The following is a 57,671-nucleotide window of genomic DNA, read 5'->3' as shown; positions in this document are numbered from 1 at the left end:
GTCGCTCCGGTGAAGTCCAGCGTCGGTGAACTCATCGTGTAGGTGTAGTCCCGGTAGCTGTCCACCGCGTTGACCCGCTCTGTGCCGCTACCAAAAGTCCCGGAGGTGGAGCTGCCGTCCACCGACGTGATGCCGCCCCACCGGGGGAACAACACCGCTCCCAGCGCGATGACACCGGCGACGAGGGCGAGGACGACCGCAAGTACCGCGGCGACGACCAGTGCCTTGAGCCCACGGCGCTTCTTCTTCGGTCCGCCTGACGCCTGCCCGGCTTCGACGGGATCAGGCTCACCGGGATCCGGCAGATCCCAGGCGAACGGCGCCGTCCCCAACGGATCCCATGACGGGGGCTGGGTGCGCGGGGGCTCGAAACCCGGTGCGGCGGCGACACCGCCCAGGTCGATCGTCGGTGACTGCTCGTCCGGGGCCGTCGTGGCGTCCGCAGAGGGTGCGTCCGGCACAGTGGACGTACTGGGCGCAGTAGGTGACGACGCCCGGTGGTCGTCCCGGTCAAGCAGGCCGGCGGGAGCCACCGGCTGACGTTCATACAGCAGCCACCAGGCCACCCCGGTCAGCGCGGCGGACACCACAAGGCCCGTCAGGGTGATGCCGCCGCTGAAGATGCCCCCGAACACCAGGAACACCGCTCCGACGATCAGCGTCCCGACCGCCAGGGAGCGGTCCTCGCCGAAGCGGGGGTCCCGCTCCCCGCGGATCAGCACGTCCAGCGGGGTTTTCGGGACGGTGTAGCGGCGCAACACCAGCAGGGCGATCCCGTAGACCCACACGCCGACGCCGCCGAGGAAGGCCGTCAGGACAAACACCAGCCGCACCAGTAGCGGGGAGACCTGGTAGCGCACGGCGATGCCTTCACACACCCCGAAGAACCAGGACCTGGTCGACTGGCTGCGCGGGAAGCGGACGGGGCGGGTCTCCCACATCCGGCGGACGGTGGACTCGAAGGTGCCCCGGGGACTGCCCGTGCCCGGGGTCGTTGACTGTGTGCCGTAACTCATGGTCCTCATTCTTCGCGGACCTCCAGCCAACCACATCGGGGATGCCCCGGATATCCACCCTGATCCTGTCGTTCCCGCCGGATCTCAGGGTGGTCCCCGATACCCTGAGCCGTCTGGTCCTGGCAGTCTTGGACACATGTCCCACCTCCCCGTCCCGAAAGGACGCCCCGGCGCGCCGGCACCGGACCTGTTCCGGGTCGCCGACGGCAAGCTCATCGCCGGGGTGTGTACCGGCCTGGCCGCCCACCTGGGTGTACGGCTCACCGTCGTCCGCCTGGTTTTCGCGGTGGCGAACGCCGTCGCCGGCGTCGGTGTGATCGCCTACGGCGCCCTGTGGGTGTTCACCACACGCGTCGGGTCGGCAGCTGAGGCTTCCACGTCCACTGCCACCTCCTCCGCCCGCCGCCGCGGGCTCGACCCGGACCTCATCAACCGACCCGTCGCCGGAGTGGACCGGCTCCTGGCTGTACTGGCCGTCGTCCTGTTCCTGGCCGGAGCCGCGACCAAGCCCCAGGTCGCCGTGAGTGCGCTGCTGTTGGCCGGTGGCGTGCTGCTGGTGTGGAGGACCTTCGGGCCGAATGCCCTCGCCGGGGCTCCCGGGCATCAGGGGCCGCCGAGCCGTGTGCCGGGTGGGCTGCAGTGGGTGAGCCTGGTCGGTGGCCTGGTGCTGCTGGCCATCGGCATCGGCTACACCGTCTTCGGGATCCGGATCGACGAGGCCGCCACCGACGGCACCGGCGGGGTGATCATCCCCGCCCTCATCGCGGCAGTCGCCCTGATCCTCGGGCTTGTCGTGGTCCTGATTCCCCTGTGGCTGCGTCTGTGGTCCATGGCGAACACCAGCGCCCGTGAACGCGCCGCCGAGGAAGAAAGGGCGCGTATCGCCGCCCGCATCCACGACTCCGTCCTGCAGACGCTCACACTGATCCAGAAGAAGTCCGCGGAACCCGAGATCGCGCAGATGGCCCGCAGCCAGGAACGCCAGCTGCGCCAGTGGCTCTTCGCCCCGGGCGAGTCCGTGCGTACCGAGACCCTGTTCGGCGCGTTGCGTGTCGCCTGCGGCGAGGTCGAGGACACCTTCGGCGTGCAGATCCGCCCGGTCATCGTCGGCGACGACCGGGACACCGACGACGCCTCCGTCGCACTGCTGCTCGCCGGACGTGAGGCTATGGTCAACGCCGCGAAGCACTCGGGCTGCCAGGAGGTCAACGTCTACCTCGAGGTCTCCGACGACGGCGCGGTGGAGCTGTTCGTCCGCGACCGGGGCCCCGGCTTCGCCGTCGAGGACATTCCCGACGACCGTCAGGGGGTGCGCTCGTCGATCCTGGACCGGATGGACCGCGTCGGCGGTAGCGTGGAGATCGACTCGGGGCAGTTCGGCACCGAGGTCATTCTGACGTTGAAAGGGCGGACACGGTGACGGAAGCTGAAGCAGACAGGAACGCGGAGGCAGTGGCGGTGTTCCTCGTCGACGACCACTCCATGTTCCGCACCGGGGTGCGTGCCGAGCTGACGGGTCAGCCGGAGATCCGGATCGTCGGAGAAGCCGGTTCCGTCGGCGACGCGGTCAAGGGCATCCGGGAGACCGCCCCGCAGGTCGTGCTGCTGGACGTCCACATGCCCGACGGCGGGGGGCTGCAGGTGCTGCGGCAGCTCCAGGAGGACACAGACAACACAGACGACACAGGCGACACCGACGGCACCGAAGACGGCCCCCGGTTCCTCGGTCTGAGCGTCTCGGACGATCCCACGGACGTGATTTCCCTGATCAGGGGCGGGGCGCGGGGATATGTCACCAAGAACATCAGTGGGCAGGAACTCGTCGACAGCATCCTGCGGGTGCATTCCGGTGACGCGGTGTTCTCCCCACGCCTGGCCGGCTACGTCCTCGACGCGTTCACCGCCGGCCCCGCAGAGGAACCCCGGGTCGACGACGCGCCCGAACCGTCCGACAGCGTGGAGCCGACCCCGCTCCCCGACGACGCCGACCAGAGCGTCCTGTCGACGTTGACCCCACGGGAGAAGGAGGTCCTGCGTCTCCTCGCCCGCGGCTACACCTACCGGGAGATGGCCGGGAGGCTGTTCATCTCGGTGAAGACGGTGGAGACCCACGTCTCCAACGTCCTGCGGAAGACCCAGCAGACCAACCGACACTCCCTGTCACGGTGGGTGTCCGACAACAGACTGGGATGAGAGTGTAGAAGTGGGGGCATGAGCAACCGGCAGTCCAGCAACACCAGCAACACCAGCTACACCGTCAACGTCGTGAAAGAGGACCGTGACAACCTCGACGCCCGCGACGTCTCAGACGACACCATCGACGTCGAAGCGGCGGGCACGGCCTGGTGCGCCGCCGTGGTGGGCGTGGACGGTGCCGTCGTCTGGGGAGATGACTTCGAGGACCTCGAGACCGCCGTCCGCGCGAAGCTCGCTGAACTCGTCGGTGGACACGCTGACGACGAGCCCGAGCTCACCTGGCAGATCGACAGCGGCACGGCGGCGTCCCGTCAGGTGCCGTTGAACCCGATGTGACGACAGCGAGTACACGCATGGATCCTGCGACGATCACCCTGGCCGTGCAGCTGCCGACGACGCCGACCCGGGCGTTCCGCGCGCTGACACGCTCGTCACAGCTGCGTCGTTGGTTCGGCGACGTCCTCGACTACGACCGCTCACTGCTCGTGTTCGGTGCCGGCCGACAGCTCACCTTCATCTCGGACGGGACGATCGGACAGGGTCAGGTGACCGTGTTCCGCCCTCCGTCGGTACTGGAGTACAGCTGGAACAACGAGACCCTCCGCTTCGACCTCGACTCCGAAGGGGAGGAAACCTCGTTGACCTTCACCACCACGATTCACGGTGCCGAATCCGCGACCATCGCCGATGCCGCACGACCCGACTGGGAGGACGCGCTGGAACGCCTGCGCACCATGTTCACGGCCCCTGCCGACGCCGGAGGAGTTGAATGACCGAGCACCCCACCCCGGACGACCGCCTGACCGAGCGCTACGGACAACCGCAACCCTGGTCCCCGACCGAGTGGAATGACACCCTGGAGACCATCACCGCACACCGCTCGGTGCGCCTGTGGCAGGACAGGGAGGTTGACGACACCGTGCTGTCGACGGTCCTGGCCGCCGCGCAGTCCGCGCCGTCCTCGTCGAACAAGCAGACCGTGTCAGTGGTCGTCGTGCGCGACCGCGCGGTGAAGGAGGAGCTGGCGGGCATCGGCAAGCGGATGTCGTCGCATGTCGCCACTGCGCCGGTTCTTCTGCTGTGGCTGGTGGACTTCTCCCAGATCCGCTTCCACGCCGCGCAGGCGGAGCAGGCCGCCGAGACCGGGACGCCCGGTGACGCCACGGAGATCCACGGCGTGTCCTCCCTGCCACCCCACGACCTCGGGTCGCTGGACTACCTAGATGAGCCCGTGACCTCCGTGCTGGACATCGGGATCGCCTCGCAGACCGCCGCGGTCGCCGCCGAGTCCCTGGGACTGGGCACGGTGTACCTCGGCTCGATGCGCAATGACATCGGCGCGGTCCAGGAGATCCTCGGCATTCCGCAGGACGTCGTGCCGTTCCTCGGTCTGGCGCTGGGCTACGGCGATCCGGAGGAGAATGCCGGGGTGAAACCTCGCCTGCCGATGGAGCTGGTCGTCCACCATGACCGGTACAACGCGCGGTCTGACGAGGCCGGTGCACAGGAACGGGCCCGGTTGCTCGCCGACTACGATGAGGCGCTCGCCGGCTACTTCGCCCGCTACGGGCAGCATCCGAGGTGGTCCGACCAGACCCTGCACCGAGTGTCGCAGAAGGCCGCGACGAAGACGAAACGCCACCTGATCCGCGAGTTCCTGGAGAAGGCGGGGTTCGGGCTGAAGTGACGCTCCCGCCATCGAGGTCGGCATCAGCATCGACGTAGCAACCCCACAGGGCGGTCGTGCCAACCTGTGGGGTTGCTAGGCTGCGGAACCATGGCCCGCGACAACCATTCCGACAGGAAGAACGACCTCAGGACTACCCTCATCGACCTCGACGGCTCCGGGTACGGCGGATACAAGCGTCTCCGGGGCACGCACCGGGTCGCCACGCCCGACGGCACGCCGGTGACGCTGTCGGTGGACAAGGTGCAGTCAGACCCGTTCGCACCACCGTCGCTGGTGCAGGTCAGCGTTCCGTTCTCTGAGACAGGCATAGCGGACTTCCCGGACTTCCCGGACATCCCGGTGCGCGACCACCTGACGCGCCGCATCGCTTCCTCCCTGCGCGAGCACAATCCGTCCGGCGGTAAAGGTTCCGGTTTCCTCGCCGTGGATGCACCGGGGCAGCAGGTCCTGGACCGCAGCAGCGTGGTCATCTCCGTACCGGACGACCGGGTGACCGTCCGGCTCGAGGTCGCCCTGCCCGCACAAGGACGGCGGATCCGGGGACGGGCTGCGGCGTCACTGCTCTGCGAGGTACTGCCCACCGTGGTGCAGGACGCCCTGCTCGACCTGGACACTGACGCGCTCGAGGCGGTGGAACTCGCGCACGAGACCTACCTGGACCAGGAGTTCCTGCGCGCGTCGCTGGATCAGCTGGGGCTTGTCGGTTTCGTGGCCGACGGTTCCGTCCTGCCCCGGGCGGCCGGCAACTCCCAACTCCCCCTCACCGGGGCCGTGCCCTTCTCCTCCCCGGAGTCTCTGCGGCACAGCGTGACACTGCCATCGGGCCGCACCGTCACCGGCCTCGGTGTGCCGAAAGGTGTCACCCTCATCGTCGGTGGCGGCTACCACGGAAAATCGACCCTGCTCAACACACTGGAACTCGGCATCTACAACCACGTTCCAGGCGACGGCCGGGACTTCGCCGTCACCGACGCCGATGCCGTCTCGTTGCGGGCGGAGGACGGACGTGCCGTCACCGACGTGGACATCTCCCCGTTTCTGCATGATCTCCCCGGCGCGGGAAAGACCCCGGACACCCGGTGCTTCTCCACGACGAACGCCTCGGGCTCCACATCCCAGGCCGCCGGACTGGTCGAGGCACTGGATTCCGGGGCGACGTCGCTGCTGATCGACGAGGACACCTCGGCGACGAACTTCATGATCCGCGACGACCGGATGCGCGCTCTCGTGCCGTCGGCGAAGGAACCGATCACCCCTCTGGTGGACCGGGTCCGCTCGCTGTGGGAGGAACACGGGGTGTCGACCGTGCTGGTGGCCGGCGGGTCGGGCATGTTCGTCGACGTCGCGGACACGGTTATCATGCTCGACAACTACCGTCCCGTCGATGTCACACACCGGGCACGGGAGCTCGCTGAACCTGCTGCGGGCGACGCGATGGAGTTGCCGACGCAGCGGACTCCGGGGCGCACATCGTTCTCGTCACCGGGACGCGGCGGCAAGGGGCCGCGTCCCCCGCAGGCGAAGGGCCTGCACAGTATTCGCGTGGGCGAGGACTTCATCGACCTGTCCGCCTGGTCTCAGTTGGTCGACCCGTCCCAGACGAACGCCGTCGCTGCCGCCCTGGGGGCGTTGGACCTGGACGGTTCCTCCCCGCTGTCTGTGCTTGTCGATGCTGTCGTCGACCGTGTCGGCCGCGACGGCCTGGACACGCTCTCCGCCCACGGCGCAGGTCGGCATCCCGGGCGCCTGGCCGGTGTACGCCGCCATGAGATCGCCGCCGCGGTCAACCGGTACCGGGGGCTCAGGAGACGGAAGTAGGCACCTCTCCCGGTACGCTCACAGGTACTGGCGCGTACCTGGAATGGTGCACATTTCCCGCCGGTACTCCCGGACGGGGCCGGGCCTGTGCCGTTAGGATGACATCCATGACGACTCCGGCACAGATCCGTAAGGCAGCCCTCGCCCTCCCTGATGTCGTGGAGGTCGAAAAAGGGGTGTTCGAGGTCTGCGGCGTGCCTTTCGCCACGGTGACTCCGGAGAAGATCCTCCGTGTCCCGGAGCAGGATGACGTCGCTTTGGACGAGGTCAACGGCATGCAGTCCAATGCGTTGGTACGGCAGGCATGGTTCGCTGCGGCACCTGAGGCCCTGGCCGACCGGCTGCACGCCGCCGACGCCGCGGTCGCCGGACAGGTGGGTGATCTTCCGAAGAGCATCGGAACGCCGGCGACCAGGGCACTTGTCCAAAGGGCGATCACCTGTCTGGCGGACCTGGAGGGTGTCACGGAGGACGAACTGGCGTCCTGGCACGGCGTCGGGCCTAAGGCTGTACGGATCCTGGGGGAGTCGCGATGACGACGTCGTCCGGGCCGTAGCAGATCTCACCCGCGTCGAGATCGGCGGCGCGTCCCGCTGTGGGACTCGAGCAGTCCCATTCCCCTACTCGCATCGCCAGGGTGTTGCCACCGCCCTCGGAATCACGTCGCTCACGGTACTCGTCGACAACCGCCTGGGCGTCCAGGCAGGACACGGATCCTTCCCGGATCTCCACCAGGGTGTTCCCCGATGCCGCCCCGCAGGTGGTGCCGGCCGAGACCAGTTCATCTGTCTCCGAGTAGTCACCGTCGACACCTGCAGGGCGCTCCGGAGTCTCAGTCGCAGAGGCCTCAGAGGTCTCAGAGGCATTCACACGGTACTCGTGATCCAGGACGTCCCCGGTGAGAGTCATCGTGCTGTCGTCCCCGCTGATGTCCAGGGTTGTCTCGCCGACGGCACAACTCAGTTCAGCGTCCTCGCTCATCTCGCAGGAGACATCCCCCACGGTGACCCGCTGGCCAGGCTCCAGGGCGGCGGGAGCGGGCGACGCTCCTTCGACCATCGTGTAGGTGATCCCGTCGGCGGTGATCCTCGCCGCACCGGGACGTTGCTGCTCGAACGGCGGTACCTCGATGTCCGGGGCATCATCCGGCACGCCTCCGGTACAGGTCACCGCAGCTTCCGTGTCGATGATGCAGATGCCTGTCCCCTCGTCACCGGTACGGTAGTCGAACGATGCCGTCCCGCTCCGCTCGAAGGCAGCCGGATCGACATCCTCAGACCCCTCAGCCTGCTCCGCGAAAGTCGGTGTCGGCGCATCCTCATCTCCGGAAGAACAACCGGCGATGAGGAAAACCCCTGCCGTCGCGACAGACAATGTCCTGATTCCCTGAATTCTCCTCACAGGAATCTGTCTACCAGGCTGGCGTAGGCCCTGACCGTCAAATCCAGGTCCTCGAGAGGGAGGTGCTCGTCATGGGTATGCAGCTGGGCGTTGACCTCGGCGAGCGTCCGGTCACGGGCATTCAGGGCGAAACCGTAGCCCACCCCTCCCAACCGTCGACCGAAGCGCAGGTCAGAACCACCCGCCGCGAGAACAGGGACGACCTGGGCATCAGGAAAAAACTCCCCGACGGTGTCCTCGATCGTCCGGTAGAGCCGGGAGTCGGTCGTCGAGACTTCTGCGGGCTCCGAGATCAGACGTTCAATCTCCACCTCCCCGGCAATGTCACCGAGAGCGTCACGCAGCACGGCGTCGACATCGGCATCGGTCTGGCCCGGCAGCGGGCGGATGTCGAGCTCCAGGTAGGCGCTGGACGGCAGGACGTTGATCGCCTGCCCGGCGCGCAGCACGGTCGGCGCGATGGTCAGGTGTGACACCGCGTCGGCGTAGCGCGCGAGTTCACCGAACTCCAGGTACGCGTCATCGTCCGCACCTGTGAGCAGGGCGTCGTTGATGGACTGGTCGAAACGGAACGCCTCGACGAATCCCCGCCAGAGCGGGTCGCCCGAGACCACGGGACGGTGGGCGGCGATGCGTCGGGCCACCTCCGCGATCCCTGCCACAGTGAAGTCCCTGCCGAAGGGCTGGGATCCGTGCCCGGCGTCGCCGCTGACATGCAGCCGACGCTGGGCCGCACCTTTCTCACCGACGACCACGACAACGGCATCCGATCCGTCGGAGACGGGCAAATGTGAGCCTCCGGTCTCGGAAATGCAGTTGCGCCAGCTGAACAGGTCGGGGTGTTCCTCGGAGAGCCATTTCGCTCCGAGGCCGCCGCGGGCCTCTTCATCGGCGACACCGACGAAGGTCAACGTCCCGCGGGGTGGGGTCCCCGATGCTGCGGCGCGGGCGACCTCGCGGGTGACCACGGCCATGGGGGCGGTGAGTCCCAGCATGTCGACGGTGCCCCGACCGTAGATCCTGTCGTCGATGACGTCTGCTCCGAAAGGGTCGACGGTCCACCTGGCGTGGTCGACGGGGACGACGTCGGTGTGCCCGAGGAACGTGAGCGGCTCGGCCTCGGGATCACTGCCCTCGACGGTCACGATGATGCTGGTACGTCCCGGGCGGGGTTCCAGACGGGTGATCGTCACCGCGTCACGGACGGCGGGGTCTGCGGTGAAGAAGTCCTCGAGGGTGTCGGCGTTACGCACCTCCTGACCGGAGTCCGGGGTGAGGTCGTTGACGCACGCGTTGCGGACCAGCGTCTGCAGCAGCTCCAGGGACTCGGTGAAGAGTTCTGTTCTGGTCCCGTTGCCGGTCACTTCAACGCCTCCGGAACGAACCAGTAGTCGTCTTCGCCGCGATCCTCCAGGTAGTCGGCGAACTCGTCGGACCGGTACGCCTCGGCGACCGCGTCGGCCCACTCGGAGTCTGCGTCCTCGCTGCGGACCACCGCGACGAGTTCAAGTTCGGGCAGCAGTTCCTCCTGGAACAGCTGCAGCTCCGGGTCCACGCCGGACGCGTAGGCCATGGAGCCTGGGATCACGGCCCAGTCCACGTCGTCGAGCCCGCGGGAGATGAACGCCGAATCAAGAGTGCTGATGTCCAGGTCGTGCGGGTTGTCCGCGATGTCCTCCGCACTGAGTTCGGTCTCGTCGGCGTCGTCGTTGAGCGTCAACCAGCCTGCCTGGGCGAGGATGCGGTACGCACGGGAGGCGTTCGACGGGTCCTCCGGGATCGAGACGGTCTGCCCGTCGGCGATGTCGTCGAGACTGTCGTGGTTTGACGAGTACAGTCCGGCGGGAACGGTCGGGACCGGCGTGATCGACGTCAGGTCCGCCCCTGCATCCCGGTTGAAGGCCTCCATGTAGGCGGTGTGCTGGTCGACGTTGAGGTCCACGCTGCCCTCCTGCAGCGCGATGTCCGCCTGCTGCAGCTCCGTGAAGTCGTCGAAGGTGACCTCGTATCCGTCCTCCTCGAGGATCGGTACGACCCCTTCCCGGAGCAGCTCGCTGTAGGGCCCGGGGGATGTGCCGACGCGAATGGTGCCTTCCTCCTGCTGGGCGCCGTCGTCGGCGCACGCGGCGAGACCGACTGCCAGGCCGGTGGCGACGGTGGCGGCGCCCGCGGTCCGCAGAACGCGTCGGACGGTGGTGGTGTGACTGATCATGGTGGCCTCCTCGTTGTGGTGGAACGTCATACCCACACCACACTAGACCACTTGGTCTATACCTCTGTCGCCGGGGGTCTGTCGCCGACACGCACACGCGTCTACGGTGGAGATCATGAACGGTGTCGCGGCCGTGGATTTCGAGCTCGCCCGCCAGGTGCTTCAGCGGGGCATCGCGGTGCTCTTCCTGCTCGGGTTCCTGTCCACGCTCAATCAGTTCCGACCGCTGGCGGGTGAACGCGGGCTGCTGCCCGCTCCCGATCTCCTCGACAGAGCTGCCACAGTGGAACGTGAGCGCGGTGGCCCCGTGCTGCGTCCGACACTGTTCCGCCACGTGCGCTACACCGACCGCCGGCTGAGCCTGTTGTGCTGGGCCGGCATGACCGTGGCGTTCCTCCTGGTCGTGGGAATACCGCAGCTCGGTCCCCCGTGGGTTCCGATGCTGTGTTTCCTGGCCCTGTGGTTCGGCTACATGTCGGTGACCAGCATCGGCCGCACCTTCTACGGATTCGGCTGGGAGATGCTGCTGTGCGAGGCCGGTTTCCTCGCCGCATTCCTCGGGTCGAATTCACAGCCGCCGACGACAGTGACGATCGTGCTGATGATGTGGCTGGTGTTCCGGTTGGAGTTCGGTGCCGGGATGATCAAGATCCGGGGAGGCCGGGAGTGGCGTGATCTCACCGCCCTGATGTACCACCACGAGACCCAGCCGATGCCCGGCCCCTTGAGCAGGACCGCACACCTGATGCCGTCCTGGTTCCACCGGGGTGAGGTCATCGGCAACCACGTGACACAGCTGGGTGTGACGTGGCTGCTGTTCATCCCGTTGCTCGGGCTGGTGGTCGATTCCCCCTGGCCCCTGCTGGTCGGGGCAGGTGCCGCCGCGTTGATGATCGTGACACAGCTGTGGCTGGTGGTCACCGGGAACTTCGCCTGGCTGAACTGGGCCACGGTGGTGCTGGCGTTCTCCGCGGTCGGTGTCCCCGCCTCAGGACGGTCCGACACCGGCATCCCCACCTACTGGATCGTGGTGACCTCAGCGGTGTTCGTGCTCTATGCGGTTCTCAGCTGGCCGGCGGCGCGCAACCTGTTCTCGGAGCACCAGGTGATGAACGGTTCCTTCAACCGGTGGCAGCTCGCCAACGCCTACGGCGCATTCGGCACGGTGACGAGCACGCGCACCGAGTACGTCATCGAAGGCAGCGACGACGGGACGTCCTGGCAGGAGTACGGGTTCCGGGGGAAGCCGGGTGACGTCCGCCGGCGCCCGCCGCAGATCGCCCCGTACCATCTCCGGTTGGACTGGATGATGTGGTTCCTGCCGTTGGGCGGGGTCGACCGGTGGTTCGTGGTACTGCTGCACCGCCTGCTGGAGGCGGACGCCCCGACGCTGAAACTACTCGCACACGACCCCTTCCACGGTGCCCGCCCGACGGCGGTGCGGGTGGTGTCCTACCGTTACCGGTTCTCCACCCGCGACGAATTCGCCGCCACCGGGGGCCGATGGGTCCGGGACCGACGGTCCGTCCTGATCCCTCCGATGACTCGCAACTCACCCTGACATCCCGGGTGCGCCCGTGCGAGTGGTCAGCTGCCGACCCCCGTACATGCCGGGGACGTCGCCGCCGCCGCGACCAGCCCTGCCGACAGGCCGTTGATGTAGCGGGCCTTCTCCGCACCGGTGAGCCCCTCCGCTCCTCCCCCGGTGGCACTGCCGAACTCGTTGTAGATCCACGGCATGTCCGCGATCAGCGAGATCACCGGGATATTCCCCTCCCACAACGGGTCGCGCCCGGCGAAAGAGTTGTCACGCACCGGCACCTCCCCACCTTCGAGCATCGACCGTGCACCGGCCACGACACCGGACAACCGCTGTGATTCCGCAGCCACCCCCGGGTTGTCGAAGCTCACGGTTCGGTGCCCTCCAGCGCCATCCGTCCCCGCGCGGTACGCGCCCTGGCGTTGCGGGAAGACCGCCGACTGGTCAGCACCGGGGGTCGTGTGGACGGACACCCCCATGAACGCACCGGCACCGGACGCCCGGTCGACACGCTCACGGTAGGTCACGTCCTCGTCCACGGAGGTCTTCACTACCTCGGTGCCGATCCCGGCGAGCGCGAGCCGCGATTCGACGGCACGCGTGATCTCCAGAGCATCAGCATCCTCACCCCCGTTGGGGTAGTCGATCATGCGGACACCGGTGACGGGGTCGAATTCGTCGGTGTCTTCTCCGTTGTGGCCGGGATCCAGGGCAACAACGCACCGTGGAGCTGCACCGCCGGTCACCGACGATCCCGGCAGGGAGGACTGTGCCTGGGCGGTCGCCACGGTTCCGGCGGCCACACCGGCGACGGCAACGAGAGCCGCAGAGAGGGCGCGGCGGGCATGGTCACCCGAGGAAGAAGACTGCATGGAGGAAAGTATAACTCACAGGTAAATCTGGATCTCCGCTCAGGCCGGCCCGTCAGCTGTACCCGGCTGCTGTACCTGGCCCCTGGCGAAGGCCTGTTCGATGATCTCGAGCACCCGGACGGAGTCCGCCGGATCGACCGGCATGGGGCCGGTACCGTGGATGGCCGCCGCGAGGCCACGGTAGAAGTCGGAGTAGTCGCCCACCAGCGTCTCCACCTGCCGGGACCGCTCCCCGTCACTCACCGTGCCCCAGTTCTCCGACGGCGTCGTCCCGTAGCCGGGGTCCCCGGGACGCACACCGTCCTTCAACGCCTGTTCCTGCCCGTCGATCCCCCAGCTCGTGTACCCCGCCTCCGATCCGACGACCTGGAAACGCGGCCCCGGGTTCGGACGCACTGCGCTCATCCACAGGTGGGAACGCACACCGGAGTCATGATGAAGGGCGAGGAACACGTCGTCCTCAGAATTGGTCTGGCTGCGACGCCGGTCGATCTCGACGTGCATGTCGAACTCACCGTCATGCGTCGCCACGGGTCCGAACAGCTGGAGGGCCTGGTCGATGACGTGTGATCCGAGGTCGTAGAGCACCCCTGCACCGTCCGCAGGGGTGCCGGCGGTCTTCCAGGAGTCCCGTGGGTCGGGCTGCCATTTCTCGAAGCGGGACTCGAAGCGCCTCACCTCGCCGAGTTCGCCGGTGTCGACGAGTGAACGCACGGTCCGGAAGTCGCCGTCCCACCGCCGGTTCTGGAAGACGGTGAGGCAGCGGCCCGCCTGTTCCGCACGCGCGATGAGGTCACGGCCCTCCTCCGCGGTGGGCACGAACGGCTTGTCTGTCAGGACGTGCAGACCGGCGTCGAGGGCGGCGCCAGCCAATGTCGCGTGGGTCGCTCCGGGCGTGCCGATCACGACGAGATCGAACTCGTCGGCGCGGGCCCACACCTCCTCTGCGGAATCGAGCAGCTGGACGTCCGGGTACTCCCGTAGCGCATCTGCACGGCGCTGCTCGTCGGTGGTGACCACCGCTGCGAGCTCGAAGGCGGGATCGGCGGCGATAAAAGGCGCATGGAAGACGCGCCCGGACAGGCCGAAACCGAGGACGACGGTGCGAATCGGTGTGGTGTGTGGGATGTTCATGTCTCCCTTCTACACGAAGACGGAGATCAGCAGTGCCATGAGCAGACCGAAGACCGACACCAGTGTCTGCACCGTCATGTGGGTCTTGGTGGCCTGGCCGAGCGTCATGCCGAAGGACTCCTTGACGAACCAGAATCCGGCGTGGTTGACCCAGTTCAGGCCCACGGAACCGGAACCGATGGCGATGACCACCAGCGACACGTACGCCGACGGCATACCGACAACCAGCGGGGCGAGAATTCCGGTCGCGCTGACGATTCCCACGGTGGCCGAACCGGTACAGAACGACAGGATCAGCCCGATCAGCCAGCCGAGCAGGATGAGGTTCATGTCGAACCCGGAGACCACGTCGACGATGGCGTCGTTGATGTCCGAGGTCTTCAGCACGGAGTTGAACATGCCGCCACCGGCGATGATCAGGGCGACGCCAGCGACTGACCCGAGGGAACTGCCGAAGGACTTCTTCACGTCCGCGCCACTCATCTTCGCGGAGAAGCTCAGCACGATCGCAGCGAACAGGACGCCGATGAACATGGCGATGACAGGTTCACCGAGCAACGCCGCCGGGGTCTTCAGCGCCGACTCCGGCGCGACGAGGTCGACGACGGTCTCGAAAAGCATGAGAACGACCGGCACGAGGACGCACACGAACGCCAACCAGGTGGGGACAGGGCGCAGGATGTTGCCGGACTCCTCCCCGCGACGCGGTTCCTCCGCCGCAGGCGAACCGTTGATCCCGTCTGAGGTACCGGCTCCGGCATTCACGGACGATTCAGCCGCGAGATCCGTGGGTGTCGTGCCGGTGTACTGGCGCACCAGCTTGTCCTCCGGCTCCAGGGAGATCCGCGGCGCGATGAAGTGACCGTAGACCGGACCGGAGAGGATCACGGCGGGGACGGCGCACAGGAGGCCGAGCCCGATGGTCAGGCCGATATTGGCGTCGAGACCGTTGACCGCGATCGTCGGCCCGGGGTGCGGTGGCAGCATGCCGTGCAGGCAACTCAAGGCGGCGATGGCCGGGATGAGGATCTTCAGGTACCAGGTTTTCGGGCGACCGGCGGCGACATCGAGACGCAGCGCGACACCGTAGATCACGGGCATCAGCACCACCAGACCGACCTCGAAGAACATCGGGATACCGATGAGGAAGGCCACCGCGGTCATCACCCAGGGCGCGGTGCGTGGTGAACTGTGCTCGACGACGAGATCAGCGATGCGCCCGACCGCACCGGAATCGGCGAGCAGGCGCCCGAGCATCGCGCCGAGGAAGACGACGAGCCCCGTCTCCCCCAAAGTGCCTCCGGCACCGTCGATGAGGGTCTCAGGGATGTCCGCCATCGGCAACCCCGCCGCGACAGCGGCGAAGAAGGAGACGACAGTAAGCGCCAGGAAAGGGTGGAGTTTCGTGCGCCAGTTGATCAGGAAGATCAGCAGGATGATCGAAACTGCCAGAACCCCAACCAGATAAGTTGGTGAATCATACATGGAGGGCCAGGATACTCCCCGCATCCGGTGACCACCGACACCGCTTCCCCCGTCCGACCACTCAATCCTGCGCTGGTAGGGTCGCACGGTGTTCAGCGACACCACCGCCACCGAACGGAGATCCACGTCGTGGCCACTCGAAGCCCGAAACCCGCACCCCCCAGGATCAGCGTCCTGACATTACCCGAACTCACTGATGCCGACGGTGCCGGTATCCGCGCCGGCGGACACCATGAAGCATTGCGCTACACGGACACGGACCTCGGCGACAGCAACCTGACAGCCGCGAACTTCGTTGAGTGTGAGTTCCTCGGTCTGGAGACGGGGGAGGCTCAACTCCAGGCGGCGCGGTTCAGTGAATGCCGCCTGGACCGACTCACCGCACCGAATTTCTCTGCGGCCCGAAGCGGGTGGAATGACGTGCACATCACCGCCTCGCGCTTGGGCGCGGTGGAACTGTTCGACTCTGACCTGCATTCCGTGCACATCGCCGACAGCAAACTGATGTTCGTCAATCTCCGGTCGGCACGGCTGCGGGATGTCACATTCTCCGGCTGCGCCATCGACGAACTTGATCTCACCGACGCCGACGCCGACCGTGTCTCCTTCCATGACTGCACGGTGCAGACCCTACGACTCGACCACGCCAGGCTGAAGAACACGGACCTGCGCGGGCTGGGCCTCAGCGCGATCGGGGGTATGGACTCGATGCGAGGCACCGTCATCTCGACGTCCCAGGCGATCGACCTGGCCAGTTCTTTCGCACGGCACCTCGGGGTGGCGGTCGTCGACTAGGAATCGAGCCTTCCCCCTCAGCAACCTGATCTCATCCACACCCAGCCGGCCGGGTTCAGCCGGATCGGCGAGCGGAAGCCAGCACACGCGAACCGCCTGCTGAACACCCGGCCCCACAGCGGTACTAGAGATTAAGGATCACTCACCCCCGCGGCATCCTACCGTTAATGTGCCCGTCTGCCCCGAGCTGTGCGAGGACCGCCGCGATTTCCCGTGGAGTCACCCGGCAGCACCCGCCGAGCACCCGGACGCCTGTCTCAAGGAAAGCCGGCACCGATTCCAGTAGGCCGGGCCCACCACCGGAGTCCCGCGGTACCCACACGCGGTTCACATGGTCCCAGCGTTCGCCGCTGTTCGGGTAGGCGATCAGCGGCAGATCCGTGAACTCGGCGAGCCTCCGGACACCTGCCAGGACGTCGCCGGCGGCGCCACAGTTCACACCGACCGCCTGGATCGCGGTCGACGCGGACGCGATTGCCGCGACATCCTTCAGGTCCGTCCCGTCGCTCATCAGACCATCACTCCCGGGCGTGACGGTGAGGCTCAACCAGGCCGGACGCCCGACACGATCCAGTTCCCCGGCGAGTGCTTCGACCTCCCGGATGGACGGAACAGTTTCGGCGAGCAGGACGTCCGCCTCCGTGTCCGCCAGAATCTCGATGCGCCGACGGTGCCACGCCGCCAACTCCCTGACGGACAGTCCGTATGCCCCGTCGTACTCCGTCCCCTGGCCGGGGCCGGCACCGTACGGGCCGACCGACGCCGCGATGAGTCGGTCGTGCTGAGCAGCGTCGACCGCGAGACGGACGCTGTCCCGCAGCAACGACTCCGCGACATCCTCGGCTTCTGAGGCGGCGACCCCGGCGGCGACAAGACCGTCCACGGTCACTTCATAGGAGCACGTCGTGGCCACGTCGGCACCGGCATCGAAGAAGTCACGGTGAGCGGCGACAATCTCGGCGGGGTCGTCCCGCAGGATCTGCGCCGACCAGAGCGAACCGGTGATGTCGTTACCTCTGTCGGCCAGGCGGGTACCGAGGCCACCGTCGAGAATCGTGATGGGAAGATCGGAGTCTGTCATCCGGACCACTGTAGACCTGTCAGTACAGTGTCTGCCATGACACCACCCACCGAAACCGTCGGACATTCCGAACCGCCGGAAAACTCCTCGCTGCAACGCACCATGGCCTCGCGCCACCTGGTGATGATCGCCCTCGGTGGGGTGATCGGATCCGGACTTTTCGTGTCCTCCGGTTACACCATCGAGCAGGCCGGCCCCCTCGGCGCGGTGCTCGCCTACGGAATCGGAGCCCTGGTCGCGTGGTTGGTGATGACCTGCCTCGGCGAGTTGGCCGTGGTCTATCCGGTGTCCGGAGGATTCCACGTCTACGCCAGCAGGAACCTGGGGCCGGCCTGGGGGTTCACCACCGCATGGTTGTACTGGTTGTGCTGGGCCGTGGCGCTGGGCAGCGAGTTCACCGCCATCGGGATCCTGATGCAGCGGTGGTTCCCCGACATCCCGGTGTGGGTCTGGTGCGCGGTGTTCGCGACAGTGCTGTTCACGCTCAACGCAATCTCCTCCCGTGTCTTCGGTGAGTCCGAGTTCTGGCTCTCACTGGTCAAGGTGGTCGCCGTGGTCGCGCTGATCGTCGTCGGTGCCGCGTCCATCATCGGGATCAACCCGTTGACGGACGACGGTGCCATCGGTCTCGGCAACTTCGACACGCCCGACGGCCTGCTGCCGACCGGCATCGGCGGGATTCTCATCACCACGTTGGCGGTCTTCTACGCCTTCTCCGGCACGGAACTGATCGGCGTCGCCGCCGGCGAAACGAAAGACCCCGAGAAGACGATCCCGCGGGCGATCCGCACCGCGGTCCTGCGCCTGACCGTCTTCTTCATCGGCGCGATCGCCGTCATCGCCGCGATCATCCCCTATTCCTCCGCCGGGCTGGACGAGAGTCCCTTCGTCACCGTCTTCGATGTCGTCGGGTTGCCCGGTATGGCCGACGTGATGAACTTCGTGATCATCACCGCGCTGTTGTCCGCGGGCAATTCGGGGTTGTTCTCCTGCACCCGGATGCTGCACTCGCTGGCGTCCGAGGGACAGGCGCCGAAGGCACTAGCCCGGACGACGGAACGTGGCATTCCGATGCTCGCGCTGTGCGTGTCGATGCTCGGTGGGCTCGCCTCCCTGCTGTCCAGCGTGGTGGCCCCGGGAAGCCTCTTCCTGGCACTGGTGTCGGTCGCCGGATTCGCGGTGGTGGCGGTGTGGATCGCCATCGCCGCATCCCAGATCGCCTTCCGGCGGCGCTTCACCGCGGCAGAGGGACGGGTCGAAGACCTGGCCTACCATTCACCTCTGTTTCCCTGGGTGCCTGGAGCCGCACTGGCCCTGTTGGTCGTCTCCCTGGTGGGAGTGGGGTTCGACCCGTCGCAGCGCGCATCCCTGTATTTCGGTGTGCCGTTCACAGTGGCGTGCCTGGCGTACTACCGGTTGCGGCACGGTCCGGGAGTGTTTCGGCCGGGAACGTGACGGTAACGAACGGGCTTGTGCTGACCGGTTGTGGCACTGCGGCTCATATCCCCGCTGGCGCGGGACGCTCATTCCACCAAGTGTTCCTGTTATCGGTGACGCGGGCTCACCCCGCCTTGCGGGAATGGAGCCATGCACACTGCTTATGTAGCGCGATGTGCTCTGACTCTTCCTGCGCCAGCAGGGGTTCAAGTCATTTGCAACGTTCCGCTTACGGGGCTCATCTGTGGATTTCCAAAGAAACCTGCAGCGCCCACTGGAGGCCAGAACCAAGTCGTATCTAAAATGGACATCGGCTCCGCAAACCTGCAGTACATCGAGTGTGCTCCCCGCGCCAGCGGGGATGAGCCCCTTCGCGTCCTGAGAACTACGGGTCTGCTCTAGTGCTCCCCGCGCCAGCGGGGATGAGCCTCTGGGGTACGGCGTCATCGAGTGGATGGAACAGTGCTCCCCGCGCCAGCGGGGATGAGCCCACTCCACCGGATGATCTGCGACGTGCAGCTACGTGCTCCCCGCGCCAGCGGGGATGAGCCCAGCATCCACGCCCGCGAGTGATGCTCTTCGTCGTGCTCCCCGCGCCAGCGGGGATGAGCCCCTCCGATACGACACCAGGGCAGGCAACATTGCGTGCTCCCCGCGCCAGCGGGGATGAGCCCACGACGCAGTGGCAGCCAGCAATGGCGGGGATGTGCTCCCCGCGCCAGCGGGGATGAGCCGAACCCGATGACCTGACGGAGTTGGCGGCTACGGTGCTCCCCGCGCCAGCGGGGATGAGCCCTCCTCGTCGTCTACTTCCGGTTGGGGGAAGTAGTGCTCCCCGCGCCAGCGGGGATGAGCCGATCTCCGGCGACTTACCGCCCACGGTGACGGTGTGCTCCCCGCGCCAGCGGGGATGAGCCCTGCGACTCATCGATGAGCTTGCGCCACGTCAGGTGCTCCCCGCGCCAGCGGGGATGAGCCGGTGAGCACCTTCTTAGCCTCGTCGTTTGTCACGTGCTCCCCGCGTCAGCGGGGATGAGCCGACCCCCTGGCCGAGTCCGGCGAGGGGGTGTGGAGTGCTCCCCGCGCCAGCGGGGATGAGCCCACCGTGCTCAACCGGGTCAGGAAGTTCGAGGTGCTGCTCCCCGCGCCAGCGGGGTTAAACCCAAGCACCAACTCAATCGTCCAGAACAGCCCAGCACGATGCACCGCTCCCACCACCAGATGCCCTGGAAGACACACAGTTTGCACTCGGCCTTGCGCTACGGACGATGCGATGAAAGCGGCGGGACGCTGTCCAGCTAGGATGGCGAAGTTCCGGCCTGCCACCCGTCATTCTCAGGGGGCAGGCTTTCTGACGTCGAACGACTAGTCGAACATTCCAGGAGGTCATGTGGAGTACACCCCGTTCACGCTGCTGACAGATGTCGGTTGGATATCGCTGCTACTGGTCATAGGCAATCTACTGCGCCGGCATGTGCCGGTCTTCCGGTCACTTCTGCTGCCCAGTCCCATCACCGCCGGCCTGCTGGGCCTCCTGTTCGGTCCACAGGTCCTCGGTCTCATCGGGCTGTCGGACGCCATGGGGGACTACACCACGTTGCTGATCGCGCTCGTCTTCGCCGCCATGCCCTACTCGATGCGTTTCGACCGGTCGGTGCGGCGTGGTGCCAAGACAATGTGGTCGTTCTCGACCGCGATGTTCCTGGGACAGTGGGGTGTGTTCATCCTCCTGGGGGTCATACTCTTCCAGCCGGTCTGGGGGACGGAGGACTGGTTCGGCATGATGTTGCCCGTCGGGTTCGTCGGAGGATTCGGGACCGCGGCGGCGGTAGGCTCGTCGCTGGAAGCCGCCGGCGCGACAGCAGCGAGTTCGCTGGGCTTCACCTCGGCGACAGTGGGGACCCTTGCCGCAATCGTCGGTGGCATCATCATCGCGAACTGGGGTATCCGCAAGGGGAAGACAACCGAACTTCCGGCCGCGCTGCCGTGGGACCTCCGGTCCGGTTTCATCGACAAGGTCAGTGAGCGCCCCTCCATCGGGAGAGCAACGACGAACCCCTCGTCGATCGAGCCGTTGGCGCTGCACCTCGGCGTGCTGGTACTCACCGTGATGGCAGCCCACTACATCAACCAGGGGATCTCGCGTCTGTTCCCTGATGTGTCGGTACCACTGTTCGCGATGTCGTTCGTCGTCGGCGTGATCGGTCAACTGCTGCTGCGTGCCGTCCGCAAGCCGACCTACCTCGACAAAGACACCGTCACCTCGATCTCCGGTGCATCCACGGACTATCTGATCGCCTTCGGCATCGCTTCGATCGTGCCGGCAGCGATCGCCGACTACTGGGTCCCGTTGGTCATCCTCTTCGTGCTCGGCACCGCGTACTGCGCGTTCTTCTGCTGTGTCGTCGCGCCGCGCTACTTCGGCGAGCACTGGGTGGAACGGGGCCTGTTCGGATGGGGCTGGGCCACCGCTGCGGTGGCCACCGGCATCGCATTACTGAAGATCGTGGATCCGAAGATGAAATCCGGAACGATGAACGAATACGGAGTGGCCTACATCGGATTCGCCCCGTTCGAAATCGGTATGACGATCATCGCACCGATGGCGGTCATCGCCGGCTGGACGATGGGGTTAGGCGCCGCCGCGCTTGTGCTTGCTGCGGCGATTCTTGCCGCGCCGTGGGTGTTCCGCTGGCTACCCCACCACCAGTAAGGTAATACGAATGAGAATCACCGGAGCGGTACTCGAAGACATCGGTCGCGAACGTCCCTACGCCGTGTCACAACCGATCACCGTCAGCGACCTCGACCTCGACTCGCCCGGCCCCACCGAGGTCCTGGTCAGAATCGAAGCCGCCGGGCTGTGCCATTCCGACCTCTCCGTCGTTGACGGCAACCGGCCACGGCCCGTGCCCATGCTGCTCGGGCACGAGGCCGCGGGAATCGTCGTCGACACCGGCTCTGAAGTCGACGACCTGGAACCGGGCGAGCGCGTCACCATGGCCTTCCTCCCCCGGTGCGGGGAGTGCGACGGCTGCAGGACGGACGGACGTCTGCCCTGCGAACGTGGCTCCGCCTCGAATACCGCAGGCACGCTGCTACACGGCACACGCCGCCTGCACCGTGACGGTGAGGCCGTCCAACACCACCTGGGCGTGTCCGGGTTCGCCACCCACGCCGTCATCGACCGTGCCTCCCTGGTGAAGATCGGCAATGACGTCCCCCCGGAGGTCGCGGCAGTCCTCGGATGTGCCGTTCTGACCGGCGGAGGTGCACTGCTCAACGCCGTCCAACGGGGGAGCCACGAGTCCGTCATGGTCGTCGGCCTGGGTGGCGTGGGCATCTCCGCCCTGATCTCGGCGGTCGCAGAGGACAAGGGTGACGTCATCGCCGTCGACGCCCTGCCCGAGAAACTGGAACTCGCCAAGGAACTCGGGGCCACATCGGTCTACACCCCTGCCGAGGTCGCGGAGCAGGACATCAAGGCTGACCACGCGCTGGAATGCGCCGGGCACCCCAAGGCCTTCGAGACCGCCTTCGCCGCGACGAAGCCGGGCGGACGCACCGTCACCGTCGGCCTCCCCCACCCCGAGGCGAAGTCCGGGATCCCCACGGCAGTCGTCACCGGCGAGGCACGCACCATCATCGGCAGCTACCTCGGCTCAGCGGTGCCCCAGCGCGACATCCCCACGTTCGCCAACTGGTGGCTTTCCGGCAAACTGCCGGTGGAGAAACTGATCTCCCGGACCATCCGTCTCGATCAGATCAATGAAGCGATGGATGAACTCGCTGACGGGCGGGCTGTCCGCCAGGTCATCCTCTTCGACTGAGAACCGGTCACACCAGTCACATCGACGGCGGGGTGTGCAGCGACGGGTGGCTGGTCAAGGACCCCAGTACACGCATGCACCGCTCAGTCATCTGCTGCGCCGTCTGCTCCGGGTGATCCGCCCACCAGGACACCGTCGATGACACGATGGCGAACCACCAGGTCAGCAGGAGAGAATGGTCGTCGCCGTCCTCAGGAGCCGTCAAGCCCGCGGGCTCTTCCGCTGTGGCCGTCCCAAGTACGTCTGCCACACCCTGTGAACCCATCGCGTTGAGGGCCTTCTGGTGGACACGTGCCCGGTCGTGAGCCTCGCCGGGACGTGGCAGAGTGGGATCGTAGATGACCTGCCAGTCCTCGATGTGACCGTCGAGTGCGGTGAAGATCGCTGTGAGAGTCGTCAGCGCGCGTACCGGCCCGGGCGCCGACTGTGCTTCAGCCACAGCCGGCAGGAGGCGGTTCGCAGCACGTTCCAGACAGGCGGCGTGCAGGCCGTCCCTCGACCCGAAGTACGTGTAGACCAGTGGTTTCGAGACCCCGGCGGCGACAGCGATGTCGGCGACCGAGGCTGCGGCGTAGCCCCTACGACCGAATTCGGCGGTAGCTACGTCAAGGATCTGTTGCTCACGTTCTTCCCGGGGGACGCCCTTCGTCCCCGCCCTGCTCCCTGTGCTCATGAGTGTTTCTGGTCAATCAGAACCCCCGGATTCAGGACACCGGACGGGTCAAGGGTCGACTTGCTCGCCTGCAACGCCCGGGCGAAGGGTTCGGAACGTTGCCGGTCGTACCACGGCCGGTGGTCACGGCCGACCGAGTGATGGTGGGTGATGGTGGACTGGTGATCCACCAGCACCTCCGAGACCGCGGCCTTGATGTGGTCCCACTGCTCCACCGTCCGGCCCCACGTGCCGCCGGCGTAGATACCGAAATATGGCGCAGGCCCGTCCGGGTAGACATGCGTGAACCTGCAACTCACCACACCGGTGATGCCGAGTTCATCGAAAGCGGACAGTGCCGCGGCATTTACCGCGTCCCGAAGTTCCTCGACCTTGCCCCACGTGCACGAGGTCTCGAACGTCTCCACGATCATCGAGGACTGCGCCAGTGCATCCCGCTGGTAGGGCATGCGGATGAATGAAGACCGCCAGGTGCCTGCTGCCCCGTTACCGCCCTTATCGTCCCGCTTCTGCTCGGAGTCGCTGCTGCGCACGCCGTCAGGTGCCGTCCCTCCGTGGCGCTCACAGATATCCAGCGCCACCGACATCGAGTCGTCCATGGGGCGGGCCGCCGACTCGAAGCCGAGCACCAGCACCCCGCCGGATGTCGGAGTCCCGGCGTTGAGAATGGCTTCTACAGGGTCGAGCAGACGGCAGTTCGCCGGATACAGCCCGGACTGGGCGATCTCACGGGTGGCGTCGACGGCAGCGGAGTAGTCGTCGAAATGGACCGAGGCACCGGTGCGCCACCGGGGACGGTCCTGAAGCCTCACCCAGGCCTCGGTGATCACTCCGAGTGTTCCCTCCGAACCGAGGAACATGCGGTCCTGTGACGGACCAGCTCCGGAACCTGGAAGACGCCAGGACTCCGACGGGCCGACGGGTGTGATCACCCGCATGGATTCGACGAGATCGTCAATGTGTGTGTAGACGGTGGCGAAGTGGCCGCCCGCCCGGGTGGCGAGCCACCCGCCGAGTGTGGAGAACTCGAAAGACTGCGGGAAATGACGCAGGGTCAACCCGTCAGGCCGTAACCCTTCCTCGATGGCTGGACCGAAGGCCCCCGCCTGGATCCGTGCGGCACGGCTGACGGGATCGATCTCGAGGATCTTGTCCATCCTCACCATATCGAGGGAAATGACGGCGGCGTAAGTCTCCTTCAGATCCCTGGGCTCCACTCCCCCGGTCACCGATGAGCCCCCGCCGAACGGGATCAGCGCAATGTTGTTGTCGGTACACCACTGCAGGACGTCGACCACATCCTGCTCGTCATGGGGCCGGACGACGAGGTCGGGGACATTCTCCACCTGCCCGTGCAACATACGGACGACATCGCGGAAGGCCTGCCCGTGGGAATGCGACACGCGGTCTGTGAGATCGTCCGACATGATGTGACGGAGGGGTTCCGGCGCCTGGATCCGGGGAGCAGGCACGTCGAGATCCTCGACGGCTGGCGGTTCATGCTTGCTCAGGTCCGCGTCCGGCAGGAGGAGCCGGACACGGTTCAGCAGTTCTTCTCTCTCATCACCGGTGACAGCGTCTTCGACATTGCCCCAGCCCCACCATGATCGTGTCATCGTCCTGCTCCTTGTCATCGTCGGAAGTGTTTCGCGATATGACCAGAGCGTAATTTACCCAATAGTTAATTTCAAGGGGGAATCGTCTCGTGCTCACGGTGGATCGGCATTGTCGTCGCGGCGTGCGTACTGATCTGGCCAGTACTCCGGTAACTGGGCGACGTCCGGTCTGATCGGGTGGAACTTCGGTGACGGACACCTTCACGATGACCAGCTGGTCGACGCAGTCCAGAAGCGGTGCAACTACGCTCCCGGCGAGATGGCCGTCGTCTACACTGAGTCACAACCCGTCGACCGCAACTACATCGAGTACCGGGTCATGGACACCGCCTTCGGCATCGTGGAACGGCGCACCTACAAAGTCGACGACTCCACCTCCGAGCAACCGTGGCTACCCAACGGACAGATTCCGCACACGGTGACCTGGCGGATGCCCGGCTACGACTTCCCCGGTGTCAGGCCGGTTGCCGACGTGCCCGCTGCAGAACAGGACGCAGAAACGGCCCGTACCCCGTCAGGAAATGAGACGCTGCAACCATGACCAAGGCAACTGTCGTCGGAAGCGGCCCCAACGGACTCGCCGCCGCAGTCACCCTCGCACGCGCCGGCGTCGACGTCACCGTCCTCGAAGCCGCCGACCACCCCGGCGGCGGCACCCGTTCGGGCGAACTCACCCTCCCGGGACTGGTCCACGACCACTGCTCAGGGATCCACCCCCTCGCCGTGGACACCGCCTTCTCGCGGTCGGTTGACCTGGCCGCCCACGGCCTGCGGTGGACGTGGCCGGAAGTGCAGTACGCCCACCCGCTCGACGACGGTGGCGGGGCAGCCGTCCGGCAGGACGTCGACACCACCGCCAGTAGGCTCGGCGCCGACGCCGCCACCTGGCGTGCGGTCTTCGGTCCGCTGTCCCGGAACTTCGCGGAGGTCACAGAAGACTTCCTCCGCCCGATGCTGCACGTTCCGGTCCACCCACTGAAACTGGCGCATTTCGGAGCCTTCGCCGGACTACCCGCCAGCGCCGTCGGGCGCCTGTGGCGCACCCCCGAAGCCCGCGCGCTGTTCTCCGGCACAGCCGCCCACGCCTTCCGACCATTCCGCACCCTGGCGTCCTCGGCGATCGGAGTGGCGCTGGGAACTGCCGCGCACACATTCGGTTGGCCCGCCGCCGTCGGTGGCTCCGCAGCGATCTCCAGCGCCATGGTCGCTGCACTCGAATCGTTCGGAGGGCGGGTCGAGACCGGCGTGCAGGTGCAGTCGTTGGCTGAGCTCTCCGATTCGGAGATCGTCATGCTCGACACATCGCCCCGGGCCGCGGCCCAGATCGCCGGGGAGGCGCTGCACCCGTCAGTCGCCCGGGCACTGACCCGCTACCGGCACGGCCCCGGTGCCTTCGTCACCCACTTCGCCGTCGACGGCGGTGTGCCGTGGCAGCACACGGACTCCCGGCTCGCCGGCACCGTCCACGTCGGAGGCTCCTTCGGGGAGATCGCCGCGGCGGAGGCGCAGGTCCACCGCGGGGTCATGCCGCACAGGCCATTCGTCCTGGTGGCACAGCAGTCGGTGGCGGATACCAGCAGAAACCATGACGGCATTCAGCCCGTCGACGCCTACGCCCACGTCCCCGCCGGGTACACCGGTGACGCGACCGAGGCGATCATCGCCCAGATTGAACGGTTCGCCCCCGGGTTCCGTGACCGGGTCGTCGGGCAGTCCGTGCACAGCGTCCGCGACATCGAAGATCACAACGCCAACTACATCGACGGCGACATCATCACCGGCGCCAATTCGCTGCGCCAACTGCTGTTCCGTCCCCGGATTGCCCTGGATCCCTACCGCACGGGTACACCCGGGATCTACCTGTGTTCAGCTGCCACTCCCCCGGGTGCCGGAGCCCACGGCATGTGCGGATACAACGCCGCCCGTTCCGCACTCGCAGAACTCGGAGTGGCAGAGTGACCACGGATATGCCCGCCGGCACGGACACCACCGACCGCCTCATCCGGCAGGTCGTAGACAGGCTGCGCTCCCGCTTCACGGAGGTCAGTGCAGCGATGAGCGGGTTGATTCTCGATTTTTCCGGCACCCTGGACCTGGCGGAGCTACGACCGCTCCTGAATGACAGCGTGGACGGCAACCTGGATACCGCGCTCCACCTGCTCGTCAACTGCATTCCGGTCGACCACGCCCGCCCCAGCACGGCGGCGATCGAATACGCCTACCGTCTGGCCGAACACGGGATCCCGGCGGACGCGCTGCGCCGTGCGTACCATCTCGGATCCGAGGCGATGAGGCGGGAGTCTTTTGCGGAGGTCCAGCACCTGGACTGCTCACCGGACGAGAAACTGCACGTGTGCCGGATCCTGGGGGCCGCCGCTCTGGGTGAGACCGGGGAATAGCCTGCGTCTGCGGAGAGACCCGCATTGCCCGACTCTGACGGACGGAGCCAACCCGTTTCTGGTCTCACCTTGCCTCCATTCGCCTACGGCCAACAATCCCGCGCTACAGACAAAGAGCACACGTGTGTCCCAGGTCATACTGAGGAAACCATGGACCCGTAGAGCGGAGAACATCACATGAGTGACAAAAACACGTTGAAGAAAGGGCGCCTGGGTACAGCAGCGCTCGTCTTCATGATCATCGCGGCCTCAGCACCGCTCACCGTCCTCGCTGGCGGAGCGCCGACCACATTCGCGGTCTCGGGTCTGCTCGGACTACCCGTGGGCTACCTGGTACTCGGGGGCGCGCTTATCGTTTTCGCGGTCGGTTACTGCGCAATGAGCTCCAGGGTGCACAACGCCGGGGCGTTCTACGCCTACATCTCTGAAGGCCTCGGTCCGCGCCACGGCATCGCTGCCGCGCTCCTGGCACTGGTCGTCTACAACATGCTGCAGGTAGGACTCTACGGACTGTTCGGCTTCTCATTGTCGGCCGCACTCGCCACCTGGACAGGATTCAGTATCCCCTGGTGGGTGGCAGGAGCCGTCGGATGGCTCATCGTCGCACTCATGGGTGTTAGTAACGTCGATCTTTCTGCCAAGGTGCTCGGGGTGCTTGTGTCACTCGAGTTCGTGGTCGTCCTGGTAGTCATGGGCTTTGCACTACTGAACTCGGAGGAAGGGATCAGCGCCGACTCCGTCCTTCCCGAACAGTTCCTCGCTCCAGGAGTGGGCGTACTACTTGCATTCTCCATCGCGGCGTTCATGGGTTTCGAATCCGGAGCAATATACTCGGAGGAATCGAAAGAACCGAGTAGGACAGTTCCGCGCGCGACCTATATCGCGGTCAGCATCATCGCTCTCTTCTACGCATTATCAACCTGGGCGCTCACTATGGGGGTCGGTCCTTCATCGGTTGTCGACGAGTCACGAGAGTATGGTCCCGACCTGGTGTTCGTGTGGCTCGCTGAGTTTTCTCCTCTCCTGTCAGACGTCGTGCATCTCCTGTTCGTCACGAGTATCCTCGCCGCGCTGGTTGCATTCCACAATGCAGCTGCCCGCTACTTCTTCGCCCTCGGACGTTCCGGTGTCCTCCCCCGGCGTTTAGGGGCACCGGGCCGGAACGGGGCGCCGATCGCCGGCTCCGTCACACAATCCGCAATCGGCGTCATCATCGTCGTCGTTTTCGCTGTTGCCGGGCGTGGATCCGAACTGGGAGAGCTCTTCCCGGTCATCACGCTTTTCACGTGGTTCTCGACAGCTGCGGCATTCGGTCTCGTCTTCCTGCTCGCCGTCACTTCATGTGCAGTACTGGTCTGGTTCCGCCGAGATGATCACGGTTTCAGCGTATTCACCCGGGTCATCGCACCAGCGGTATCAGCTCTATCGATGCTGATCGTCGCAATCCTCATCCTCGTCAACTTCGACATCATGATCGGTGAGGAATCTCCCCGCGCAATGGTCTTCATCATGCCCGGCATCATCATCGGCACGGGGATCATCGGTGCACTCTGGTCCCTGCGATTCCCCAACGAGACCGTCGACATGGATGCCCTTCCACACCACCCGGAGACACAACCGGAACCGCTGGAGACGGCGACGGCGTTGAGATGAGCAGCCTCAGGCTCTCACCCCTGAAAAAGTCCGTAGAAGCTCACAAAAAAGGAGAACTCGATGAGCAACAAAGTAGTCGTTGTAGGAGCAGGATTCGCCGGCCTGGTTGCTGCTCGTGAACTGCAGCTCGCAGGGATCGAGGTCGACGTCGTTGAAGCACGCGACCGTATTGGCGGACGTGCATGGACCGATGATCGCATGGGCGCCAAACTCGAACTCGGCGCCACATGGGTGCACTGGCACCAACCGCACATCTGGTCAGAAATCACCCGGTACGGCCAGGGTATCTACTCCAGCCCGCATGTGGACACCGCCTACTGGCTCAGTGGAGGGACAGTTCACTCCGGTTCCGAAGAAGAGGTCGACCAGAAACGTCTGCGAGCAATGAACAGGATCTACGAAGGGTCACGGGAATTCTTCCCGAACCCCTATGACCAGCTCTCTGCACTGGACGACCCGGACCTCAGAGAAAAGTTCATCGAGGCTGACTGGAAGAGCGTCTTCGACGAGCTCTCCGACGGAGACTTCTCACAAGAGGAGATTGACCTGACCGACGCATACTGGTCCGGTGGGTTCATCGGAGAACCGCGGGAAGGTTCGTCGTTGATGGCCAAGCAATGGGCTGCCCTGTGCGACCATAATATGGCCGCCGTGGATGCTCAGACTCTCGGATACAAACTGAACAATGGAATGAGTGGCCTCTACGAAGGCATCGCCGGCGATCTGAAGTCCCCGGTCCGACTATCAACACCGGTTTCCAGCGTCGCCCACACAACATCCGGCGCGACGGTCACGCTCTCGAACGGAGAGAAGATCCCGTGCGACGCAGTCATCATGACAGTTCCGGTAGGAGCCCTGGGAACCGTGGAGTTCGATCCCCCACTTCCTGAAAAGATGAGCAAGGTCGTCGACGAGAAATGGAACTCCACAGGAGCGAAGATCTGGATCAAAGTTAAAGGACATCACAACGTCATGGGTATGGCCCCGCAACCGGCGCCGATCAACATGCTGCGGTCGGAGGTCTTCACCGATGACTCCACCATTATCGTCGGATTCGGTGCGTACCATGACAAGCTCGACCTCGATGACCCCGTCTGTGGTCAGCAGGTCATCAACCACTGGCTTCCCGAACTGGAAGTCACCGAGTGCACCGGCCATGACTGGGTGTCCGACCAGTGGAGTGGACAAGCGTGGGCTACACCCCGCAAGGGACAGTTCACCGACAGTTGGCACCACTTCCGGAACACAGGCACGCGTCTCCACTTCGCGGGGTCCGACTGGGCGAACGGGTGGCGGGGCGTATGCGTTGACGGAGCACTGGAAATGGGAGTGTCGACGGCCCGAGATGTTATACGCGAGCTCAGCTGAGCGTCACCGGTGCAACCGCGTGCGGTACGCACGCGGTGACTCACCATACTCGGAACGGAATGCCTTGGAGACGTGTGAGGCATCGAAAAGACCGTGACGGGCACTGATCGCCTGGACCGTCTCACCCCGCAATTGCGGGTCAGCCAGATCGGAGTGGATCGCGCTCAGCCGCCGGGAGCGGATATAGGAGGCAACAGTGAGTTGTTGTTCGGCAAAGTGGGTGTGGAGGCTCCGGACCGAGACATACAGTTCACGCGCAACTGTGCCCGGCGACAACTCCGGATCCGCCAAGTTGGCATCGATGAAGTTCACGGCGCGACAAAAAACAGCGGAGGGTGTGGCGTGTCCCGTCGTATTACTCCCGCCACGCTGTGCGTGATCAGCAAGCACCGTAACCAAGACGTCGAGTGACGACCGGACAAGAGACTGGCCGTGTACTCCACGGAGCTCATCAAGATTTCCCGCCAACTGCCGGAACAACGGCACCGCAACTTTTCCCAACCCATCATCATGGGAGATCGGTGTTGCCGTGACAGTCTCGATCTCATCATCCCTCAGTTGGATGTAGGACCGGGGGAAGAACACCACGAGGCTGCGCTGCCGTTCCGGGAACTCCAGGTGATACTCCCGTTCCCCGGTGTAGAGTGCAAGATCACCTGGACGCAGTTCACAGGCCCGACCATCCTGCGACAATAGACAGCGTCCTTCCAACTGGAGGCTGAGCTTGCACATGGGACCCCCTCGCCCCTCCCCTCCCGGCGGATGAACGGGCCCGACAGCAGTGATGTCCGGATGACCGACGGTATGGGCATCGGTGAGCATGTCGAAGAGTTCTACGTCTCCGAGGTGCAGATGTCGTGCTTGCGCAGTAAAACCTGGGGAGGGGCTGCTCACCCGGATGCCGCTGAAGTTGCGGGTGATCAATTCCGTCCACTGCATGAAATCGTGTGATCGTGTCGTCTCCACGCCGGTCGTCATGTCTTCCTCCTGCTGCGGGGCGTCTGCGTCCAGGTACGTCGTTCCGGACACCTTTAACCCTAAAACGACCGACGTACACTGCAGAACAAAAAGCCTGCACAATAAAGCAATTCCTTAGTCTGTCCGCGCGGCACAATGGACTCCACCACACGGTTAGACAAAAAGCCACAGTGGCCGTCCCGAAAAATCCCGCACTGACTTGAGAAGGATTGGACATGTACACAGACCTACTGGACGCCGTCGGAACCGATGCTGCCGAGGGCCGGGGAATCCCCGACCCCGCCACCGGCGAGGTCATCGGCTACGCACCCCAGAAAACATCAGGTGACATGGATACGGCTGTGGCAGCAGCGAAAGCAGCCCAACCCGCATGGGCCGCCCTGGGGCATGATGAACGTTCACGACTCCTCGTAGCCGCTGCCGCGGCCGTTGACGGGCGAGCTGAGGACCTCGCCCAGCTCCTTACGCGGGAATCCGGGAAACCACTCAACGGCCCGAATGCCCGTATGGAGGTCGGGATGTGCAGTGACTGGCTGCGCGCGACCGCCGGTTTCGATACGCCGCAGGACACCCTTGTCGATGACGACGACGCCCGCGCCACCATGTCGTATGAGCCTATCGGTGTCGTGGGGGCGATCGGCCCCTGGAACTGGCCCCTGATGATCACCGTATGGCAGTTCGCGGCCGCGCTGCGCATGGGCAACACCGCTGTGGTGAAGCCATCGGAATACACTCCCCTCAGTGTTCTGTCACTCGTTCACGTCATCAATGATGTCCTCCCGGAGGGGGTATTGCAGGTGGTCTCGGGAGACCGTGAGGCCGGCGCCCGGCTGAGCGAGCATCCTGACATCGGAAAGATCATGTTCACCGGCTCCATCGCCACCGGTCGAGCCATCGCCGCAGCCAGCTCATCGACCCTCAAACGGCTCACTCTGGAACTCGGCGGCAACGACCCCGCGATCATCCTGGACGACTGCGATCCGAAGGCGATCGCTGAGGACCTCTTCTGGGGAGCGTTCATCAACACCGGTCAGACCTGCGCAGCGGTAAAGCGGGTATACGCGGTAGCTCCTGTCTACGACGAACTCTGCACAGCCCTGGCAGACATCGCTGCGGCCGTTCCGATGGGCCCCGGTACCGACGAAAACAATGTACTCGGGCCTCTGCAGAACCCGACGCAATATCACATCGTGTCTGACCTGGTCGATGCCGCACGTAACAGTGGCGCGCGGATTCTGACTGGCGGTGACCCAGTGGACGGGCCCGGAAACTTCTATCCGGCGACCATCGTCACGGACATATCCGCGGATAACCCGTTGGTCACCGAAGAGCAGTTCGGCCCTGCACTGCCGATCGTCCGTGTCAAGGACGTCGATGAGGCAGTCGACCTTGCGAATTCACTCGACGTAGGTTTGGGGGCGTCCGTGTGGTCCGCAGACCGCGACCGGGCACTGGAAGTCGCCCGTCGGGTCCACGCCGGCACCGTCTGGATCAACGGCCATGCGAAACCCGACCCGCGGATCCCCTTCGGTGGGATCAAACAGTCCGGCTACGGACTGGAGTTCGGAGCCGAGGGTCTGAAGGCGGTCGCCGTACCCAAGGTGTACAACGGCTGACCAACGGGCCGTGACCTCCGGCCCCGACCACTGTTCACAACCGGACTTCCACCCTCAGGTTGTCGGAGTTCATCTCCGACAGGCGGACGCATGGAGCATCGAGCTGTTCCGCCAAGGAATACGCCAGTTCCTTTCTCACCTTCATCCTGCCTTCGCAGTCGATGACGAGATTTCCCGACAGCCCGGCACGGACGATACGCCGACACGCAGTGACGATCCCCGGTGCCCCGGTGTCGGAGGTATCCTCGCCATCTGTCATCACCACCAGAAGGGCACGGCGTCCCGGTTCACGACGGTGTTCCCGCTCCAGAAGATCCAGGGCCATCAACAAACCTTCGGCCAGTGGAGTACGACCTCCGACCGGCATGGTGTCCAGCATGCGCCTTGCAACGTCCACCGAGCCGGTCGGTGCAAGCACCAACGTCGGACGTCCACCGTTGACGGCGATGACGGCAACCTTGTCCCGTCGTTGGTACGCGTCGGTGAGCATAGAGGTCACCGCCCCAGTGACAGCGCGGACCCGTGACCGGGCAGACATCGACCCGGAGGTATCAACGACGAACACGATGAGGTTGGATTCCCGTCCTCGTCGCAACGACCCCCTCAGGTCATCGGTGTGGAACTCGACGAGGCCGTCTCTCACCTCGGTACCCCGCTCAGCAGCAGCCATGAGCGTACCCAACAGGTTTATCCCGTGCCCAGCTGTTACGGCACGGATATCGGCACCGTGGGGCGTAAGTGCCAGCGAGCGACGACCAGTAGGGGCGTCCTCATGTCCGGTACGGTCCAGACGAAACCTCCGCGGAGCGAAAGGGTTCGCCGGTGCCGGCGGTACCTGCCTTCCCGGTCGACTGGGGGCCCGCCTGAGAAGCACCCTGCATCGCCTGGTCATCAGAGGGGAGCTCACTGTCCACCAGTACCTCGGCACCGGTTTCCTCATCGGTGGATTCGCTGGCCGGTCCTCCATCATCATTCTCTTCGAAGACCCGCCGCGCCTCCTCGAGAGTTTCACGGACTTCCCGTTCCTCCATCTCCGGTGCCTCGAACGGTTGCCGACGGCGGCGATGCGGCAAGGCAAGCCGCGCGGCAACATCAATGTCGATGTCGAGCACCCGTCGCCGTCCCTCCCACGCTGCATGAGCAACGGCGGTGCGGGTGATCACAAGATCTGCGCGCATGCCGTCGACCTCGATCCTGGAGCACAACCAGGCGATGTGGTTCAGCACCGCGTCCGGCAGAACGACCTCACCGATGAGGCGGCGGGCCCGGCTGATCCTGTCTGCGATACGCCGGTCCTCTCCTTCCCACTGCGCCACCATTGCATGCGGGTCATCTTCGAATGCGAGTCGCCGACGAATGATCTCCACCCGCGTCTCCGGCCGCGTTGATGCGGCGACGTCCACAGCCAGGCCGAACCGATCCAGCAACTGGGGCCGTAGTTCCCCCTCCTCAGGATTCATGGTGCCGACCAGGACGAAACTCGCCGGCGAGCTGTGGGAGATTCCGTCACGCTCTACAGTCACCCTCCCCGAGGCAGCAGCATCCAACAACGCATCCACAAGATGATCCGCCAGCAGATTCACCTCATCGACATAAAGAACCCCACCGTGGGCCTGCGCCAGCAATCCAGGCCGGTATTCCGCTCTGCCGGTGGTGAGAACCGTCTCCATGTCGAGGGAACCGACGACACGGTCCTCTGTGGCACCGACAGGGAGATTCACCAGAGGTGCGTCACCCAGCAGAGACGCGAAGGCGCGGACTGTGGTGGTCTTAGCGGTCCCCTTCTCCCCTCTGACAACCACACCGCCGATACGTGGTGAGATCGCGGTGAGGATCAGGGAGAGCCGGAGATCGTCCTGGCCGACGACCGCCGAAAACGGGAACAGTGGTTGAGATGCACCGTCAGTCATTCGTCCGCCCTTCCAGACTCACGAGGCGTAATGTCCGACGGATGGTGCGCCAATGCGGTCACGCTGCAGGACATGTACCGGAACAACGGGAGGTTCCAGAGAATGTCGTGCAGTTCATCAGCATCTGCCACCTCGAACACCGAGTAGTTCGAGTACTCGCCGGCGATCCTCCAGATACTGCGCCACACCCCCCTGCGCTGCAGGTCCTGGGAATACTCCTTCTCGCGAGCGATGGTGTCTGCGGCGACATCAGGATCAAGATCATTCGGAATGGACACGTCCATACGGACGAGGAACAAAGCCATGGTCGGCCTCCTAGTCAGGTCTAGTCGGTTGTACTTCTCACTCACGGGTGAAGCGGTTGATGGCCGACCAGTCCGGTTCAAGGCCGAGCCCGGGGCCGCCCGGCAGGCTGACCTTCCCGTCTGCGTAGACCAGGTCGGTCGTCGTATACGACTCCCGCAACAACATGGGCCCGAAGAGTTCGCTGCCCCAGCTCAACGCAGGGACCGCGCAGGCAAACTGTAGGGACGCCGCCGTACCGAAGGGGCCCTCCAGACTGGTGGCACCGTGACAAGCCAGGCCCGCAGCCTCTGCCACGGCCGCAGTCTTCAACGACTCCCGCAGTCCGCCCAGCTTCGTCGTCTTCACAGCGATGACATCCGCTGCTTCTGCCCTGACGACTGCAAGGGCGTCCGCCGGACTGCACACCGACTCGTCCGCCATCACGGGCACACCAGTACGTCGGGTGATCTCCCGAAGCGTCGCCAGATCATGTGCGGGGGTCGGCTGTTCGAACAGGTCATATCCTGCCTCCGCCAACCGCGGCAGGTGCGTCAGCGCTGTAATCCGGTCCCACCGGGCGTTGACGTCGATCCGCAGCGACACCTTGTGGCCGACCTCGCCCGCGAGTGCGACGAGACGGTCGACGTCACGGGCCGGGGCACCGGCACCCATCTTCAGCTTGAAACTACGATGCCCGTGGGAGGCGATGCGCTCCTCGATCTCAGCGACGGCGGTTTCCACCGGCAAGACACCCAGTGCCCAGGTGACATCGAGGCTGTCTCGGAACCGGCCCCCGAGGAGGTCACGGACGGGCACCCCCAGGGACCGTGCCCATGCATCGTGCATGGCCACATCACACGCGGCTTTGGCGAACCTGGCATTGGCCACAACCTTCTCCATATCGGCGAGGACGCCGGCGAGTTCGTCGACCCGCCGTCCGACCATGACCGGGGTAAGGTAACGGTCCACCAAAGGCTTCATGGTCTCGACACACTCGCCGCCCCACCATGGGCCACCGGGCACGACACCTTCGCCGAAACCGGTGACTCCGTCAGCAGTGGTGACACTCACCAACAGGATCGACTGCTCAGTGGCCGTGGTCGTGGCGAATCCGTGCGGTCGGATCAGCGGGACGTCAAGGATGCGTGTCTCCACCCGCTCAATGGTCAGGCCGGCCGAGGTCACGTGCTCAGTCCTCCTTGTCCAGTGCGAAGCTGTAGTCGACGACGTTCTTGTCCCCTTCGATCTTCGGATCCAGCAGGAGTTCCGGTTTCACGGCGGTGGCGACATCATTCTCAATCCATTTTCCGCCCTTGAAATACAGTTGCGTGGTGATTTCGCGGTAGCCGGGGTGGGTGACCCGCAGGTGCAGATGCGCCGGGCGCCAGGGATGTCCACCGTAGGACTCGACGAACCAGCCGGTCGGACCATCATGCGGAATCATGTAGGGTGCAGGCTGGAGCGTCTTGATCTCATACCGTCCCTGGTCGTCCGCGACGATCGTGCCCCGGAGATTCCACTCGGGGATACCAGGGGCGAACTGGGAATAGTAGCCGTCCTCGTCAGCGTGCCAGAGCTCAAGGTGCGCGCCGGCCAGACCATTTCCGTCAACGTCACTGACTTGTCCCCGGAAGATCAGCGGTGTGGCGGCCTTGTCCTTGTCCCGCATCGGCATCTCACAGTGTGACGGAAGCTCCGGCGCATTCTCCACATAGTACGGGCCTTCAATGGAACCCTTGGTCCCGGTGTACCCGTGGCGGTTGTAGTTGATTTCCTCAATCTCGTGCTCGATGAAGACGTCCAACCACAGCGGCCACTCCCCGTACTCTCCGACGTCAATCATCCACTGTTTGACGACCGCGTATTCGTCGTAGGTCACCTCATGCTTCCGTGCGACGTCCCCAATCGCTCCCAGTAGATCCTTGTAGATCGCATTCGCCCGTTCCCGGGAAGTGTCGGAACTCACCCGATTCTTCTTGAACTTGTCCGTCGCGGCATTTCCGGATCCGTGGGCGGTGGGATTGTCTGTACCCGTAGTCATGGTCTCTCCTCAGTGGTGGTGCAGTTGCAGGTGGAACATTTTCCACTGTGGTCCACGACACAACATCAGTCAATGAAAGGAAATCTCTACACGGAAGCAGGAAACTACTCGACAACACGCTCGTCAGGCGCGAAAAACAGCAGCTCATACGTTACATAATTCTGGTCACGAATTCCCCGACCACGACGAAACCACGATGTTTAGCTACGTAGATCCCTCATGCGGGTAAAGGTTTCCCCACCCCTGTTTTCGACGTCCCACCTGACACGTCACGTCGTGATTTCTTCTGGCGCGAGAACAATATCGAAACGTGCACGGGTCCACTCTCTGTCATCCAGCTGCCGCCCGTCAGGGGTAGGAGTTCCCGGGGGCTGTCTGTGGAAGGTTTTAACCAGCGTTTCTTTCACCCCGAATACCGAATCACCGATATCCAACTGCGGATCCCCCTCGACGAAGATATGGGTCACGAGGGTACGGAGTCCCGGTGCCGTCACCATGAAATGCAGGTGTGCGGCACGCACCGGAGACCGACCGACGGCGCTGAGCATCTTTCCCACTGGCCCGTCATAAGGGATCGGATACGGTACCGGGGTGAGCCCCCAGAACCTGAAACTGCCGTCGTCGTCACTGTAGAGACAGGCCCGGCCCGCCGTCCGACCGTCGCCGTACTGTACGTCGTACAAGCCGTCCTCATCGCACTCCCATACCTCTATCCTGGCGCCTGGCACCGGACGGCCGTCAGTGTCTGTGACCGTCCCCTCGACCCAGGCCGGCTCTCCGACAGCCCCGCCGGAGATGTCACCGCCGAGGACGATCTCGGGGGCATCGTCGACGAAGAAGGGGCCGAACACAGTAGCTTCCGTAGCGTTCCGGTACGCCTCGTTATTGACAGCGATCGTCTGCATTGAAGCTCCGAGCGTGTCGGAGAGCAGAATGAACTCCTGCCGCGACTCATCCGTGATGTGTCCGACAGCAGTGAGAAAGTCAATGGCGTACCTCCACTCATTCTCACTCAACCGGACTTCCCGAATAAACGCGTGGAGGTGACGAACAGCTCCCTCCATGAGCTCACGCAATCGTGGATCGGAACAATTGGAGAAAGAATCGAGGACACGATCAAGCAGATCTTCCTCGACGGCTGTCTGACGCTTGCTGGGGGTACGCCCCGGGTGGCGTTCACTTGTAGTCATGGTGTTCACTCCTCTACATCAGGGCCTTGGGGTCACTGCCGCCCACGGCAGCGTGAAGCAGTGCGGTCAGTGCGGCCTCCGTGACCGGACGCGGATTGCCCTCCGGAATCTGCTGCTGGATGACCTCGACGGCAGGAGGCACGTCAGAGGCAGTGAATCCGTAGTCGGACAACCTCCGTGGAGCGGAGATCCGTTCCCTCAGGGCGGCAAGTCCCGCCGTCGCTCCGTCGGCCTCCAGAGCATGCGCGATCCTCGCTTCTGCGGTGGGGGCGTGCGGGGCGTTGAATGCCAGTACATAAGGCAGGACAACGGCGTGGGTCTGTGCATGCGGCAGATTGAACGTGCCCCCGAGCACGTGACAGATCTTGTGGTGGAGACCGGACCCGGCGGACGCGAAAGCGACTGCCGAAAGGTAGGCACCGTAGAGCATCCGGTCCCTCCCCGCGACTGACGCAGAGTCCTCGACGATCATCGGAAGCCCTTCACCGAGCACACGGATTCCTTCGGTCGCCATAGCAGCGTTAATCGGATCGGCCCGCGGCGCCCAGAGCGAATCCACGCAGTGAGCCAGGCCGTTGAGGCCGGATGCCACCGACATCTCCGTGGGAAGCGACATCGTAAGACGCGCGTCGTAGATCACCGTCACTGGGAGTACGGAGTCAGATACACCGGTTGTCTTGCGATTGCTCTCAGTCAGTCCCCATACGTTCGTGGCCTCAGATCCCGCATAGGTGGTCGGGACCGCGATTACAGGGTGCCCTTCCGTCAGAGCCACGGATTTTGCCAGCCCCGTCGTAGACCCACCGCCGACGCATACGAGCACGTCTACGTCGGCATCCCGTGCAGCGTCACGTGCTGCCTCTGCGGTCTCCACCGGCACATGCATGGCCACCTCGGTGTGCCATACCGACACATCGAGGTCTCCCACCACTTCCTGTGCAAGATGAAGTTCGCGCTCCGCGGCGATCACCATAATCCTCGAGGCACTCAAACGGGCGACCTCATCAGCAAGATGCGACCGGGCGCGCCCGTAGCCGAACAGTACCCGCTGCCCCAACGTCACGTGATTGAACGCGAGCGAGCTCTCGTTGTTCTCCGACATTCTGGTCTCCTTATGCCTGTGCATGTGGCCTCTACTGTGGTTGCCCACACCCGGAGTGACAACAGTTCAGTGACCCATCTTTAGTGGGTTCGGGGAATCCCCTACCCCTGGATGGGCACCTCGCTCAACGGGAAACTGATACGTACAGCAGTTCCACAAGGCTCATTGGGTTCATATGTGATGTTTCCCCCGTGACGTTGGACAATATGTTCACAGATCACCAGTCCGATACCTGAACCGTCACTCTTCGACGAGAAGGCGCCGGCGGCAAGCATGTCCGCCGGCTCCCGCGACATCCCTCTGCCCCAGTCGCGGACGACAACGGACGCCGTATTCCCGGCGACCTCCGTGGAGACGACCATGTACTTCTCGTTGGTCGTAGGCAGGCAGACCTCGTCGATGGCATTGACACAGATGTTGATGATGACCTGCCCGATCAACACGCTCTCGCCGACCATGGTCGGACGGTCACCGCACAGGTCAGCGATCACTTCCACACCCTTGTCTTCCGCACGCAGCCGCACGAAATAGAGGCTTTCCTCCACGACCTCGTTGAGGTCGACGACCGTACTGACGTTCTCAATACGCCGAACATACTTCTTTACCGAAGAGACGATGTCGGAGACCCGTCCCAGCTGGGAGCGTGCCTGATCCAACCCGTAATCAAGGTCCTGAACCTCACCGTGGTGCTGGGTCAGCCTGCGCCGAACCCCGTCAAGATAGTTCGTCGCTGCGGCGATCGGTTGCCCGAGATCGTGAGCGAGAATCATCGCCATATCCCCCATGGCGTTGTAACGACTCATGTACTGCAGGTTCTTCTCCTGGTATGCGTTACGCCGCTCCCACTCAACCTTACTGGAGATATCCCTGACCGTCAGCACGCGGATGCAGCTGCCGTCGAGGACGACATTGTCGAGGATTCCCGCCAGCCAGCGCACTTCCCCGGTGTCGCTGGAGACCTTCATACGGATCGTCACAGCTCCGTCGGGCTTGCTCATTTCCGCGACAATGAACATGTCGTCCAACGGTGTGTCGAGGTCGGCAAGTTCGTCGAGCCGCTTTCCGAGCATCTCCTCCACCGACGACCCCACGAGCTTCGCGGCGAAGGGTGACACGTCCTCCACCCGGTAGTGCCGGTCAAGCAGCATCATCCCGGATGACGTGTGAAGCATCAGCCGATCAAGGGAGTCTTCCACCCATTTGCTGGAATCCGGCACCACCTCCGCCTCACGTATCACACGGAACTCCACGAGGATGACATCCACGGACTCCGTAGACTCCTTGCCCTCGCCCCCGGTTCCAGGAAGGGTAACCAATGTGGCGACTGCGTCTGTCATGAACTCACCCCCGTCACGGTTCGCGTACTTCCAGAGCCTCTTGTTGCTTCCGTAAACCACCGCTGCCTGCAGCCACGCCGTGCCCATAGCACGTCGGTAGCGCGGATCCTGTGAGCTCATGTGATGCGCCTTCAGTGAACGCAGTTCCTCGACCGAGTAACCGAACTCCGTGCACGCTGTCCGGTTCGCCCAGAGGATGCTCTTCGACTTCGCGTCGTGGACCAGCCATCCATTAGATGAACTGTCAGCCAGAAGACGGAAGCTCTCTGCGTCAAATTCCATGATGACCAGTATAGGTGCGCGGAAAAACTGCTGGAAGTCCCGAAGAAGCTCCCATGAATAAAGGTTCCTGTACCTGGGGCACGGGATTTACCGATAGTCAGGAGCCTCGGCGAAAACATAACGTCGGAGGTGAATAATTCACAGAGACATCTGGAGGACTAGTGCTACTCGACCGAGTTCGATTCAACACCCAGGCTGCCCCTGCAGGCCCGGCACGCCAGGCTGCGTTCGATCACGCGCTGTCGGTGCTCCGTGACCGGAGAGACGAGTTCACACAACTCGGGCACGTACCCAAAGACTATGTCGACCTCCTCGTCAAGGCAGGCCTGTACCGGGCGTCGACCCCTGCGACGTTCGGCGGCGAACCCCAGCCTCCCGCCGAGTTCATGCGTCAGATCGAAGAACTTTCTGCGATCGATCCCTCCACCGGATGGGTCGCTAGTTTCGGTTCAGCCTTGACATATTTTTCCGCCCTACCATATGAAACTCAGGAAAATCTCTACGCAGAGAGCGTCGACATCGTTTTCGCCGGTGGCATGTTCCCGATGATTGAGGCAGAGAAAGTCGACGGCGGTTGGATCGCCAACGGGACCTGGTTCTTCGCCTCGGGGTGCAAAGGGGCCGACATCCTTGGAATCGGCCTGCGCGGTGGTCCGGAGACGGCCGGACGCCCGCTGACTGCACTCGTCCACCCCGAGGACGTCGAGATCGTCGAGAACTGGGACGTAGCAGGAATGAAGTCGACCGGTTCGCACAATGTCCGGGTTACTGACCTGTTCATCCCCGACGAACTTACCTTCATCCGCGGAGGAGCCCCGACGGTTGATGAGCCGCTCACCCGGTATCCGGCGCTCGCCTATGCGGCTCAGGTTCTGTCGGTGACGGCACTGGGAGCGGGTCGGGGCGCGCTCGACTTCGTCCGCGACACCGGTTCTGCGAACGCGTCGGTCACCGGTGGTCCTGCCAAGGGAAACCGTCCCGTCTACAAGCTCGGGCTCGCGCACGCCGAAGCGAACCTACGTTCCGCCCGGGCATTCTTCTACGAGACCACGGAAACTGTCTGGGATAAGGCAGTCACCGGTGACGAGATCACCGTTGAGGACCAGGCACTGCTACGGATCGCCGCATCGCACGCCGCCCAAGTAGGCCGGGAGGCGGCGATGGCCGCCTTCGACCTTGCCGGCACCGGAGCGATCTTCAACGGACATCCATTGCAGCGTTTCCTCCAGGACGGGCTCGTTCCCGCACAGCACGCGATGCTGCAGGAGAACACGTTCGAGGCCGGCGGAGCGCTACTCCTGGGGTTGGAAGCGACGATCCCCAGCTTCCCCTGACCATCTGTAGCTTTTACCGAGAAGAGAGATCATGACGGATACACAGCTGCGCACATTATTCTGCGTCGGAAACAACCAGAACTTCTTTGACCTACCGAAAGACGACATCGGCAAGGTCTGGATCGCTACCCAGACGTTCCTGACCCAGCTCCGTGACATGGACGGAGTGGACATCATCGGAACCTTCGACGACGACGCCCACATGGTCGGGCCGTCCACCGGCTGGCCCTGGACGTTCTACATCCTGGCAGATGTCCGAGACCAGCCGACAGTAAAGGATGCCTGCAACCTCCTGCGGACCGTGATGGTTGAGGAACACGCTCTGTGGCGCTACTTCACCATCGAGGCCCGCATGGGCAGGGAACTGACCATCCGCGATGACGTCGCACTCTGACGACGCCTGAGAGAGGACCTACCAATGACTATTCCCACACGGATCCCCAGCAGCTCGCACGGTAACTTCGCCGATCTCGTCGACGACGATCGGGTAGCCGGCCAGCTCTACACAGACCCCGAAATCTTCCGCGAGGAGATGAAGAGGATCTTCTACCGCACCTGGGTGTGGGTAGCCCACGAAAGTGAGATCCCTGAGTCCGGCTCCTTCAAGACCACCTGGGTGGGTGACCAACCGGTGATCGTCAACCGCGACCGCAAGGGAAACTTCAACACCTTACTCAACCGGTGCAGGCACCGGGGCGCGACTGTCTGTGATCAGCGGAGTGGCAAGGCCAACGGCTTCACCTGCCCTTACCACAACTGGTCGTATACCCATGACGGGCGTCTGCGTGGTATTCCCTACCCTGACGGATACGAGGGATTGATCGACAAGAAGGACTTCGGACTGCAGAAACTGCGTACGGAGAGTTACCTCGGGATGATCTTCGCCACCTTCAATGACGATGTCGAACCCCTCGAGGAGCATCTCGGGGACGCCAAGATCTGGATGGACCGTTTTTTCAAACAGACCAACGGCTTCCCCTGCAAGGTCATCGGCACCCACAAGTTCCGGTTCAAGGGAAACTGGAAGATCCAGCTCGAGAACACGACAGACGGCTACCACTTTCCGATGGTCCACAAGTCGTGGATGGCCTCGGTCGACTCCGAGACGGCCGACATGATGTCTTTCATGGATGACCCGGCTGCGGAAACCCATGCCCTCGGCCACGGTCACAGTGTAAGCATCATGGCCACCGCTCACATGGACCTCGACGAGGACGATGGGACCGAGGAGATCCAGCCCCGGTTCAACCACATCGTCAAGGAACTCGAAGAATCCGGAGAAAGCCCCGAGCGAATCCGTCGCTATATGCGTTCAATGCACGGCTGTGGTTTCAACCTGAACATGTTTCCCAATATCGCCATGTCATCGGCTTTCTTCCGGGTACTTATTCCCATTTCCGTCAATGAAACTGAAATCTGGCACATGGCTCTGGGCATGGACGGGGGCCCGGAATCAGTCAACCGCGAACGTCTCCGAATCCACGAACACTTCCAGGGTCCTTTCGGGTTCGGCAGTCCGGACGACTCGGAGGGATGGGACCGCGTCCAGATCGGGGCAGGTGGCAACCCGTCGATGCCGATCATGATCAATCGTGGGCTCGGTCGCGAGTACACCACCGACAACGAGAACTGGCCGACCTCACATGTCACCGACGAAACGGGCATGCGTGAGGCGTACTACATGTGGAAGAGGATGATGAGCAATGACGACGCATACAACCCAGACGTCTGACACCGTGGTGCGTCCGGTGTCCCCCTTTCTCTCTGACGTCCTTGTCCAGAGGGCAATCGAGCTGATCTGGTACGAAGCGGCACTTCTCGACCGTAAGGACTACCCCACCTGGGAGAAGCTGTTCAGCGACGACGGGTACTACATCGTTCCCGTCGACCCCGAGACGGAGGACTTCGAGAACTCGCTGAACATGATCTACGACGACGCCCGCCTGCGGAACCTTCGCGTCGAGCGACTTATCCAGGGGTTCTCACCCAGCGCTGTCGCGGCGGCGACCACGGTGCGCACGGTTTCCCGGTTCGAGGTCCTGGAGGTATCAGACAGTGACGTCGTGATTCGTTCGGCGCAGATCATCACCGCACACAAACGAAATGACACCCGGAACCTGGGCGCCGAGCTGACCCACCGGATCCGGCTGGCCTCCGACGGTCGCAACGGTACCGATCTCATTGTCCAGAAGGTCGCCCGTCTCATCGACAGCCAGGACGCCATCGGCGCCGCCGGCTTCCTGATCTAGAAAGGCTCTGACAGACATGACCGATAATGCACCACGCACCCGCCCCGGAGTAGCACTGGTAACCGGTGCCGCCGGCGGGCTCGGCAGCTTCATCACACGTCGCCTCCACGCCGACGGGCACAAAGTGGTCGTCACCGGACGCAATATGGAGAAAACGACGGCACTCGCCAACGAGCTCTCGCCGGACGGTTCCTCCGCGCTCGCGGTCGAGCTCGATGTCTCCCGCAAGGAGGGGTTCACCAACGCTCTCGACCGGGTCACCGATGTCTGGGGAACTCCGACGATTCTCGTCAACAATGCGGCGGTCACCCGCGCCGCCGACGTGTTTGAACTGGACACCGACGAGTTCGACGAAGTGCTCACGACGAACGCCAACAGCATCTTCTTCGGCTGTCAGGTGTTCGGCCCTGCCATGGCAGAACACGGCTACGGGCGCATCGTCAATCAGGCGTCCCTCGCCGGCCAGAACGGTGGGACCGCGACCGGAGCGCATTACGCGGCTTCCAAAGGAGCCATCCTGACGACGACGAAGATCTTCGCCAAGGAACTCGCTGCATCAGGGGTCACCGTCAATGCCATCTCCCCCGGTCCCCACGACGTCTCAATCGTTCACGACACCGTGGGCCACAAGATGGATCAGATCGTCGAGGGGATTCCTGTTCACCGACTGGGCAACCCCGAATTCATCGCGGACACCGTGTCACTGCTGACGCAGCCGAACGCCTACTTCGTCACCGGCGCCTGCTGGGACATCAACGGAGGCCTGTACCTCCGGTAAGGCTCCTCCGTTTCACCGCACAATCACGACAGGGAAGAACAATGGGACTCAAGGAAGTCGTCGTGGCGGACATCGTCCACGAGACACCGACCATCATCTCCATCTACCTGAGCATGCCTGACGGTACACCGATAGGGCACTACACCCCGGGGGCACACATCGATGTCGAGGGGCCAACGGCCATCACGAGACAGTACTCGCTGTGCGGTCGTCCGGACGGCGACGACGCCTACGTGGTCGCGGTGAAACGCGAGGAAGACTCCCGGGGTGGATCAGCCGCGCTGCACACACTGAAGGTCGGCGACCGGCTCAAGATCTCTGAACCCCGGAACCTCATCGGTATGGCTGAGGATGCGTCCCACCACATCCTCATCGCCGGAGGAATCGGTATCACCCCCATGCACAGCCTGGCCCGGTATATGGATGTCCGTGACATCAGCTTCGAACTCCACTACTTCGCATCCTCAGAGGAAGACGCGGCGTTTCTCCCGATCCTCCAGGAGAAGTGTCCTGAGAAGCTTCACTCCCACCTGGGAATCACCAGAGACGATCAGACCGAGATCCTAGAAAGGCTGCGCGATGAGGCTCCCGTCGGGAGCCACGTCTATCTGTGCGGACCCCAGGGATTCATGGACAAGGTCACCGAAATCATCTCTGAGAGGTTCGGCGACAACGAGATTCACTTTGAGAACTTCCATGCCGGCGAGCAAGTGGATGCGTCAGAGAACACGGCATTCGTCGTGGAACTCGAGGGTGAGGAATTCGACATACCCGCGGACCGGAGCATCGTGGACGTGCTCAACGAGAGTGGCGCAGAAATCGACACTTCCTGCCGGGAGGGGATCTGCGGTACCTGCATCATGGAGGTACTCGAAGGGATCCCCGATCACCGGGACAACGTCCTGACGGCGGCGGAACGGGAGGCGAATGAGACCATGGCGGTGTGTATATCCCGGTCGAAGTCGCCGAAGCTTGTCCTCGACTACTTCTGATGCCATCGCGCTTCGCCTGGCACGAAGACGGCCCCGTGGTTCCAACCACGGGGCCGTCGCACATGCTACGGACGAGTCAGAGCGGAGTGCCGTAACGCAGAATGTCCCGGACGAAGGTGCCGATGCTGTCGGCGCCGGTCTTCATCTTGATACGGGTCCGGTGGACATCGACGGTCTTGACACTCATGCCCAGGCGCCTGCCGATCGACTTGCTCGGTAGCCCTTCCACGACCATGGCGAGGACCTCACGTTCCCGGGGGGTGAGCATCTCGACCTTGCTGGAGACGTCCGCCATACTCCTGTAACGGTCGAAATTCGTCTGTGCGTTCTCCACTCCCAGTTGTACGGCGTCGAGGAGCTTCTGTGGATCATAGGGCTTCTCCAGGAAATCCTGGGCGCCGGCCTTGATCGTGTCGACCGACATACGGATGTCGCCGTGTGCGGATACAAAAATGATCGATACATAGGGAGCGATGTCGGCCAGTTTCTCCTGGAGACGGGGGCCACTCATTTCCGGCATCCGGACGTCGAGGACGATACACGCCGGACGGGTCCTGTCGAACCGTCCGAGGAACTCCGCCGCACTGTGGCACACGACGCTGTCTATACAGGCACTGTCCAGCAGCCAGGCAACGGAGTCACAGAGACCGGGATCATCGTCGACGATGTAGACGACCGGCGCAGTTTCCATCAGTCCCACGCGGCCTCTGCGGTCCAGTAATGCATGCCGAAGTCACTGACGTGGTGTTCCCAAGGCGTGGTACGGATGAGGTCAGGTTCCTCCTGTCGGACGGACACGTCCGCAGCTTCCGGGCCGTCCGCTTCCACGGTCCAGTGAACCCAGTTGACCTCACGGCCGAGTTCGTCGTGCACAAACAGGTCAACATGGTGCCAGCCGTAGGTGAACTTGTCTCCGTAGCAGGTGAGGAACATCCGGTGGTGGTTGATCGGGCGGGGGCGGATCAACGTATCTGATGCGGTTACCATTTCATCTCCTTGAGAGTAGGGATTCCGTCGGCCGGGCCGAACGAGGGTAGGTCACGCAGTAGGGGTTCCAGAGAAGCCCCGAGTCTCAGAAGCAGTGACTCGCTCCCTTTGGGGCCGATGACCTGAATACCGAGTGGCATTCCCGTGGTGGTGCGCGCACCGGGGACCGTGAGCACGGGAAGCCCGAGCAACTGCCACGGCCGACTGAGCTCCGGCGAGCCAGTCCCGGTAGTCATCAACGGCGCCGGCCCCTTGGCCGCTGGTCCGATAATGAGACCTGTTGGTCCAAGACAACGTGTCAGCGCCGTCAGCGACACATCCCGTCGGAACAGGGCTTCACTGACATCCTGCTCCTCGACCATGTCACCGTCGTCGAACAGCTGCCGGAGTTGGGAGCTCACCGCGCCTCTCTCCGGTCCCAACCGCTGGCCCAGTCCACCGGCAGCCTCATAGGCCATGACCGTTCGGTGGTCGTCGACCAGTGTTCGAATATGGTCGTCCCAGTCCAGCGGGGACGACTCGACCCCCAGTTCATCGAGTAACCGGGGGAGTGCCCGGAGGAGCTGCATCATGGTGCTGTCCAGGTTCAGCATCCCGGACCCTTCCCAGAGGAGAGCGGAGGTGGCGGAGACCACGTCGCCATGATCCACCGGATCATCCGCCGAACCATCGAAGAACGCATTGTGGACAAATGCGAGGTCCTCGACGGAACGAGCGAGGAAACCGAGAGAATCCAACGTATCGCTCAGCCCGGTGACGCCGGCCAGGGACGTCGCCCCGTGGGTAAGGACCATGCCAGCAACTCCGCAGAAGGACGCCGGGCGGGTCAGAGACCCGGCTGTCTGCGTGCCGAGGGCGAACGGGATCGTGCCGGCCCCGACAGCGGCAGCCGACCCGCTCGACGACCCGCCCGGAGTCGCCTGATCATTGAATGGATTGGTCGTCGGGCCTGGTGAAAAGTAGCCGTATTCGGTAGTCACGGTCTTGCCTTGGACCACCGCTCCCAGTTCCCGCAGACGCGCGACGCACGCAGCGTCACGGTCTTTCGGAGCCGCGTCGGACGTCGGCGAGCCGCACCGTGTGGGGTGCCCCCGCACATCAATGATGTCTTTGACGCCTATAGACAGTCCTGCCAACGGTCCTTCTACAGGAACGGCGTCGCGCTCATCAAGGTCTGTGAGTTCCACCCATGCCTTCAGGCGCGGCTCGTACCTCGTGATCTCTCGGCGGTGTTGAACTGCGCTGTCGTAGGCGGAAACACTGCCATCGCGGATGTCTCCCACACGGTGCTCCACCGACTGCGTCCGGTGTGCGAGCGTCATGCTGATTTCCTTCCTTCGAAGACCTGTCTCCGTGACCGCGCCACCCGTCGGGAACATCATGTGATGTCAATCACTCACGGATCTTGTAGGTCCCAAGATTATTACACCCCACTACCGTCTGCCTACTTTTGCGAGGTAAAGGTAACCCCCATGAAACAACAAAGGATACCCTTTCCTTATTCATCTGCCAGCCTACGACTGTCGTGTTCGTTCACTACATGTCCACGTTCACCTCCGACTATCTAAAGGTTTCCCGCGTAGTGCAGTAAGCAGCCCTGCCCTACTTTTGGGTCGTAACCGGAAAACAACTCTCCGCGGACTCCGCCACAGGACTGAGTACCGAGGAAAAGGAGTAACCGATATGAGTGACCACCCTCTCTCCACGCAATTCGACCCCCGAACTTTCAGGAATGCCATGGGCCACTATCCCACAGGCGTCGCCGTTGTTACCGGACGAGCACCGGACGGAGAACTTCTCGCGATGGTCGTCGGGACATTCTCATCAGTATCCCTGGACCCCCCGCTCGTCTCATTCATGCCCATGAAAACATCGAAGACATTCAAGAAAATGCAGGAATGCTCATCACTATGTATAAACATATTCGGCGGGGAACAAGAATCCGAAATGCTGTCCATCGCTCAACGATGGCAAAATAAACTCGACGGTATCGACTGGTACCCCTCTCCTGCAGGGGATCCGATTCTGCGAAACTCTATCGCCTGGATTGATACGACAATCTCCGAGACAATCGAGGCCGGAGACCACTGGATCGTACTATGCCGCGTGCATGACCTGGAAGTCACCAATCCTGTGGCACCACTCCTATTCTTTCAGGGAGGATACGGGAGTTTCGTCGGTTCCACCATGATGGGGAGACTCCGACACGACTCGCTTCCCGCCATTCACGCTGCACACAGTGCGGACAGCGACCTGGAGGAGCTCGCCGAGTCGATCGGCTGTGAAGTCATCGTGTACGCCGCATTAAGCGAGGATGAGTTCGCCACGGTCTATTCGGCGCTGGGCCCCGGGGTCTCACCGGAGCACCGGTTCGCGAGTCGGGTTCCGATTGTGCCGCCAATCGGCGACACCTACTTGTTCGACAAACCCCAGGAGGTTCGCGACAGGTGGCTCGCTAAGCTCGGGAACCCGCCTGACGAGGTACGGAGGAATCACTGCCGCCGTCTCGAGATGCTCAACGACAAGGGATACGTGATCTCCCACCTGCCGGAAGAAGGCAGTGCCGCGTATGAGCAGATGATCGAGGCGACGAAAGAGTACCTGAAAGGTCCCCTGACCCCCTTCGCTGAAAGAACCATACGCGAACTGATAGGGAGCACCACCGTGGACTACACCCACAGAGAGATCGCCGCCGGGGAGCGGTACAACATCGGTTCCATAGTCTTTCCGGTCCGTGACCCGGCTGGTGAACACACGATGACCCTTCGCCTGGCTCAGCTTCCCCAGGGCGTCGACGGAGCGGCCGTCACCGACTGGATAGCACTGGCACAGGCAGTTGTCGATCGTATCGAGAACGACTGAGTTCCAGTCTTTTCACAAACCCCACAGCAAGAACTCACGCAAGGAGCCCTCATGCAGCAAGACACCAACTCAATCATCGAAAAACTCGCCGCCCGGATTGACGTCCTGGAGGCCGAAGCCGACATCCGTCGCGTACAGGCACGCTATATGATGCTGTGCGACACCCCGTGTCCCATCTACCCCACCGTAAGCGACCAGGAACGTATCGAACTCGTCCTCGACCTCTACACCGAGGATGCCGTGTGGGAAGGGGTCGGTGAGTACTACACCGGCCAGTTTGGGCGAGCAGAGGGGAAAGATGCGATCAGGGCACATTTCAACCGATTCTGGCCGGAGAACCAGGATCCCAAGCTCATCCTCAACGCGCACTATCTGACCTCGGAGCAGATTTTTGTCGATGGCGATGAGGCCGAAGGCGCCTGGATACACATGCAACCATGGCTGTTCTCTGACGGTCATGCTCTCCTTCGATCCAGCCGGCTCAACAACGCCTTCCGTAAAGAGGACGGTACATGGAAAGTAACGAGGACCCGTACGGAGAATGTATTCATCTCGGATCTTCCCGATAATTTCGCGGAAAGCTACCCTTCACAGTCCGTCCTCTTCAAATAGATAGACGCCACTCTTTCAGGAGGGCTATAAAATTTCAGTCCTCCTTTGCTCACTAGGAAAGACTCCCACGTCGCGGCGTAACTACCGACAGGTGGCATAACCCGCACCACGGACACCGATGACACCACTGCAGGAGGCAGGATGCTCGGCATACTCAGAAAAAGGCTGTTGGCGATTCTTCTCGTTCCCTTTCTCGTGGCAGGCTGTTCCTCCGCCGCCGACGAGAACAACGACGACGTGACAATCACGCTCGCCAGCGGTTTCGCGAAGAACCATTCGAACAATGAGGGCGTCTTCATGTTCATTGACCGTCTGAAAGAAACCGCCCCCTGGATCACCGTGGACTTTAAAGGCGGACCGGAGGTCATGGCTCCAAACCTCCTCATCGAGGGAGTCTCCGCAGGAGTCTTCGACATGGGGATCATGCCCGGGGACTACTACGTTGACCAGGTCCCGGCGATGGAGCTTGCTCGATTTACCCCGTTCACACCCATGGAGGAGAGAGAGAACGGGGTAGTGGAGATCTACGACGAGATCCACCGCGAGCAGCTTGGCGTCACCTATCTCGGACGCGCAGTTGCCGGCATGCCGCAGGTGATCTTGAGCAGGGACAACATCGACGGGCTGGACCTCCGAGGAGGATCGTACCGGACCTCGTCAGCGACCTCCGGGATGGTCAGTCGCATGAATGGTGTCCCCGTGGACCTACCGGGCGGCGAAGTTTACACAGCGCTGGAACGCAACGTCGTCTCAGGTGCCACCTGGGCTTCTGTGGGCCCCTCGAGCCTTGGTCTCGAAGGAGTCGTCAACCATGATCTCGCACCCCGGTTCTACGAATCGGTAGCCAACCTCCTGATGAACGAACGAGCCTGGGACCGCCTGGATACCCGGACCCAACACGCGTTGACCGACACCCTCGCAGACACCGAACCCGACATCTTCGCCCACTACCTTGACCGAACGGTCGAAGAGACCCAGCAATGGCACGACGCGGGGGTTCAGGAGACACGTCTGAACGAGGAGGACTCTGAAGCGCTGCTCAAACTCGCGTATGTCGACGGCTGGGAGGATCTCGACTGGGATCGCATCCTCACCACGTCCCCGGCCGCCGCGGATCTACGGGATGCCTACGATGTTCCGCTCGAAGGGCGTGGCTACGACCGCGTCCCCGGAGGGGCGTTCGTGTCAGACACCGAAGAGCTCCAGGAGGACATGCAATGAGTTCGACAACTTCCCACACCGGCGGCGGGATTTCCCCAGCCAACAGCGCCGAGGAAGCGCTCGAGGCACTGCCCGACACCGTCAACGACACCACCGATATATCCGCCCGGACATGGTTGCCGGAGCGACTCCTCGAATACCTCGGCGCCGTCGTGATTCTGGTGCTCGCTGTATTCATTGCCGTCACCGTGGTCATGCGGTTCACCGGTCACGGAGTTCTCGGTGCCGTAGAGTTGTCAGCCTTGGCGATGGTGCTGATCACCGTCCTCGTCATCCCTGCCGCGACGGCCGCCGACGACAACTTCAAGGTCGAGATCCTCGACATGTTCAACCGGCCGACGCTGGTCGTCATCGGTCAACTTATCGGCGCGGTTGTGCAGCTCATCGTGGCACTGTTCCTGACGTTCAGCGCGCTGGAACTCCTCATCAATGACTGGACCACCAAAACAACCATGGCGGGCGAGCTGGCACTCCACCGGTACTGGCTGTCGCTGGCTGTGTTCGTGGGATTCGCAGTCATGCTGCACGCCACCGTCTTCTACCTCATCCGATCGATCAGGACCACCCGGGCACGGGTGCGGAAGCCCACCGATCAACCCGCCGCACCGAAACGAGAGGAGGGGTAGATCATGGAATGGTACATCTTTCTCCCCGTCTACATCCTGGCTCTGATCCTCGTTCTTTTCCTTCGCATTCCCGTCGCCTTCGGCATCTTCGCCGTCGGGATCGTCTCATCGCTACTGATCTTCGGTGACATCGAAGTCACTTCGCGCCTGCTCAGCCTGAGCGTGATCAGCTCGGTCAACAGTTTCACTTTCACCGCGATCCCCCTGTTCATCCTCATGGGGGACGTGCTGTTCCGCTCCCACATCGCCCAGGACGCCATCGTGGAGATCGCGAAGCTCCTTCGCCGAGTTCCTGGCCGACTCCCCATGGTCGCCGTCGCTGGTGGCAGCGCCTTCGGCATACTGTCTGGCTCCTCGCTGGCGAACACAGCTCTGCTCAGTCGAACTCTTCTACCGCAGATGAAGGCAGCAGGATACGACACACGACTTTCCGCCGGATCAATTCTCGCCGCTGGTGGGCTTGCGATGGTGTTCCCCCCGAGCGCGCTCGCCATCCTCTGGGGCGGCGTCGCCAATGTCTCCATCGGCCCGCTCCTTATCGCAGGAATCGTACCCGGAATCCTCATGGCACTGGGTTATGTGGCCATCGTCTTGTGGAAAAGCCGGAAAGCTGCTGTCGGTAACGCCTCCCCGGATGCCGAACAGAATCTGCCCCCGCGCCGTTCCGCTACCGAAATTCTCCGAGGTTTTCTCAACAATCTCCTCCTGCCGGGCATCATCGCAATCGCAGTGCTCGTAGTGATATTCACTGGCATTGCGACTCCTACCGAGGCAGCAGCTTTCGGAGCACTCGCATCGATCATCCTCGCCTTCGCCACCGGACGGTTCTCTGTCAAGGAGCTCTTGGGTGCTGGAGTCGGAAGCATTCGCATCACGGGAACGATCTTCATCCTCGTCATGGCGTCAACCCTGTACTCGCAGATCATGGCCTACATGGGTGCCACCGCGGGTCTCGTCCAGTGGGTTTCCGGCAGTATCGCCAACGGAGCGCTGATGATCTTCCTTATCGTCGTACTCCTGGTGATTCTCTCGTGTTTCATTGATCAGGCATCGATCATGCTGATCACAGCCCCGTTGCTCATGCCGATCGTTACGCAGTTCGGATGGGACCCTGTGTGGTTCTCCATCATCGTTCTCGTCACCCTGCAGATCGGAAATATCTCTCCACCCTTTGGCATGGGCCTGTTCGTCATGAAGTCCACGGCCCCCTGGCTCCCTCTGTTCACGATATACCGGGCGGCCATCCCGTGGATCATCTCGGACCTGACCGTCGTTCTTATCCTCTGCCTGCTGCCGTGGTTGGTGACCTTCCTTCCACAGCTCATGGCGGGCTGATCGAATACCGTATTTTTCCGGTACAGAGTTGGTTTCTCCACGAAATATAGTGGGGTCACCTCTCCCACCCCCACCACACCACCAGACCAGGAGAACCACCATGGCACCACAACGACGAGTCGGATACCTCTGGGACACCCTCTACGGATGGGTGGACAGCGGAAGCGGCGGATTCGCACCCGCCGACCCGTCCCTCGGACTACAGCCCATCAGTCACCACATCGCCCATGCAGACACCAAGCGGAGGTTCCATGAGGCTGTCCAGGTTTCACCGCTGGTCGACGTCCTGTCGCCGCTGAAAGCCGGCCTGGCCCAGGAAGACGACCTCCTCAGGGTCCACACCACTGAACACGTGGAGTGGATCCGCTCCCAATCGAAAAACACGAAGGGAGGCGACGCCGGCGACGGCGCGAGCCCACTCGGTAAAGGTGGGTACGACATCGCCTGCCGGGCATCAGGCGGCGCCATCGAAGCCGTGCGCGCTGTAGTGAACGGTGACGTCGACACTGCCTACGCACTCATCAACCCACCCGGACACCATGCCGAGCGGGCGCGGGGAATGGGCTTCTGCCTGTTCAACAACGTCTCCGTCGCTACCGCATATGCACGGGACGTCCTCGGGCTCTCGCGCGTGGCGATCGTCGACTGGGACGTCCACCACGGCAACGGAACACAGGACATCTGGTGGGAGGACCCCAGCGTCCTCACGATCTCATTGCACCAGGACCGATGCTTCCCACCGGAATCAGGCTTCCGGGAGGACAACGGAGCGGGCGCCGGAGCCGGGGCAGCCCTCAACATCCCCCTCCCTCCGGGCAGCGGCAATGCCGTCTACGAGCGCGCCATGCGCGATGTCGTCGTCCCCGCACTCGACACGTTCCAGCCCGAACTCATCATCGTCGCCAGCGGATTCGATGCTTCGGCAATGGACCCCCTCGCACGGCAGATGGTCACGCAGCGGGGTTTCAAGACGCTGACCCGCCTGCTCCTCGAGGCGGCTGACACGCTGTGTCAGGGCCACGTTGTCTTTATTCAGGAAGGTGGTTACAGCCCCTACTATGTCCCTGTATGCGGCCTCGGGGTCCTCGAAATCCTCACAGGAGTCGACACAGGATTCGGAGACCCGTACTCCCCTGTCCTGGATCCCCAGGGCGTCGATGATCTGTACGAACACCAACGCATCGAGGTCGCGGAGGCCCAGAAGCTGGTGAAGAACGTTCCCCGCCCCTGACTTCCGCTTACCCTGAACCCCCTCGGATGATCTGGCCGAGGGGTGCCTTGTCTGGATGGGGTATGTACAGTCCCGCCCCAAGAGCGATGACCACGGCCTCGAGCCTGCTTGCTGCTCCCAGTTTCTGTCGGAGCGACCCCAGGTACGACTGCACGGTCCGGCGACTCAGATGAAGTCGTGACGCAATCTCCGCGTCGGCAGCTCCACAACACAAGGCGCTGAGCACCTGCAGCTCTTGTCGTGTGAGCCCGCACATCGTCGCAGCGTCGACTGGCTTCGCCACTATCCTCCCCGGCTGCGCCACATCAACGATGACAAATGATCCATCGACCTCCCACAGGTGTCCGATGAATGCGAGAGGGCTCCGGCAGAAGTCGCGGAGGTGCCTCACGAAATCCGGATCCGCCAGCAAGCGCTGTTCAGTATCCAGACGGCCGTCTCCACGCCAGGGCTCGTCGCTTCCGGGAAACATCGCGACAACGCTTCCGAACAGTCCAGACACCGCGAGTGCCGCTTGTCGGGGCGCACCCTCAAAAGCTCGCGTCGTCCTGCTGGAGAAATGCGCCATCCCCACAGGGCCCTCGTCATGGTAGAGGACCAGGGACATCCCGTCTTCGAAACCTTCCTTGGCAAGATGCTCCCGGAACAGCCTGGACGACGTGAAGTCCCCTCCCACGCCGGAGGTGGAGATCGTCGGAGGAAGTGGCGCATCATCGCTCACCTCGTATGTGAAGCGACGAGCGTCTTCCACGGGAAACATATGAGCCAATGCCCACGCTGTGTTTGCCGAGTAGCCTGTCCTACAGAGTTCCACGGGTTTCAGGCCGTGACCGATCCGCAGGATCTGCGCCGCGTCGTACGGGATAAGCGGACGGAGGAGGTGCAGGGACATGTCCAGGTCGGTGCGAAGTTTGTCCAGGTCGACCCTGCCTCCCCTGTCGACCCCGTCCCGGTCTCGTTCCACGGCCGCTCCCCTCGCTACATCTTCACGGTGCCGCCTCGGCGCCCACCGACCACGATACCCACGCACGTAGCGAGACAGACCGCCGCGAACACTGCGTACACACTGAACAACCTCGGTGCTCCTCCCCCGCCGAAGACAGCACCACCGACGACCGGGCCGAGGAACGAGCCCACGTATGCCATCGCATTGGTGATGGCGATGACGGTCCCGCGGAGCGGTGCTGCGACATGGTTGGTCGCTGCGGCGCTGATCAGGTTCTGGGTTGAATGACCACCGATCCCCAGCAACGCAACGAAGAGGGTTGCGGCTACCATCGCCGTCGGTCCTGTCATCAACCCGATCAGCCCGACCAGGGTCAACGCGGCGCACAACACAGCGATGCGGGCTGGTCCGACCCGGTCACCGGCAGTAGCGGTAAACCAGGACCCGATGACCGCCGCACCGGTGAGGACGAAGGTCAGAGTGAGCGCCTGCGTCAGTGTGAATCCGCTGCTCCGCATCGCCTCCGCAAGCCAAGCATTCAGCCCCAACCAAGTCACGAGGTTGGTGACGCTGGCGAGTGCCACGAAAATCACGAGGACCCGGGTGCTCGGGTGAAACAGTGCTGTGAGTCGGCGGTACGGCGCGAGCGTAGAACTCCGCACCTCATCAGGTTCCCGGATATGGCCTAGCAGTGACACGATCAGGATCACCAGTGTCAGGACAGCGCCGGCCCAGTAGTTGGACCGCCATCCCCAGTGGGGCATCAGGAAAATTCCGAACAATGACGCAAAGACACCGCCAACCGGGACACCGGCCGTTGTCAACGTGATCACCAGGCTCGCCCGGTTCGTTGTCGCATGGTTGCGCGCCAGTGTCATTGCCGAGGTAAAAGCTGCCCCGATGCCGATACCGGTCACCACGCGGGCAATCCCGATAACCGCGGCATTCGGTGCGACGGCGACAAGGACAGAGCCGAGGGCGAACACCCCTACTGCCACCGACATCAGTCGGTGACGCCCCCACCTATCTGCGAGCGGACCACTGACCAGAATACCTGTCAAGCCACCGGCGTAGACGACACCGCCGATGAGTCCAGTGGCCGCAGGATCGATGGCCAGACCTGGATCGTCCAGGAGAAGCGGGACGGTCACGCCGAAGGTGATCAGGTTGTACCCTTCCATCACCACAACAACCATGCAGAGCACGATCACCGCCTTGCTCGACAAGGGTTGCTTGACACCGTTAGTGTCTGTTCGCGAGGTAGTCACAGTGGTTCTCCGATCATGTTGGACGCGTACTCCGCGCTGCTTGTCGAATCGCGGATGATGAACTCAGCGGCGCGTTCTCCGATAAGGATCGCGGCTGCGTTGGTATTACCTGTCGTCACGAGGGGCATGACCGATGCATCTGCCACCCGGAGTCCTCCGAGACCGTGTACGGAGAGGCTGCTCGGATCGACGACAGAACCCCGGTCCAGCCCCATCCGGCATGTCCCCACCTGATGGTGGTAGGTACTGACATGTGACCGCACGTACTGTTCG

At 63.5% G+C, this 57,671-nt stretch carries 54 protein-coding genes, 1 pseudogene and 1 CRISPR repeat array (2 of these 56 cut by a window edge); of the genes and pseudogenes, 30 read left to right on the top strand and 25 right to left on the bottom strand.

The window, feature by feature from the left end:
• Nucleotides 1-1,016 carry the 5' portion of a PspC domain-containing protein gene (locus FS507_RS06345; protein ID WP_186314583.1) on the bottom strand. It extends 241 nt beyond the left edge of the window, so 1,016 of the gene's 1,257 nt are visible here — the first part of the coding sequence; its start codon is at nt 1,014-1,016; the stop codon falls past the left edge of the window.
• Between the two features lie 136 nt (nt 1,017-1,152).
• On the opposite strand from FS507_RS06345, the gene FS507_RS06340 reads away from it, so the two are divergent.
• The 7 genes from FS507_RS06340 to FS507_RS06310 all read left to right on the top strand — a co-directional run bounded on the left by FS507_RS06340 (nt 1,153) and on the right by FS507_RS06310 (nt 7,256).
• Nucleotides 1,153-2,436 (top strand): ATP-binding protein, encoded by a 1,284-nt coding sequence (locus FS507_RS06340; protein WP_186314582.1) that lies wholly within the window; start codon nt 1,153-1,155, stop codon nt 2,434-2,436.
• Nucleotides 2,437-2,498: 62 nt separating this feature from the next.
• The gene (locus FS507_RS06335) at nt 2,499-3,209 is read left to right on the top strand and encodes a LuxR C-terminal-related transcriptional regulator (RefSeq protein WP_440130341.1); all 711 of its coding nucleotides are present in this window, start codon (nt 2,499-2,501) and stop codon (nt 3,207-3,209) included.
• A gap of 18 nt (nt 3,210-3,227) precedes the next feature.
• Nucleotides 3,228-3,548, top strand: coding sequence for a hypothetical protein (locus FS507_RS06330; protein WP_145941954.1), 321 nt, complete (start codon nt 3,228-3,230; stop codon nt 3,546-3,548).
• Entirely contained in the window at nt 3,545-3,985 is a 441-nt protein-coding gene (locus FS507_RS06325; RefSeq protein WP_145941953.1) for an SRPBCC domain-containing protein, read from the top strand. Before FS507_RS06330 ends, FS507_RS06325 begins: the two co-directional genes overlap by 4 nt.
• Nucleotides 3,982-4,899, top strand: a complete 918-nt coding sequence (locus FS507_RS06320) for a nitroreductase family protein (protein ID WP_145941952.1) — start codon at nt 3,982-3,984, stop codon at nt 4,897-4,899. The genes FS507_RS06325 and FS507_RS06320 overlap by 4 nt, the downstream gene beginning before the upstream one ends.
• Before the next feature lie 90 nt (nt 4,900-4,989).
• The gene (locus FS507_RS06315) at nt 4,990-6,720 is read left to right on the top strand and encodes an ABC-ATPase domain-containing protein (protein WP_145941951.1); all 1,731 of its coding nucleotides are present in this window, start codon (nt 4,990-4,992) and stop codon (nt 6,718-6,720) included.
• Between the two features lie 107 nt (nt 6,721-6,827).
• A complete protein-coding gene (locus FS507_RS06310) occupies nt 6,828-7,256 on the top strand; it encodes a hypothetical protein (RefSeq protein WP_145941950.1) in 429 nt (142 codons plus the stop codon).
• Here FS507_RS06310 and FS507_RS06305 read toward each other — a convergent pair.
• The 3 genes from FS507_RS06305 to FS507_RS06295 are packed head-to-tail and all read right to left on the bottom strand — an operon-like array spanning nt 7,222 to nt 10,333.
• Complete coding sequence (locus FS507_RS06305; RefSeq protein ID WP_145941949.1) at nt 7,222-8,121, bottom strand: hypothetical protein; 900 nt, start codon at nt 8,119-8,121, stop codon at nt 7,222-7,224. The genes FS507_RS06310 and FS507_RS06305 overlap by 35 nt on opposite strands.
• Nucleotides 8,118-9,485: a M20/M25/M40 family metallo-hydrolase gene (locus FS507_RS06300; RefSeq protein WP_145941948.1), complete on the bottom strand. Its 1,368-nt coding sequence runs from the start codon at nt 9,483-9,485 to the stop codon at nt 8,118-8,120. The genes FS507_RS06305 and FS507_RS06300 overlap by 4 nt, the downstream gene beginning before the upstream one ends.
• Nucleotides 9,482-10,333: a MetQ/NlpA family ABC transporter substrate-binding protein gene (locus FS507_RS06295; protein WP_145941947.1), complete on the bottom strand. Its 852-nt coding sequence runs from the start codon at nt 10,331-10,333 to the stop codon at nt 9,482-9,484. The genes FS507_RS06300 and FS507_RS06295 overlap by 4 nt, the downstream gene beginning before the upstream one ends.
• 115 nt (nt 10,334-10,448) lie before the next feature.
• Between FS507_RS06295 and FS507_RS06290 the strand changes: the two genes are divergently transcribed.
• Nucleotides 10,449-11,894, top strand: a complete 1,446-nt coding sequence (locus FS507_RS06290; RefSeq protein ID WP_145941946.1) for a lipase maturation factor family protein — start codon at nt 10,449-10,451, stop codon at nt 11,892-11,894.
• Nucleotides 11,895-11,920: 26 nt separating this feature from the next.
• Here the strand turns inward: FS507_RS06290 and FS507_RS06285 are convergent, their stop codons facing one another.
• The 3 genes from FS507_RS06285 to FS507_RS06275 are packed head-to-tail and all read right to left on the bottom strand — an operon-like array spanning nt 11,921 to nt 15,364.
• Entirely contained in the window at nt 11,921-12,745 is an 825-nt protein-coding gene (locus FS507_RS06285) for an N-acetylmuramoyl-L-alanine amidase (protein WP_145941945.1), read from the bottom strand.
• A gap of 39 nt (nt 12,746-12,784) precedes the next feature.
• Nucleotides 12,785-13,879: a Gfo/Idh/MocA family protein gene (locus FS507_RS06280; RefSeq protein WP_145941944.1), complete on the bottom strand. Its 1,095-nt coding sequence runs from the start codon at nt 13,877-13,879 to the stop codon at nt 12,785-12,787.
• 9 nt (nt 13,880-13,888) lie between these two features.
• Nucleotides 13,889-15,364 (bottom strand): GntP family permease, encoded by a 1,476-nt coding sequence (locus tag FS507_RS06275; RefSeq protein ID WP_145941943.1) that lies wholly within the window; start codon nt 15,362-15,364, stop codon nt 13,889-13,891.
• A 129-nt stretch (nt 15,365-15,493) separates the two neighbouring features.
• Here FS507_RS06275 and FS507_RS06270 point away from each other — a divergent pair, with 129 nt between their 5' ends.
• A complete protein-coding gene (locus FS507_RS06270; protein WP_260853191.1) occupies nt 15,494-16,159 on the top strand; it encodes a pentapeptide repeat-containing protein in 666 nt (221 codons plus the stop codon).
• Between the two features lie 142 nt (nt 16,160-16,301).
• Here FS507_RS06270 and mmuM read toward each other — a convergent pair whose 3' ends face one another.
• On the bottom strand, nt 16,302-17,240 hold the full coding sequence (gene mmuM / locus FS507_RS06265; RefSeq protein WP_145941942.1) for a homocysteine S-methyltransferase: 939 nt from the start codon (nt 17,238-17,240) through the stop codon (nt 16,302-16,304).
• Between the two features lie 36 nt (nt 17,241-17,276).
• Here mmuM and FS507_RS06260 point away from each other — a divergent pair, with 36 nt between their 5' ends.
• The 3 genes from FS507_RS06260 to FS507_RS06250 all read left to right on the top strand — a co-directional run bounded on the left by FS507_RS06260 (nt 17,277) and on the right by FS507_RS06250 (nt 22,507).
• Nucleotides 17,277-18,695, top strand: coding sequence for an amino acid permease (locus FS507_RS06260; protein ID WP_222121393.1), 1,419 nt, complete (start codon nt 17,277-17,279; stop codon nt 18,693-18,695).
• A gap of 322 nt (nt 18,696-19,017) precedes the next feature.
• A CRISPR array of direct repeats spans nt 19,018-19,840; the repeat unit is 28 nt; unit sequence GTGCTCCCCGCGCCAGCGGGGATGAGCC.
• Nucleotides 19,841-20,067: 227 nt separating this feature from the next.
• A complete protein-coding gene (locus tag FS507_RS06255; RefSeq protein WP_145941941.1) occupies nt 20,068-21,390 on the top strand; it encodes a sodium/glutamate symporter in 1,323 nt (440 codons plus the stop codon).
• Between the two features lie 10 nt (nt 21,391-21,400).
• A complete protein-coding gene (locus FS507_RS06250) occupies nt 21,401-22,507 on the top strand; it encodes an alcohol dehydrogenase catalytic domain-containing protein (RefSeq protein WP_145941940.1) in 1,107 nt (368 codons plus the stop codon).
• Between the two features lie 16 nt (nt 22,508-22,523).
• On the opposite strand, the gene FS507_RS06245 is transcribed toward FS507_RS06250, so the two are convergent.
• Both FS507_RS06245 and FS507_RS06240 read right to left on the bottom strand, forming a co-directional pair.
• Complete coding sequence (locus tag FS507_RS06245) at nt 22,524-23,180, bottom strand: TetR/AcrR family transcriptional regulator (RefSeq protein ID WP_145941939.1); 657 nt, start codon at nt 23,178-23,180, stop codon at nt 22,524-22,526.
• Nucleotides 23,177-24,796 carry an FAD-binding oxidoreductase gene (locus FS507_RS06240; protein ID WP_145941938.1) on the bottom strand — a complete coding sequence of 540 codons (1,620 nt, stop codon included), beginning with the start codon at nt 24,794-24,796 and terminating at the stop codon, nt 23,177-23,179. The genes FS507_RS06245 and FS507_RS06240 overlap by 4 nt, the downstream gene beginning before the upstream one ends.
• A gap of 160 nt (nt 24,797-24,956) precedes the next feature.
• On the opposite strand from FS507_RS06240, the pseudogene FS507_RS06235 reads away from it, so the two are divergent.
• From FS507_RS06235 to FS507_RS06215, 5 genes and pseudogenes are all read left to right on the top strand, one after another.
• Nucleotides 24,957-25,337 (top strand): annotated as a pseudogene (locus tag FS507_RS06235) (DUF3556 domain-containing protein); the annotation flags it as partial.
• Nucleotides 25,334-26,755 carry a phytoene desaturase family protein gene (locus FS507_RS06230; protein ID WP_145941936.1) on the top strand — a complete coding sequence of 474 codons (1,422 nt, stop codon included), beginning with the start codon at nt 25,334-25,336 and terminating at the stop codon, nt 26,753-26,755. The pseudogene FS507_RS06235 and the gene FS507_RS06230, both read left to right, overlap by 4 nt.
• Nucleotides 26,752-27,195 (top strand): hypothetical protein, encoded by a 444-nt coding sequence (locus tag FS507_RS06225; protein WP_145941935.1) that lies wholly within the window; start codon nt 26,752-26,754, stop codon nt 27,193-27,195. Before FS507_RS06230 ends, FS507_RS06225 begins: the two co-directional genes overlap by 4 nt.
• Before the next feature lie 177 nt (nt 27,196-27,372).
• Nucleotides 27,373-28,848: an APC family permease gene (locus FS507_RS06220; RefSeq protein ID WP_145941934.1), complete on the top strand. Its 1,476-nt coding sequence runs from the start codon at nt 27,373-27,375 to the stop codon at nt 28,846-28,848.
• A gap of 60 nt (nt 28,849-28,908) precedes the next feature.
• Complete coding sequence (locus FS507_RS06215; protein WP_145941933.1) at nt 28,909-30,216, top strand: flavin monoamine oxidase family protein; 1,308 nt, start codon at nt 28,909-28,911, stop codon at nt 30,214-30,216.
• Nucleotides 30,217-30,219: 3 nt separating this feature from the next.
• Here FS507_RS06215 and FS507_RS06210 read toward each other — a convergent pair whose 3' ends face one another.
• Nucleotides 30,220-31,245, bottom strand: coding sequence for a helix-turn-helix domain-containing protein (locus FS507_RS06210; protein ID WP_260853190.1), 1,026 nt, complete (start codon nt 31,243-31,245; stop codon nt 30,220-30,222).
• A gap of 164 nt (nt 31,246-31,409) precedes the next feature.
• Between FS507_RS06210 and FS507_RS06205 the strand changes: the two genes are divergently transcribed.
• The gene (locus FS507_RS06205) at nt 31,410-32,810 is read left to right on the top strand and encodes an aldehyde dehydrogenase family protein (protein ID WP_145941932.1); all 1,401 of its coding nucleotides are present in this window, start codon (nt 31,410-31,412) and stop codon (nt 32,808-32,810) included.
• A gap of 34 nt (nt 32,811-32,844) precedes the next feature.
• Here FS507_RS06205 and FS507_RS06200 read toward each other — a convergent pair whose 3' ends face one another.
• From FS507_RS06200 to FS507_RS06165, 8 genes are all read right to left on the bottom strand, one after another.
• On the bottom strand, nt 32,845-33,600 hold the full coding sequence (locus FS507_RS06200; RefSeq protein ID WP_145942043.1) for a vWA domain-containing protein: 756 nt from the start codon (nt 33,598-33,600) through the stop codon (nt 32,845-32,847).
• Nucleotides 33,581-34,720: an ATP-binding protein gene (locus tag FS507_RS06195; RefSeq protein WP_145941931.1), complete on the bottom strand. Its 1,140-nt coding sequence runs from the start codon at nt 34,718-34,720 to the stop codon at nt 33,581-33,583. The genes FS507_RS06200 and FS507_RS06195 overlap by 20 nt, the downstream gene beginning before the upstream one ends.
• The gene (gene catC, locus FS507_RS06190) at nt 34,717-35,025 is read right to left on the bottom strand and encodes a muconolactone Delta-isomerase (RefSeq protein WP_145941930.1); all 309 of its coding nucleotides are present in this window, start codon (nt 35,023-35,025) and stop codon (nt 34,717-34,719) included. The genes FS507_RS06195 and catC overlap by 4 nt, the downstream gene beginning before the upstream one ends.
• Nucleotides 35,026-35,062: 37 nt before the next feature.
• On the bottom strand, nt 35,063-36,190 hold the full coding sequence (locus tag FS507_RS06185; protein ID WP_145941929.1) for a muconate/chloromuconate family cycloisomerase: 1,128 nt from the start codon (nt 36,188-36,190) through the stop codon (nt 35,063-35,065).
• 4 nt (nt 36,191-36,194) lie between these two features.
• Complete coding sequence (catA, locus tag FS507_RS06180; protein WP_145941928.1) at nt 36,195-37,046, bottom strand: catechol 1,2-dioxygenase; 852 nt, start codon at nt 37,044-37,046, stop codon at nt 36,195-36,197.
• Between the two features lie 269 nt (nt 37,047-37,315).
• A complete protein-coding gene (locus FS507_RS06175; protein WP_145941927.1) occupies nt 37,316-38,236 on the bottom strand; it encodes a dioxygenase family protein in 921 nt (306 codons plus the stop codon).
• 13 nt (nt 38,237-38,249) lie between these two features.
• Nucleotides 38,250-39,338 (bottom strand): maleylacetate reductase, encoded by a 1,089-nt coding sequence (locus FS507_RS06170; protein ID WP_145941926.1) that lies wholly within the window; start codon nt 39,336-39,338, stop codon nt 38,250-38,252.
• Nucleotides 39,339-39,439: 101 nt separating this feature from the next.
• On the bottom strand, nt 39,440-40,957 hold the full coding sequence (locus tag FS507_RS06165) for an ATP-binding protein (RefSeq protein ID WP_145941925.1): 1,518 nt from the start codon (nt 40,955-40,957) through the stop codon (nt 39,440-39,442).
• Nucleotides 40,958-41,118: 161 nt separating this feature from the next.
• Between FS507_RS06165 and FS507_RS06160 the strand changes: the two genes are divergently transcribed.
• The 6 genes from FS507_RS06160 to FS507_RS06135 are packed head-to-tail and all read left to right on the top strand — an operon-like array spanning nt 41,119 to nt 46,310.
• The gene (locus FS507_RS06160) at nt 41,119-42,291 is read left to right on the top strand and encodes a flavin-dependent monooxygenase (protein WP_145941924.1); all 1,173 of its coding nucleotides are present in this window, start codon (nt 41,119-41,121) and stop codon (nt 42,289-42,291) included.
• 31 nt (nt 42,292-42,322) lie between these two features.
• Nucleotides 42,323-42,685 (top strand): hypothetical protein, encoded by a 363-nt coding sequence (locus FS507_RS06155; protein ID WP_145941923.1) that lies wholly within the window; start codon nt 42,323-42,325, stop codon nt 42,683-42,685.
• Between the two features lie 24 nt (nt 42,686-42,709).
• Nucleotides 42,710-44,023: an aromatic ring-hydroxylating oxygenase subunit alpha gene (locus tag FS507_RS06150; RefSeq protein WP_145941922.1), complete on the top strand. Its 1,314-nt coding sequence runs from the start codon at nt 42,710-42,712 to the stop codon at nt 44,021-44,023.
• Nucleotides 43,995-44,540, top strand: a complete 546-nt coding sequence (locus FS507_RS06145) for an aromatic-ring-hydroxylating dioxygenase subunit beta (protein WP_145941921.1) — start codon at nt 43,995-43,997, stop codon at nt 44,538-44,540. Before FS507_RS06150 ends, FS507_RS06145 begins: the two co-directional genes overlap by 29 nt.
• Nucleotides 44,541-44,556: 16 nt before the next feature.
• Nucleotides 44,557-45,318: an SDR family NAD(P)-dependent oxidoreductase gene (locus FS507_RS06140; RefSeq protein ID WP_145941920.1), complete on the top strand. Its 762-nt coding sequence runs from the start codon at nt 44,557-44,559 to the stop codon at nt 45,316-45,318.
• 41 nt (nt 45,319-45,359) lie between these two features.
• On the top strand, nt 45,360-46,310 hold the full coding sequence (locus tag FS507_RS06135; RefSeq protein WP_145941919.1) for a PDR/VanB family oxidoreductase: 951 nt from the start codon (nt 45,360-45,362) through the stop codon (nt 46,308-46,310).
• Nucleotides 46,311-46,386: 76 nt separating this feature from the next.
• On the opposite strand, the gene FS507_RS06130 is transcribed toward FS507_RS06135, so the two are convergent.
• Genes FS507_RS06130 through FS507_RS06120 form a run of 3 tightly spaced genes read right to left on the bottom strand, consistent with a single transcriptional unit; the run spans nt 46,387 to nt 48,619 of the window.
• Entirely contained in the window at nt 46,387-47,001 is a 615-nt protein-coding gene (locus FS507_RS06130; protein WP_145941918.1) for a response regulator transcription factor, read from the bottom strand.
• On the bottom strand, nt 47,001-47,297 hold the full coding sequence (locus tag FS507_RS06125) for a hypothetical protein (RefSeq protein WP_145941917.1): 297 nt from the start codon (nt 47,295-47,297) through the stop codon (nt 47,001-47,003). The genes FS507_RS06130 and FS507_RS06125 overlap by 1 nt, the downstream gene beginning before the upstream one ends.
• Nucleotides 47,291-48,619: an amidase gene (locus FS507_RS06120; protein WP_145941916.1), complete on the bottom strand. Its 1,329-nt coding sequence runs from the start codon at nt 48,617-48,619 to the stop codon at nt 47,291-47,293. The genes FS507_RS06125 and FS507_RS06120 overlap by 7 nt, the downstream gene beginning before the upstream one ends.
• Before the next feature lie 361 nt (nt 48,620-48,980).
• On the opposite strand from FS507_RS06120, the gene FS507_RS06115 reads away from it, so the two are divergent.
• From FS507_RS06115 to FS507_RS06090, 6 genes are all read left to right on the top strand, one after another.
• Nucleotides 48,981-50,159, top strand: coding sequence for a flavin reductase family protein (locus FS507_RS06115; RefSeq protein WP_145941915.1), 1,179 nt, complete (start codon nt 48,981-48,983; stop codon nt 50,157-50,159).
• Nucleotides 50,160-50,210: 51 nt separating this feature from the next.
• Nucleotides 50,211-50,771 carry a nuclear transport factor 2 family protein gene (locus FS507_RS06110; protein ID WP_145941914.1) on the top strand — a complete coding sequence of 187 codons (561 nt, stop codon included), beginning with the start codon at nt 50,211-50,213 and terminating at the stop codon, nt 50,769-50,771.
• A gap of 141 nt (nt 50,772-50,912) precedes the next feature.
• Nucleotides 50,913-51,992, top strand: a complete 1,080-nt coding sequence (dctP, locus tag FS507_RS06105) for a TRAP transporter substrate-binding protein DctP (protein ID WP_260853189.1) — start codon at nt 50,913-50,915, stop codon at nt 51,990-51,992.
• Complete coding sequence (locus FS507_RS06100) at nt 51,989-52,618, top strand: TRAP transporter small permease subunit (protein ID WP_145941913.1); 630 nt, start codon at nt 51,989-51,991, stop codon at nt 52,616-52,618. The genes dctP and FS507_RS06100 overlap by 4 nt, the downstream gene beginning before the upstream one ends.
• A gap of 3 nt (nt 52,619-52,621) precedes the next feature.
• A complete protein-coding gene (locus FS507_RS06095; RefSeq protein ID WP_145941912.1) occupies nt 52,622-53,953 on the top strand; it encodes a TRAP transporter large permease in 1,332 nt (443 codons plus the stop codon).
• 100 nt (nt 53,954-54,053) lie between these two features.
• A complete protein-coding gene (locus FS507_RS06090; protein ID WP_145941911.1) occupies nt 54,054-55,184 on the top strand; it encodes a class II histone deacetylase in 1,131 nt (376 codons plus the stop codon).
• A 7-nt stretch (nt 55,185-55,191) separates the two neighbouring features.
• Here the strand turns inward: FS507_RS06090 and FS507_RS06085 are convergent, their stop codons facing one another.
• The 3 genes in view from FS507_RS06085 to FS507_RS06075 are tightly spaced (at most 14 nt apart) and all read right to left on the bottom strand, a layout consistent with a single transcriptional unit that may run on beyond the window.
• Nucleotides 55,192-56,148 (bottom strand): helix-turn-helix transcriptional regulator, encoded by a 957-nt coding sequence (locus FS507_RS06085; RefSeq protein WP_145941910.1) that lies wholly within the window; start codon nt 56,146-56,148, stop codon nt 55,192-55,194.
• 14 nt (nt 56,149-56,162) lie between these two features.
• A complete protein-coding gene (locus FS507_RS06080; protein WP_145941909.1) occupies nt 56,163-57,398 on the bottom strand; it encodes an MFS transporter in 1,236 nt (411 codons plus the stop codon).
• Nucleotides 57,395-57,671, bottom strand: the end of a protein-coding gene (locus FS507_RS06075; protein WP_145941908.1) for a GMC family oxidoreductase. 1,283 nt of this gene lie beyond the right edge of the window; the window shows 277 of its 1,560 coding nt (coding positions 1,284-1,560); its start codon lies off the right edge, out of view; the stop codon is at nt 57,395-57,397. The genes FS507_RS06080 and FS507_RS06075 overlap by 4 nt, the downstream gene beginning before the upstream one ends.

Source organism: Corynebacterium glyciniphilum AJ 3170 (assembly GCF_007673095.1).
In the GTDB taxonomy this organism is placed as follows: domain Bacteria; phylum Actinomycetota; class Actinomycetes; order Mycobacteriales; family Mycobacteriaceae; genus Corynebacterium.
The sequence above is the reverse complement of the archived record's forward strand: the minus strand, read 5'-3'. Positions and strand labels throughout refer to the sequence as shown.

Bases quoted from the DNA above. Each gene is read 5' to 3' on its own strand.
- FS507_RS06135 (WP_145941919.1), top strand. From the start codon at position 45,360: ATGGGACTCAAGGAAGTCGTCGTGGCGGACATCGTCCACGAGACACCG.
- FS507_RS06115 (WP_145941915.1), top strand. From the start codon at position 48,981: ATGAGTGACCACCCTCTCTCCACGCAATTCGACCCCCGAACTTTCAGG.
- FS507_RS06240 (WP_145941938.1), bottom strand. From the start codon at position 24,796: ATGACACGATCATGGTGGGGCTGGGGCAATGTCGAAGACGCTGTCACC.
- FS507_RS06275 (WP_145941943.1), bottom strand. From the start codon at position 15,364: ATGTATGATTCACCAACTTATCTGGTTGGGGTTCTGGCAGTTTCGATC.
- FS507_RS06310 (WP_145941950.1), top strand. From the start codon at position 6,828: ATGACGACTCCGGCACAGATCCGTAAGGCAGCCCTCGCCCTCCCTGAT.
- FS507_RS06335 (WP_440130341.1), top strand. From the start codon at position 2,499: ATGTTCCGCACCGGGGTGCGTGCCGAGCTGACGGGTCAGCCGGAGATC.
- FS507_RS06250 (WP_145941940.1), top strand. From the start codon at position 21,401: ATGAGAATCACCGGAGCGGTACTCGAAGACATCGGTCGCGAACGTCCC.
- FS507_RS06315 (WP_145941951.1), top strand. From the start codon at position 4,990: ATGGCCCGCGACAACCATTCCGACAGGAAGAACGACCTCAGGACTACC.
- FS507_RS06260 (WP_222121393.1), top strand. From the start codon at position 17,277: ATGACACCACCCACCGAAACCGTCGGACATTCCGAACCGCCGGAAAAC.
- FS507_RS06095 (WP_145941912.1), top strand. From the start codon at position 52,622: ATGGAATGGTACATCTTTCTCCCCGTCTACATCCTGGCTCTGATCCTC.
- FS507_RS06295 (WP_145941947.1), bottom strand. From the start codon at position 10,333: ATGATCAGTCACACCACCACCGTCCGACGCGTTCTGCGGACCGCGGGC.
- FS507_RS06285 (WP_145941945.1), bottom strand. From the start codon at position 12,745: ATGCAGTCTTCTTCCTCGGGTGACCATGCCCGCCGCGCCCTCTCTGCG.
- FS507_RS06150 (WP_145941922.1), top strand. From the start codon at position 42,710: ATGACTATTCCCACACGGATCCCCAGCAGCTCGCACGGTAACTTCGCC.
- FS507_RS06220 (WP_145941934.1), top strand. From the start codon at position 27,373: ATGAGTGACAAAAACACGTTGAAGAAAGGGCGCCTGGGTACAGCAGCG.
- FS507_RS06245 (WP_145941939.1), bottom strand. From the start codon at position 23,180: ATGAGCACAGGGAGCAGGGCGGGGACGAAGGGCGTCCCCCGGGAAGAA.
- FS507_RS06280 (WP_145941944.1), bottom strand. From the start codon at position 13,879: ATGAACATCCCACACACCACACCGATTCGCACCGTCGTCCTCGGTTTC.
- FS507_RS06230 (WP_145941936.1), top strand. From the start codon at position 25,334: ATGACCAAGGCAACTGTCGTCGGAAGCGGCCCCAACGGACTCGCCGCC.
- FS507_RS06130 (WP_145941918.1), bottom strand. From the start codon at position 47,001: ATGGAAACTGCGCCGGTCGTCTACATCGTCGACGATGATCCCGGTCTC.
- FS507_RS06140 (WP_145941920.1), top strand. From the start codon at position 44,557: ATGACCGATAATGCACCACGCACCCGCCCCGGAGTAGCACTGGTAACC.
- FS507_RS06125 (WP_145941917.1), bottom strand. From the start codon at position 47,297: ATGGTAACCGCATCAGATACGTTGATCCGCCCCCGCCCGATCAACCAC.
- FS507_RS06145 (WP_145941921.1), top strand. From the start codon at position 43,995: ATGACGACGCATACAACCCAGACGTCTGACACCGTGGTGCGTCCGGTG.
- FS507_RS06120 (WP_145941916.1), bottom strand. From the start codon at position 48,619: ATGACGCTCGCACACCGGACGCAGTCGGTGGAGCACCGTGTGGGAGAC.
- mmuM (WP_145941942.1), bottom strand. From the start codon at position 17,240: ATGACAGACTCCGATCTTCCCATCACGATTCTCGACGGTGGCCTCGGT.
- FS507_RS06195 (WP_145941931.1), bottom strand. From the start codon at position 34,720: ATGACTGACGGTGCATCTCAACCACTGTTCCCGTTTTCGGCGGTCGTC.
- FS507_RS06110 (WP_145941914.1), top strand. From the start codon at position 50,211: ATGCAGCAAGACACCAACTCAATCATCGAAAAACTCGCCGCCCGGATT.
- FS507_RS06340 (WP_186314582.1), top strand. From the start codon at position 1,153: ATGTCCCACCTCCCCGTCCCGAAAGGACGCCCCGGCGCGCCGGCACCG.
- FS507_RS06290 (WP_145941946.1), top strand. From the start codon at position 10,449: ATGAACGGTGTCGCGGCCGTGGATTTCGAGCTCGCCCGCCAGGTGCTT.
- catA (WP_145941928.1), bottom strand. From the start codon at position 37,046: ATGACTACGGGTACAGACAATCCCACCGCCCACGGATCCGGAAATGCC.
- FS507_RS06205 (WP_145941932.1), top strand. From the start codon at position 31,410: ATGTACACAGACCTACTGGACGCCGTCGGAACCGATGCTGCCGAGGGC.
- catC (WP_145941930.1), bottom strand. From the start codon at position 35,025: ATGGCTTTGTTCCTCGTCCGTATGGACGTGTCCATTCCGAATGATCTT.
- FS507_RS06175 (WP_145941927.1), bottom strand. From the start codon at position 38,236: ATGACTACAAGTGAACGCCACCCGGGGCGTACCCCCAGCAAGCGTCAG.
- FS507_RS06165 (WP_145941925.1), bottom strand. From the start codon at position 40,957: ATGGAATTTGACGCAGAGAGCTTCCGTCTTCTGGCTGACAGTTCATCT.
- FS507_RS06170 (WP_145941926.1), bottom strand. From the start codon at position 39,338: ATGTCGGAGAACAACGAGAGCTCGCTCGCGTTCAATCACGTGACGTTG.
- FS507_RS06215 (WP_145941933.1), top strand. From the start codon at position 28,909: ATGAGCAACAAAGTAGTCGTTGTAGGAGCAGGATTCGCCGGCCTGGTT.
- dctP (WP_260853189.1), top strand. From the start codon at position 50,913: ATGCTCGGCATACTCAGAAAAAGGCTGTTGGCGATTCTTCTCGTTCCC.
- FS507_RS06090 (WP_145941911.1), top strand. From the start codon at position 54,054: ATGGCACCACAACGACGAGTCGGATACCTCTGGGACACCCTCTACGGA.
- FS507_RS06155 (WP_145941923.1), top strand. From the start codon at position 42,323: ATGACGGATACACAGCTGCGCACATTATTCTGCGTCGGAAACAACCAG.
- FS507_RS06330 (WP_145941954.1), top strand. From the start codon at position 3,228: ATGAGCAACCGGCAGTCCAGCAACACCAGCAACACCAGCTACACCGTC.
- FS507_RS06320 (WP_145941952.1), top strand. From the start codon at position 3,982: ATGACCGAGCACCCCACCCCGGACGACCGCCTGACCGAGCGCTACGGA.
- FS507_RS06100 (WP_145941913.1), top strand. From the start codon at position 51,989: ATGAGTTCGACAACTTCCCACACCGGCGGCGGGATTTCCCCAGCCAAC.